This is a genomic window from Escherichia sp. 93.0816, assembly GCF_013368855.2.
Classification (GTDB): domain Bacteria; phylum Pseudomonadota; class Gammaproteobacteria; order Enterobacterales; family Enterobacteriaceae; genus Escherichia; species Escherichia ruysiae.
Genome location: NZ_JABWNC020000006.1, coordinates 57,672 through 115,342 on the forward strand (window position 1 = coordinate 57,672; position 57,671 = coordinate 115,342).

Consider the following 57,671-nt stretch of genomic DNA (forward strand, 5'->3'; position numbering starts at 1 on the left):
AAGCTTGGTGGGGCAAAAAGTAACCGCAATTCGAGAAAATATACAGCCAAATCAACGACGAAAACAGCGTCAGTCACTCCACCACCAGTGGTTCCGAAATCTTCATGGCCGCCCGTCGGACAACGTTGCTGGTTATGGCCAACGAGTGGAAAAGTTATCATGCCTTACTCAATGGCAGATGGCGGCAATAAAGGGATTGATATTGCTGCAGCGCGCGGGACGCCAATATATGCAGCCGGCGCCGGTAAGGTGGTGTATGTCGGTAACCAATTACGTGGCTACGGTAATCTCATCATGATTAAACACAGTGAAGATTACATCACTGCCTACGCTCATAACGACACGATGCTGGTAAACAATGGGCAAAATGTTAAGGCTGGGCAAAAGATAGCGACGATGGGCAGTACGGATGCTGAATCTGTGCGGTTACATTTCCAGATTCGTTACCGCGCTACGGCGATTGATCCTTTGCGCTACTTGCCGCCACAGGGCAGTAAACCAAAGTGCTGATGGTGAATTAATCAGCAGTCAGTAGCAAGGCACTTGCTAAGAAGAGCGTAAGGTTTATAATGCCTTACGCATCTCAAAGCGGGCGTAGTTCAATGGTAGAACGAGAGCTTCCCAAGCTCTATACGAGGGTTCGATTCCCTTCGCCCGCTCCAGTTTTTATATCCTCATTTATTTTTCTTTTTTTATCGAAAACTTCCATTCTTTTAATGTGCTTACATCAAGTATGGCTGAATCAAATAACAACAATCAAAAATAAGTAGGGCTTGTGTGCTCCTCGACATTAGCAGCCATAAACGAGTTTGCATTCGTTATACCAGTCGAGGATTATCACGACTCACGCTACTGCATATTGACTATTAAAATCGATATTATTGTTAGTTTTTGTTAATTGCTTTAACTTTTGGATGTTATTAATAATAACTAAATAGCATTCTTTCTCTGTTCCTTGATAAACGAGTGTGCATTTTTTATTCTGTGTTGCAGAAATATATGCATTAATGCATTTTTTTATTACCACAGCTTTATGCATATTAGGTTCAAGTAACAGAGCTTGATCTATACAAGCAATTGCATCCTCAATTCTATCGTTATATATATTTACCAGTGAACGATAATAGTATAAGGCGGCGATATCTAATATTTGTGTCTGCGCATGTTCAAAAAAAATACGTGATGTCGTTGCTTGTCCAGAAAGACCAGTTATCAATCCCATGATTCCTAAAATCTTTCCATCACAAATAGTTTTATCTGACACCTTATCTATAAATGCTAATGCTTTTTGAGTTGCATCTTTATGCTCATTCATACCATGAAGAGCCAGGGATATATAGCATTCAGCCAACAGGCAATGACACTCATTTATTAGAGACGGAATATTGTGTTTTTTTTTCAGGTGTTCAAATATCGTTATTGCTTTGACAATGCTTTCAGGTGTGAACTCATTTAGCGCGTTTTTTCCGTTAGACATTTCTTTTGATAAAATATGGTCATTAAAAGAATCGCGTTGATTAATCAAGCCCTGTGCAGCTTTAGGCTTCTTCATAGCCAGATACAAGTTACTTATTATAAATTGTGATACTTTTTGTATATCATCCGCTTGCAGATGTGTGCTGGCAACAAGATAAAAGCTTTTTGCATCGATCACCTCAACATATAAACTATTTGATGTTCCATGTTGGCTGATTCTTCCGGTTATAAAATAATCCGGTTTGAATCTGGCCAGAAAAGCTGTTTGAGATTTATTATCTATACAATATTGGGTTGCTGCCAGTGGGTATATATAAAGGTCATCATTTTTTTGGTTTGAGATAAGTTGTACAAGATCCTGATTTAGTGTTAATGGATCATGATGACTGTGAGATGTTGTAAATGGAAATAAAGCAACCGTACTTCCTTCTTCATTATTTTGGTTCCCTTTTATTTTGAAAACTTGCCCACTGAATCGATAGCCTTTCCTGTATATAGTTTCTATACAGCGGGTATAACCGATGCGTTCAAAAATACATCTTAATGAATATATACACCGTGTAAGGGACTCGTCACTTACAATCACATTTTTCCACACGGACTCGATGATCATATCTTTTGATACAACATTGCCAGATGATTCAAGCAATACAAATAATACGCCCAGCTCTTTCGGAGGTATGTAAGATTGCTCATTCCCTTTTGTAAGAATACCATCTTCTGTAAGAATGATTCCATCAGGAAAATGATATGAAAACTTAATTTCTAAATCCATTAGCTAACCCCTGTAAAGTTTATGGTTATTTACGTCCTGAATGAGTAATAGATATAACTGATATTCATATATGTTTTATTAAACTGTATATGATTTTGTATATATAAAATTCCATGACTGTTTGCATTAATTTATAGAGGATTTTTTCGAATGTAACCTGAAATGTCCTTAATTAATGCTTTTTAATCATGTTTCTACGTAACTAATTGAAAGACAATGATAAACTGACGAAGCTATCATTCCTTAACTGAGTGCTGATTTTGATTTAAGATAAGAAAACATACTCAGACAACAGCTATATATCGAGTTCTAACCTTGTTTGTGAACGTTATAGTAACGATAGCTTTCTCTGGCAATTTATTATTGTTTTTGATATGCCAGATATGAAAAATATTTGTTTGTTTTTTACATCATCATATATATCACCATTTTACAATGGAGTATTCTCACTGGGAATATTTCCTTCGAATTAATACCTAATTTGAAGAGTGAGTGTCATACTGAGAGAAGGGGAATATATTGTTGATGTTTTTAGGGAGTGGAAGGTTGCTATATAGATGTGTATGGTTATAAAAAATTATAGAAATATTACATGTGTTATTATTAATATTTTTATCTCGGTCGTGTCAGGGGTTACCTTGCACAGTACATAATTGCCCTGTTACTAATGTTAAAAAGAAAACCGCGATTACCTTGTGTTTGTATATTATAGCTTATCATTTTTCCTGAAAAGACATAGAAGTCAGGAAGAAGTAGTGCCAGTTTATCATCCTCAACTTGATCAATAATATCGAATTTATTTATTTTATTGGAGGTGAGATGCAAGGTGTTATAATTTTCAGTCCATGTGTATTCAATATCACGTCGAATTGCTTTATAAGCCTTTGTATTTTGTTTCCATGTGCCGCTCAGTGCAACTATGCCTGTCTTTTTGTTTTTATTATACATAAAGTCAAGGGTAAGATTGGCTTGTCCCTGGTCATTAAAAATAACCCAGTTAGCCGTACATTTTTCATTGTATGCGATTTGCTGTTTAGAATAATGATAGGTAATAAAAAGAACAAATCCGCTAATAAAACATAAAATAAGTATTAGGGCTTTTTTATAACGAGTCACGATTAATCCCACGATAAGACAAAGTTAAACAACCTGCAACTTCGTTATTTCTATAGCTTTTTTTGCAGGCCATAACAATCAAGCCCGGAAACGATCTGGCGAGAGGGAAATATAGCCATGGATATTTTTTGCAGTCAATTCCTGACGCTAATATATGCTTTTTATATTTATCAAAATCTTTCAGGCCATTAATGCTATCTTCTGTTACATTAAAATGACAACCATTTAATTCTGCAACAGTCCTGTAATCTCTAAAGAATGGTTTGGGTTGATTATTATTCCATAGTAAAAATGCGGTAAGCAAACCCACACCAAATGCACTTAACATGAGTAAATAAAATTTAGAGTGCCGGAGTATGTTCCTGACATGATTATCTGGAGCAGAATTTATCTCTTTAACCCCATCTGTAACGTTCAAACTGAGGGGAGAGTTGTGCTTTTGAACATCTATTGCAGAGAGGGGGGTATGATTTTCTATGTTGATATCGTTATTGAGCTTGAACCCTTTTCTCGGCACGGTTGCAATAAGCGAATGGGTCGTATCACCAACCGCGCGAAACCCACGCCTGATAATCGATATGTTTTGGTATAACGTGTTGACCGGTACACGCATACCTTCTTCTTCCCAGACTCTGGAGAAAAAGTCCTGCTGGGCGACCACATCTGGAAAAGCTTCGAGTAGCAACGATAAACACCTGCTTGCGGGCGTTGTCAGAACAACGTTCAACTCGGCGTCATGTACCGAAATTAATTTCTTGTGTTCCGGCCAGAACTCAATATTATTGTTAATAATCCAGTACATAGGTCAATAAAACACAGCATCAAGAAAATTCAAATGAGATAGTTTGGTAAGTATATTAGTATTCATCTAATAAATATATATTAATTTTATATTCATTATGACAATTATAATTGCAATATATTAATGCAACTTAAATAACCATGTGTGTTAACAAATTTAACGGTTATAACGTCTGCTTTTATGGTTTTTTCTCTCATGAATTTTTGAATAGCACACAAAATTCACATGATTAAACTAAAAATTAACAAGCGGACTTGAAGCTCATCGTATAAAACACGGGCATCATTATAAATGCCCGTATATACAATAATTATTATTGCCGATAGTTACGCTTCAATGCTGAACTGAGTTTGAGCGTATAAATAATTCGTTTATTTTACCACCCATCCTTTTTTCAATTCTTTGCTTGTAGGCGTAGATGCTACGGATATCCATGTCGAGAGTGTCTGCAATCTGATATGGATTATAGCCAGAGACCATATGCCCCATTATGGTGAACTCCATTTGAGTCAACGTATTGCCTCTGGTAAATGACAGGTAACGACCAATAAACAACTGCCTGATCTTCTCGTTAGCAACATCCAGTCCATCATCATTATATATAATGGCTGATATTGCGGGGTTGTGTTTTCTCCAGTAATTAGCAAGAGATTGCATATTCCTGTCGCTTATCAACACAATTCCCATTTCCGTACTTGCAAGATACTCAATCCAGTCTTTATCCAGAAAAAGACGTAAAAAACTTACTGAAAAATCTACAAAAATGTATCCGCTTAATCGAGCATTGTGATTTTTACTTAATATGCCTTCAACCACACCACGATTAAAATACGAACTATCTTCGGGCCACATACAAAAACAGGCGTTTGCACAATACTGCAAGCGCGGTGACTTTTCTGGCATTATTTGGCAATGCATTGAGCAACTATTGCATGTAAGACTTTTATATCTACTACAAAGTCTCATGTTAATAACCTCCCTATTCATAGATAATCGCATAATTTCATTGGTTATTGATGATGTCAATACACTCTGATTTAATAAGCTTTTAATTGGAATTTGCGTTTAATCTGTATTTGATATTATTCTCAATAAGATATTTAAGAATGCATCATTAAGTTTTAAATATGGCTGGGTTTCACTCATTTAACCATGTTTAGCTTATCGCAAATCAGATAAATGCCTAATACATTAGGAATATCTATACTGCAAATTGTTTTCGAATAACCAGACGATATCGTGTAAATCTAAGTGACGCATCTTAAATAGTCTTATTTAAGATGTTCAGATTTTTACTGAGGATAACAGCTTGATATTGTTTGTTTATGCTATAGATAGTCAGGAGGGTGATTAATGGTGGAGAGGCATTGTAAGAACTGGAATGGTTCAAAATAATGACTATTTTGAACCATTCTCATCAGCGATTAACTAAAGAACATTACCGACACGCACAGGATACCCACGATCAACGTAATTAGATTTCCGATGGAGCGCCAGGGTTTAAGGGCTGGAATGAGATACGTAGACAGTGTTGGCATGATAAAAAGAATCATGGCAATGAGCGGACCACTGATCGCGTAAATCATCGAAATTGCGTTAGGGTTGATGCAGCAAACAATGAAAGTAATCAGTGACACCAACATAATTGACAGCGCGCGGTTAAATGCACGGCTTTTTTTAACTCCTGCCTGCTGTAACGTGGTTTTGACTAATTCCGTCGCACCTTCAATAACGCCAAAGTAGGTGCCTAAAAATGATTTAGACATTGCAACTACCGCGACAATAATCCCGGAAATTGACAACCATGCAGGGGAATTTGGCAGCATAGACAGTGCCGATAAAATGGTGACGCCTTCCTCTTTTGCTGCCTCAATATATGAAGGTGGAATTGATAACAGGCAGCTAAACACGAAGAACAGCACGCTCACACAGATGATGAGATAAGCGACCTTCATAATTTTTTTGCATTTATCCATAGCGTGTTCGCCGTATTTTTCTCGTCTGTCGATGGCAAACGTAGAAATAATCGGAGTATGGCTAAAGGCGAAAACCATCACGGGAATCGATATCCATATCTGGTGAAGGGTATTCTGATTGAACTCTACCTGGGTTGTTAATAAAGAAGGCTGCCAGCTACCGACCAGGTAGATGGAAAGAAATAAGAAGTAAGCAATCAGCGGGAAAACCAAAAATCCCATTACCCGAATTGTGGCATGACGGCCCATCAGAAAAATAAGATTCAGGATTAACACAACGCCAAGACTCACCAGCATACGGATGCGTAGATCAATGACCATATGCTTCGCCAGCTGTTCAGTGAGTGAGTTGGTGATTGCCACTGCGTATATCAGTACAACGACAAAAAAGGCAATGAAGTACAGAGTGGTAATCAGATTACCGATCTTCTTGCCATAGTAGTGAGTTACCGCGCCAGTGATCCCTTCGCCTGCCGATGTTTTTGAAGAAAGGATGAACTGGCACAAGGCCTTATGTGGCCAATATGTTAAAGGCCAGGCGACCAGTGCAGTAATAAACAGGACCACCGCTCCTGCTGAACCTAATTGAATAGGAAGGAAGAGCGTGCCTGCGCCAACGGCTGTGCCGTAGAGTGCGAAGCTCCAGAGAGTTTCTTCTTTTGACCAAATTTTAGACATTATTTGAACGTATCATCTACAAATTAAACAAAATGGAGGGCAATTTACCATAAACCAGGCCGGACATGGGAGATTAACGCTATATCAACCTCTGGATTGGTGTGTTAGTAGATGCAAACCTTGCGTGCCAGTCAGATATCATCCTCTCTTCTTACGGTAAATTTCCTTTGTGATAAAAATCACTTTTTTTAAACATTTTGGATAATTGAAATTAACAATCATTTACTATTGCGCTGTTAATTGGTGCGAGGTTGTGATGAAAGATGTTGTGATTGTCGGTGCGTTACGAACACCTATCGGCTGCTTTCGTGGAGCGTTGGCTGGTCATTCTGCAGTAGAATTAGGCAGTCTGGTCGTGAAAGCATTATTAGAGCGCACCGGCGTTGCTGCACATGCGGTGGATGAAGTGATTCTTGGACAGGTTCTGACTGCCGGGGCAGGGCAGAATCCAGCACGGCAATCGGCCATTAAAGGTGGTCTTCCCAACAGCGTTTCGGCAATTACCATTAATGATGTTTGTGGTTCTGGGCTAAAAGCTTTGCATCTTGCTACTCAGGCGATCCAGTGTGGCGAGGCTGATATTGTTATTGCCGGTGGTCAGGAAAATATGAGTCGTGCGCCACATGTTTTGACTGATAGCCGCACCGGAGCACAGCTTGGCGATAGCCAATTGGTTGATAGCCTGGTGCATGATGGCTTGTGGGATGCATTCAATGATTACCATATTGGTGTCACTGCCGAAAATCTGGCGCGCGAATATGGTATCAGTCGTCAGTTACAAGATGCCTACGCACTTAGCTCACAACAGAAAGCGCGGGCGGCCATTGATGCCGGACGATTCAAAGATGAGATCGTCCCGGTCAGAACGCAAAGCAATGGGCAGTTACTGATTGTTGATACCGATGAGCAGCCGCGTACCGATGCCAGTGCCGAAGGGCTGGCTAGTTTAAATCCGTCCTTTGATAGTCACGGTTCTGTTACCGCAGGAAATGCCTCATCCATCAATGATGGCGCGGCTGCGGTAATGATGATGAGCGAAGCTAAAGCACATGCGTTGAATTTACCCGTACTGGCACGTATTCGCGCCTTTGCCAGCGTTGGTGTTGATCCTGCGCTGATGGGCATTGCTCCTGTGTATGCGACTCGCCGTTGCCTGGAGCGTGTAGGCTGGCAGTTGGCTGATGTCGATCTTATTGAGGCTAATGAAGCATTTGCCGCGCAGGCGCTTTCTGTTGGCAAGATGCTTGAATGGGATGAACGCCGGGTCAATGTCAATGGCGGCGCGATTGCATTGGGCCATCCGATTGGCGCCTCTGGTTGCCGCATTTTGGTTTCTTTGGTTCATGAAATGGTGAAACGCAACGCTCGTAAAGGATTGGCTACACTCTGTATTGGTGGTGGTCAGGGCGTGGCGTTAACTATTGAGCGTGACGATTAGAGCTGTATTTCTTCCTTATCCGTTAAACCTCTACCGCCATCAAGCTGCTTTATAATGATGGCTGGCACGTCTATGCATATCCCATATAGAACCTGACTTTTTCCTTTCCCCTGCTTATTCGTGATCGATACTACACTTTTCACAATCGCCATCATTAAAAATGAAACAATGTTTTATTTTTAATTGAAAAGAGCACATCACGGGCTTATCATCCTTCAATAGAAAAACGAAACGATGTTTCACAATCGTTCTGATTTCACACTTCAATGATTATCGGAGGTTGATGTGGACGTAAGACAAAGCATCCATAGCGCGCACGCGAAAACACTGGATACCCAAGGGCTGCGCAATGAATTTTTGGTTGAAAAGGTATTCGTCGCGGATGAGTACACCATGGTTTACAGCCACATTGACCGTATTATTGTTGGCGGCATTATGCCGGTAGCAAAAACGGTTTCCGTTGGTGGGGAAGTAGGAAAACAACTGGGCGTGAGCTACTTTCTTGAGCGCCGTGAGCTGGGCGTTATCAATATTGGCGGAACCGGTACGATTACCGTCGATGGCCAGTGTTATGAAATCGGTCACCGCGACGCCCTCTATGTTGGTAAAGGTGCAAAAGAAGTTGTTTTTGCCAGCATTGATAGCGCCACTCCGGCGAAGTTTTATTACAACTGCGCGCCTGCTCACACGACGTATCCCACCAAAAAAGTCACGCCGTCTGAAGTGTCTCCGGTTACGCTGGGCGATAATCTCACCAGTAACCGCCGCACGATTAACAAATACTTTGTGCCGGATGTGCTGGAAACCTGCCAGTTGAGTATGGGGCTAACAGAACTGGCACCGGGAAACCTGTGGAATACCATGCCGTGCCACACCCACGAGCGCCGGATGGAAGTTTACTTCTATTTCAACATGGACGATGACGCCTGCGTTTTCCACATGATGGGGCAACCGCAAGAAACGCGTCACATTGTGATGCATAACGAACAGGCGGTGATTTCCCCAAGCTGGTCTATCCATTCAGGTGTAGGAACCAGGGCTTATACCTTTATCTGGGGCATGGTCGGTGAAAACCAGGTCTTTGATGATATGGACCACGTTGCCATTAAAGATCTGCGCTAGTCGCGGATATACATGAATAAGGTATTATCATGATTTTAAATGCATTTTCTCTTGAAGGTAAAGTTGCAGTTGTCACCGGTTGTGACACTGGGCTGGGGCAGGGAATGGCGTTGGGTCTGGCGCAAGCGGGCTGTGACATTGTTGGCATCAACATTGTTGAGCCAACAGAGACTATTGAACAGGTCACTGCGCTGGGGCGCCGTTTTTTAAGCCTGACCGCCGATCTGCGTAAGATTGATGGTATTCCAGCACTGCTGGATCGTGCAGTGGCAGAATTTGGTCATATTGATATCCTGGTGAATAACGCCGGATTAATTCGTCGCGAAGATGCTCTCGATTTCAGCGAAAAAGACTGGGACGATGTGATGAATCTGAACATCAAGAGCGTGTTTTTCATGTCCCAGGCGGCGGCGAAGCACTTTATCGCGCAGGGCAATGGCGGCAAGATTATTAATATCGCGTCAATGCTTTCATTCCAGGGCGGGATCCGCGTGCCCTCATACACCGCATCAAAAAGCGGCGTAATGGGTGTGACGCGCCTGATGGCGAACGAATGGGCAAAACACAACATCAACGTTAACGCGATTGCTCCGGGTTACATGGCGACCAACAATACTCAGCAACTGCGGGCTGATGAACAGCGTAGTGCGGAAATTCTGGATCGTATTCCTGCGGGGCGTTGGGGGTTGCCGAGCGATCTGATGGGGCCGGTGGTGTTTCTGGCATCCAGTGCTTCTGACTATGTTAATGGCTACACCATTGCCGTGGATGGTGGCTGGTTAGCACGTTAATTCATTTTGCTTACATTTATGACCCTGTCACATTGGCAGGGTTTTTTATTTCTGATAATCAACATAATCCATATCACGGCTATTAAATAATCCATATCAATTATCAATTGATGAGTTTTATTGGTTTTATATGCTTTAAAATTAGTTGGTTAATTATAATGTCATTAATTTCACTTAATTTTAAAAGTGTAATGTCCATCACATAACTGCATGTGGCAGCAATTTAATCCATATTTATGCTATTTCCGACCTGACACCTGAGTTAATTGTTCACGTATTTTTTCACTATGTCTTACTCTGTGCTGGCAGGAAAAAATGGTTACTATCAATACGGAATCTGCTTTAACGCCGCGCCCTCTGCGCGATACGCGGCGTATGAATATGTTTGTTTCGGTAGCTGCTGCGGTCGCGGGATTGTTATTTGGTCTTGATATCGGGGTTATCGCAGGTGCATTACCGTTTATCACCGATCACTTTGTGCTGACCAGTCGTTTGCAGGAATGGGTGGTCAGTAGCATGATGCTTGGCGCAGCAATCGGTGCGCTGTTTAACGGCTGGCTGTCATTCCGTCTGGGACGTAAATACAGCCTGATGGCTGGTGCTGTGCTGTTCGTATTGGGCTCAATAGGATCAGCGTTTGCCACCAGTGTCGAAATGTTAATCGCTGCCCGTGTGGTTCTGGGGATTGCGGTGGGGATTGCCTCTTACACTGCGCCACTGTATCTCTCTGAAATGGCGAGTGAAAAAGTGCGTGGCAAGATGATCAGTATGTACCAGTTAATGGTCACGCTTGGCATCGTTCTGGCGTTTTTATCCGACACAGCATTCAGCTATAGCGGTAACTGGCGCGCAATGTTAGGTGTTCTTGCCTTACCGGCAGTTGTGTTGATTATTCTGGTGGTCTTCCTGCCGAATAGCCCGCGCTGGCTGGCGGAGAAAGGGCGTCATATTGAGGCGGAAGAAGTGCTGCGTATGCTGCGCGATACGTCGGAAAAAGCGCGAGAAGAACTCAACGAAATTCGTGAAAGCCTGAAATTAAAACAGGGCGGTTGGGCGCTGTTTAAGATCAACCGTAATGTCCGTCGAGCAGTGTTTCTCGGTATGTTGTTGCAGGCGATGCAGCAATTTACCGGTATGAACATCATCATGTACTACGCGCCTCGCATCTTCAAAATGGCGGGCTTTACGACCACAGAACAACAGATGATTGCGACTCTGGTCGTGGGGCTGACATTTATGTTCGCCACCTTTATTGCTGTCTTTACAGTAGATAAAGCGGGGCGTAAACCAGCACTGAAAATTGGTTTTAGCGTGATGGCATTGGGAACTCTGGTGCTGGGCTATTGCCTGATGCAGTTTGATAACGGAACTGCTTCCAGTGGTTTGTCCTGGCTCTCTGTTGGCATGACAATGATGTGCATTGCCGGTTATGCGATGAGCGCCGCGCCAGTGGTGTGGATCCTGTGCTCCGAAATTCAGCCGCTGAAATGCCGCGATTTTGGTATTACCTGCTCGACCACCACAAACTGGGTGTCGAACATGATTATCGGCGCGACCTTCCTGACTCTGCTCGATAGCATTGGTGCGGCAGGTACGTTCTGGCTCTACACTGCGCTGAACATTGCGTTTGTTGGCATCACCTTCTGGCTTATTCCGGAAACCAAGAATGTCACGCTGGAACATATCGAACGTAGACTGATGGCTGGTGAGAAATTGAGAAATATCGGTGTCTGATTTCACAGGCCGGATGTGCTGTACATCCGGCCTTTTTTTCGCTAATAGAGATCTGGCACCAGGCCGTTGAGGCGTTTGTTTCGTTCCTTAATCAGCTCTGTTGCGGTAACTCACATCAGGAGAGAGGAATGAAAACAATTGGTTTGCTGGGAGGAATGAGCTGGGAATCCACCATTCCTTACTATCGCCTGATAAATGAAGGCATTAAACAGCGACTTGGCGGGCTTCACTCTGCGCAAGTGCTGCTACATAGCGTCGATTTTCATGAAATAGAAGAGTGCCAACGTCGCGGTGAGTGGGACAAAACAGGAGAGATTCTTGCCAGTGCGGCGCTTGGATTACAGCGGGCTGGAGCAGAAGGTATTGTGTTATGTACCAATACGATGCACAAAGTTGCAGATGTCATCGAGTCTCGTTGCTCACTGCCTTTCTTACATATTGCGGATGCCACCGGGCGTGCCATCACCCGTGCTGGAATGACGCGCGTGGCGCTGCTGGGAACGCGCTACACCATGGAACAGGATTTTTATCGTGGACGGCTGGCAGAGCAATTTTCTATCGATTGTCTGGTGCCTGAAGCGGATGAGCGGGCGAAAATTAATCAGATTATTTTTGAAGAACTGTGTCTGGGGCAATTTACCGAAACGTCACGCGCTTATTATGCGCAAGTCATTACTCGTCTCGCAGAACAGGGGCGCAGGGCGTGATTTTCGGTTGTACTGAAATTGGTTTACTGGTGCCAGAGGAGCGCAGTGTCCTTCCCGTGTTCGATACCACCGCTCTCCATGCCGAGGATGCCGTCGCCTTTATGCTGTCGTAATTCGCTACAAAATAGCGTTAAGTGAGGCAACCAGATTCGGTAAACCTGCCTGTAAGTGCTCACTAAATGCTTGCACCAGTGCTGATGACGGGCGGTGAAGGGGGCGAATCAGGCTAACGGTAAACGGAACTGCAATGCTAAATCGCCGCACCACTAAACCGCTTGCCGCATAATCCAGTGCGGTGAGCGGGTTAACCACGGAAACTCCCGCCCCCGCCCGTACCATCGCGCAGACTGACGCGGCGCTGTGGGTCTCCACAATCATGCGGCGTTTAACCTGATGTTCATTAAATAGTTGATCCAACAACTGGCGATAGCTATCAGTACGGGAAAGGCTGATGTAATTCTCACCCTGAAAATCTTCCGGCGTTAATACCTCTTTTGCCGCCAGCGAATGCCCCTGTGGTAAAACACAGACTTCATCTAAAGACAGTAATTCAGTACGTTCCGTACCCGCAGGCGTATGCAGCGTCTCTGTGAGGCCTAAATCATGGCGCTGGGCTGAGAGCCACTCTTCAAGTAGCGGCGATTCCTGCGGCACAATGTTTAAGCTGACTTCAGGATAGCGGGCCAGAAACGGTTGCATCAGTGGCGGCAAAAAAGACTGCGAAAAGACCGGCAGGCAGGCAATAGACAGTTCGCCCTGGCGAAACTCGCGCAAACTTTCTGCGGCACTGACAATGCGATCCAGGCCGTACCAGGATCGCTGCACCTCTTCGAACAGCCGCAGCCCTTGCACGGTAGGATGTAATCGTCCACGTACGCGCTCAAACAATTTCAGCCCAATCACTTTTTCAAAGCGCGCCAGTTCGCGGCTGACAGTGGGTTGTGAAGTATGTAGCAGTTGTGCCGCATCAGTCAGGCTTCCGGCGGTCATCACCGCATGAAAAATTTCAATATGACGTAAGTTAACGGCGGCCATCTGCTTAATCTCATTCTTCGGTAATCCATATCATTTTTGCATAGACCTGGCATAAATCGATATTTTTTATTCTTTTTATGATGTGGCGTAATCATAAAAAAGCACTTATTCAGATTGTTGACAATGTGCGCTTTGTTGATGCGCCTACAAGATCTTGCAAATTCAATATATTGCAGGAGCTATGTAGGCCTGATAAACGAAGTGCATCAGGCAATGTTTTATTCGCCGTCAGCCTCACTTATTCGGAGTTTGTTATGCCACATTCACTGTTCAGCACCGATACCGATCTCACCGCCGAAAATCTGCTGCGCTTGCCTGCAGAATTCGGTTGCCCGGTTTGGGTCTACGATGCACAAATCATTCGTCGGCAGATTGCGGCTCTGAAGCAGTTTGATGTGGTGCGCTTTGCGCAGAAAGCCTGCTCCAATATCCATATTTTGCGCTTAATGCGAGAGCAGGGCGTGAAAGTAGATTCCGTCTCGTTGGGCGAAATCGAGCGCGCGCTGGCGGCGGGATACAATCCACAAACGCATCCCGATGATATTGTTTTTACCGCTGATGTTATCGACCAGGCTACGCTCGAGCGTGTCAGTGAATTACAAATTCCGGTGAATGCGGGTTCTGTCGATATGCTCGACCAACTAGGCCAGGTTTCGCCAGGGCATCGGGTATGGCTGCGCGTTAACCCGGGGTTTGGTCACGGACATAGCCAAAAAACCAATACCGGCGGCGAAAACAGTAAGCACGGTATCTGGTATACCGATCTTCCCGCCGCACTGGAAGTAATACAGCGGCATCAATTGCAGCTGGTCGGCATTCACATGCATATTGGTTCCGGTGTTGACTATGCGCATCTGGAACAGGTGTGTGGTGCGATGGTGCGGCAGGTTATCGACTTTGGTCAGGATTTACAGGCGATTTCTGCTGGCGGTGGGCTTTCTGTTCCTTATCAGCAGGGAGAAGAAGCGGTTGATACCGAACATTATTATGGCCTGTGGAATGCGGCACGTGAGCAGATCGCTCATCATTTGGGTCACCCTGTGAAACTGGAAATTGAACCGGGTCGCTTCCTGGTGGCGCAGTCTGGTGTATTGATTACCCAGGTGCGAAGCGTCAAACAGATGGGGAGCCGCCACTTTGTGCTGGTTGACGCCGGGTTTAACGATCTGATGCGTCCGGCAATGTACGGCAGTTACCATCACATTAGCGCACTGGCGGCTGATGGTCATTCCCTTGAGCACGCACCAACGGTGGAAACCGTTGTCGCCGGGCCGCTATGTGAATCGGGGGATGTTTTTACCCAGCAGGAGGGGGGGAATGTCGAAACTCGTGCTTTGCCGGAAGTGAAAGCGGGGGATTATCTGGTACTGCATGATACTGGCGCATATGGCGCGTCAATGTCATCAAACTACAATAGCCGCCCACTGCTGCCAGAAGTTCTGTTTGATAATGGTCAGGCGCGGTTGATTCGCCGTCGCCAGACCATTGAAGAATTACTGGCGCTTGAGCTGCTTTAATCGCGGCTAGTTGCTGGAGGCGTTATGACTTGCCTCCAGAGACGGTGTTGAAACTGAATGGCGACGTACCAGCGTTGGACTAAAGACGTTGGTAATTTCAGGAAGCGGGTGATTGTTCGCCAGTGCCAAAGCCAGTTCGGCAGCCTGAGTCGCCATCGTTACAATTGGATAGCGTACTGTCGTCAAACGCGGACGCACATAGCGTGATACCAGCACATCATCAAAGCCAATCAATGAAATCTCACCCGGTACATCAATACCATTATCATTGAGTACACCCATCGCGCCCGCCGCCATTGAATCGTTATAACAGGCCACGGCAGTGAAATTTCGCCCCCTTCCCAGCAGTTCAGTCATTGCCTGTTCGCCGCCGCTTTCATCCGGTTCGCCAAAAGTTACCAGCCGATCATTGGCCGGAATACCGCTTTCGGCAAGGGCATCGTAATAACCCTGCAGACGATCTTCGGCGTCAGAAATAGAGTGGTTAGAGCAGAGATAACCAATGCGAGTATGGCCTTGTTGAATCAAATGACGCGTCGCCAGCCAGGCACCATAACGATCGTCCAGTGCGATGCAACGATTCTCAAACCCCGGAAGGATTCGGTTGATCAGCACCATACCGGGCATTTGTTTCATCAATGCTGTCAAATCGGCATCGGGAATCATTTTGGCATGAACGACCAGTGCGGCGCAGCGATGGCGGATCAACTGCTCAATGGCCTGACGTTCTTTTTGTTCGTTGTGGTAACCATTACCAATCAATAAAAAATTACCCGTGTGATAAGCCACCTGTTCAACCGCTTTCACCATTGCGCCGAAAAAAGGATCGGAGACATCGCCAACAATCAAACCAACAGTTTCGGTGGCTTGTTGTGCCAGCGCCCGGGCGTTGGCGTTCGGGTGATAGCTAAGAGACTCCATTGCACTATGTACAGCCAGCCGGGAAGCTTCGCTGGCTTTGGGAGAATTATTAATGACGCGGGAAACTGTGGCGACTGAAACGCCTGCCAGTCGGGCTACATCCTTTATGGTCGCCATGAAAATACCTTTGTGGGTAAACGCTTACATTGTGTCAGTGTTACGGAAAACGTCCGTTGGTTCAAGGGGCGTGGTACTTTCAGCGCGGGGAATGTGAGCGAAACGCAAATAATTAAGACAAAAAAAGAGATTGCAAACCTTTGGTTACACTTTGCGAAACGCTGTTGCGATTGACCGCTGGTGGCGTTTGGCTTCAGATTGATAAAGTGGTGATCCCAGAGGTATTGATAGGTGAAGTCAACTTCGGGTTGATCACATGAATTACACCAACCTGCGCAGATGCGCAGGTTTTTTTTGTCTGTCATCAATCTGTAACAGTAACCGATAATTTACACACCTGGTTGCATTTCCCTTCACTCCTTTGCGTTTTCTCGCTGGCGAACAGTCTGTGTGCAGACCACAATCAAGATCCCAGAGGTATTGATTGGTGAGATTATTCGGTACGCTCTTCGTACCCTGTCTCTTGCACCAGCCTGCGCGGATGCGCAGGTTTTTTTTCGCACCCATTTTACTGTCGCTCGCGTTCTCCTTCTGGTGTAATCTCGCACCATTCGCTTTTACTGAAGAATGAGCAAAGGGAGTTGGAATGCTTTTTAGCTTTTTTCGTAATTTGTGCCGTGTCCTGTACCGTGTTCGCGTGACAGGCGACACCCAGGCACTGAAGGGCGAGCGCGTTCTTATCACGCCCAATCACGTCTCATTTATTGATGGCATATTACTGGCGCTGTTTTTACCCGTTCGCCCTGTCTTTGCCGTTTACACCTCCATCAGCCAGCAGTGGTATATGCGTTGGCTGAAATCATTTATCGACTTCGTTCCCCTCGACCCGACGCAACCTATGGCAATTAAACATCTGGTACGTCTGGTGGAACAGGGCCGACCGGTGGTGATTTTCCCTGAAGGACGAATCACGACAACCGGCTCGCTGATGAAAATCTACGATGGCGCGGGTTTTGTCGCTGCGAAGTCAGGTGCGACAGTCATTCCAGTGCGTATTGAAGGGGCGGAACTTACGCACTTCAGCCGCCTGAAAGGTCTGGTTAAACGTCGCTTGTTCCCGCAAATTCATCTGCATATTTTACCACCAACGCAGGTACAGATGCCGGATGCGCCGCGTGCCCGTGACCGTCGCAAAATCGCTGGCGAAATGCTGCATCAAATTATGATGGAAGCGCGTATGGCAGTGCGCCCGCGTGAAACGTTGTACGAATCCTTTTTGAGTGCGATGTACCGCTTCGGTGCGGGTAAAAAGTGTGTCGAAGATGTCAATTTTACCCCTGACACCTATCGTAAATTACTTACTAAAACGCTGTTTGTCGGGCGCATTCTTGAAAAATACAGTGTTGAAGGGGAACGCATCGGCTTAATGCTGCCCAATGCGGGCATCAGTGCGGCAGTGATTTTCGGAGCCATCGCACGTCGTCGCATTCCCGCAATGATGAACTACACCGCCGGGGTAAAAGGGCTGACCAGCGCCATTACGGCGGCTGAAATCAAAACCATCTTCACTTCCCGCCAGTTTCTCGATAAAGGCAAACTCTGGCATCTGCCGGAACAGTTAACTCAGGTACGTTGGGTCTATCTGGAAGATTTAAAAGCGGACGTCACCACTGCCGACAAAGTGTGGATCTTCGCGCATCTGCTGGTGCCGCGCCTGGCACAGGTAAAACAGCAGCCAGAAGAAGAGGCGCTGATCCTCTTTACCTCCGGTTCTGAAGGTCATCCGAAAGGTGTTGTCCATAGCCATAAAAGCATTCTGGCGAACGTCGAGCAGATTAAAACCATTGCCGACTTCACCACCAACGATCGCTTTATGTCGGCATTGCCACTGTTCCACTCTTTTGGTCTGACTGTTGGCCTGTTTACGCCCCTGCTGACGGGCGCAGAAGTCTTCCTTTATCCAAGCCCGCTGCATTACCGCATTGTGCCGGAACTGGTGTACGACCGCAGTTGTACTGTGCTCTTTGGCACCTCGACCTTCCTCGGTCACTACGCGCGCTTTGCCAACCCGTATGATTTCTATCGTCTACGCTATGTGGTGGCAGGCGCAGAGAAACTGCAAGAAAGCACCAAACAGCTTTGGCAGGATAAATTTGGCCTGCGCATTCTTGAAGGTTACGGTGTGACGGAATGCGCGCCGGTGGTGTCCATCAACGTACCGATGGCGGCGAAACCAGGTACGGTAGGGCGTATTTTGCCTGGTATGGATGCTCGGCTGCTGGCGGTTCCGGGTATCGAAGACGGTGGTCGCCTGCAACTGAAAGGGCCGAACATTATGAACGGCTACCTGCGGGTAGAGAAGCCGGGTGTGCTGGAAGTGCCCACCGCCGAGAATGTTCGCGGCGAGATGGATCGCGGCTGGTATGACACGGGCGATATCGTGCGTTTCGACGAGCAGGGCTTTGTGCAGATTCAGGGGCGCGCGAAACGCTTTGCCAAAATTGCAGGCGAAATGGTGTCGCTGGAAATGGTGGAACAACTGGCTATTGGCGTTTCACCAGACAAAATGCATGCCACTGCGATTAAGAGCGATGCCAGCAAAGGTGAGGCGCTGGTGCTTTTCACCACGGACAGTGAACTGGCGCGCGATAAACTGCAACAGTATGCCCGCGAGCACGGCGTGCCGGAACTTGCCGTACCGCGCGACATTCGCTATCTGAAACAGATGCCATTACTGGGCAGTGGTAAACCTGACTTTGTCACGTTGAAAAGCTGGGTAGACGAAGCGGAACAACACGATGAGTGAGTCAGTGCACACTAACACTTCGCTGTGGTCGAAGGGGATGAAAGCGGTTATCGTCGCGCAGTTTCTCTCTGCGTTTGGCGATAACGCGCTGCTGTTTGCCACTCTGGCGTTACTGAAAGCACAGTTTTATCCGGAGTGGAGTCAGCCCGTCCTGCAAATGGTGTTTGTAGGTGCTTACATTCTTTTTGCGCCGTTTGTCGGGCAGGTGGCCGATAGCTTTGCCAAAGGTCGGGTGATGATGTTTGCCAACGGTCTTAAGCTGCTGGGTGCTGCCAGTATCTGCTTTGGCATCAATCCCTTTCTCGGCTATACGCTGGTCGGCGTGGGAGCAGCGGCGTATTCACCGGCGAAATACGGCATTCTTGGTGAATTGACCACTGGCAGCAAGTTAGTGAAAGCTAACGGTTTAATGGAAGCCTCCACCATTGCAGCGATTTTGCTCGGTTCCGTAGCCGGTGGTGTACTGGCTGACTGGCATGTCCTGGTCGCTCTGGCAGCATGTGCGCTGGCCTACGGTGGTGCGGTCGTCGCCAATATCTACATTCCAAAACTGGCGGCGGCGCGTCCGGGGCAGTCGTGGAATCTCATCAACATGACCCGCAGTTTCCTGAATGCCTGCACCTCGTTATGGCGCAATGGCGAAACGCGATTTTCGCTGGTAGGCACCAGTTTGTTCTGGGGAGCAGGCGTCACGCTGCGTTTCCTGTTAGTGCTTTGGGTGCCGGTGGCGCTGGGCATTACCGATAACGCTACGCCGACCTATCTCAACGCCATGGTGGCGATTGGCATCGTGGTTGGTGCCGGCGCGGCAGCGAAGCTGGTCACGCTGGAAACCGTTTCACGCTGTATGCCCGCCGGGATTTTAATTGGCGTGGTGGTGCTGATTTTCTCCCTGCAACATGAGCTGCTGCCAGCCTATGCCTTGCTGATGTTGATTGGCGTGCTGGGCGGCTTTTTTGTCGTTCCATTGAATGCGTTACTCCAGGAACGAGGTAAAAAAAGCGTCGGGGCGGGGAATGCGATTGCAGTACAGAACCTGGGCGAAAACAGTGCCATGTTGCTGATGTTGGGGATTTATTCACTGGCGGTAATGGTGGGGATTCCGGTCGTGCCCATTGGCATTGGCTTCGGTGCGCTGTTTGCGCTGGCAATAACGGCGCTGTGGGTCTGGCAACGCCGTCATTAATATTTAACGCCGGGTAACCCGGCGCTAATGCTTAAGGTGCCGGATAAGTATAAACCTGATGCACCGCTTCAATTTCTGCTAACACATCTTCGCTCAATTGCAGATGCAGACTGTCGACGTTGGTTTTCAACTGTTCCATCGTCGTTGCGCCCAGCAGCGTGCTGGCAACAAACAGTTGGCGGCGTACAAAAGCGAGCGCCATCTGAGCAGGATCGAGACCATGACGTCTGGCAATATCAACATACGCCGCGACAGCTTTTTGCGTTTGCTCACCACTATAACGGGTGAAGCGACTAAAGAGCGTATTACGCGCACCAGCCGGTTTTGCACCATTGAGATATTTACCGGTCAGCGTGCCGAAACCCAGGCACGAATAGGCCAGTAACTCGACGCCTTCATACTGGCTGACTTCCGCCAGACCCACTTCAAAGCTGCGGTTTAACAGACTATAGGGGTTCTGAATAGTGACGATGCGCGGCAGATCGTGTTTGTCCGCCAGATGTAGATAACGCATTACGCCAAATGCGGTTTCATTCGACACGCCGATATAACGAATTTTCCCTGCGCGTTGGTATTCTGCCAGTGCATCCAGCGTATCCAGCAGCGAAACCGCAGGCGCGGAATCCGTCCAGCTATAACCGAGTTTGCCGAAGCAGTTGGTCGGGCGCTGCGGCCAGTGCACCTGATAAAGATCGAGGTAATCAGTCTGTAGGCGCTTGAGGCTGTCATGCAGAGCTTCGCGGATATTCTTCCTGTCCAGCGCCTGATCAGGGCGAATACCCTTGTCATTGTTGCGCGACGGTCCGCTCACTTTGGAGGCGATAATTAATTTTTCGCGGTTGCCATGTTTTGCCAGCCAGTTACCGACATAGGTTTCGGTCAGACCCTGAGTTTCGGGGCGCGGCGGTACAGGGTACATCTCGGCAACGTCGATAAGATTAATGCCCTGAGCGACGGCATAGTCGAGTTGTGCGTGGGCGTCGGCTTCGCTGTTCTGTTCACCAAACGTCATCGTGCCAAGCCCCAGCGTGCTGACTTCCAGCGAGCTGTGGGGTATACGGTGATATTGCATAGCCGTTTCCTTTTTATAATCACGACATAAGGAATATAAAAATGGCAGAGGGAAGGGAAAAGGGAAAGCGAAAAATCTTAAGGCCAGCCGGATGCTGACCTTATTTTTTAACGTTCAATAATTTGCGAGACATCATCGCGGTTAATTTGCATCGCGTTACCTTGTTGATCGTGATAACTCACAAGCCCGGTATCATCGTCAATTTCCGGTTTTCCATCAGTCAGGATCATTCGACCATCTTTAGTTGCCATCACATAATCGCTGCTACAACCGGAAACAGCAAATGCCAGTCCGACTGCGGAAATTAATACTGCCCATTTTTTCATCCGGTTATCCTCATTAAGCCCATCAATGATAATAGTCTGTTTATAATCTGACGTTATACATCTTGAAAGCAGGAAAGTCTTAAACTGTGAGAATAAAGGGAAGACGTTCGCTCTCCCACAGGAGAGCGAACGGAATATCAGAGCGGGTTCTTTTTATTGCGAATCAGGTTGAGGCTTTCTACTGCAATGGAGAAGAACATTGCGAAGTAGATGTAACCTTTCGGTACGTGGATATCGAAACTTTCCAGGATCAGGGTAAAGCCCACCAGAATCAAGAAAGAGAGCGCCAGCATTTTTACCGAAGGGTGGCGTTCAACAAAATCACCAATCGAACGTGCGGCGAACATCATCACTCCTACGGCAATGACGACGGCCGCCATCATAATAAACAGGTGATCCGACAGACCCACGGCGGTAATCACCGAATCGAGGCTGAAAATAATATCCAGCAGCATAATCTGCACGATAGCGCCGAGGAATGATGAAACACGTGTTTTCAGCCCTTCTTCTTCGCCTTCGATAGACTCGTGGATCTCCTTACTGGCTTTCCAGATAAGGAACAGACCACCCAGCAGCAGAATCAAATCACGAGCGGAAATTTCCTGACTGAAAATTGTAAAAAGCGGATTCGTCAGACGCGTAACCCAGGCAATCGACGCCAGCAGCGCCAGACGCATAATCATGGCTCCCGCCAGTCCCAGACGCCGCGCGTGACCACGCTGTGCGGTGGGCAACTTTGCGACCACCAGAGAAAGGAAAATAATATTATCGATCCCAAGAACGATCTCCAGCAGCGTCAGCGTACCGAGCGCAAGCCAGGCGTTAGGATCGGTTATCCATGCAAATAACATCTAAAAAGCCCTGCCAAAAAAATGAAGCGGTAATTATATGCCCGGAATGCAGCAGGTCAAAGCGATGGCTACTGGATCAAAAAATGACGCGCCAGCAGTGCGCTGGTGAAATTCTTTTTCAGATAAAATCCGCGCGGCAGTGTCAGAATTCGTTCACCCTCGGCGCCAATGGCTTCGGTGAGTGCTTTCGCATTCGCCGCTTTCGGTCGTATTTGCAAATATTCCCCGTGACGAGCGGTGATTCGCTCAACCTGACCGAGAACAATCATATCCATTAATTCTTCCCAGTCTTCGCGTAGCTGGCGGTCTTCCTCTTCGTTCGGACTCCACAGCAACGGTGCTCCTACGCGACGCTGCGCCAGTGGGATGCTGCGCTCGCCTTCAACCGGTATCCATAACACTCGTTTGAGTTTGTGGCGCACGTGGCTGGTTTCCCAGGTCACACCGCTATTGCCAGTTAACGGTGCAACACAAACGAATGTCGTTTCCAGCGGGCGACCAAGACTATCTACAGGTATAGTTTTAAGTTCCACGCCTAAAGCGGCAAAATCTTGTTCTGGTTTACTCCCTGCGCTGGCGCCAAGCCAGATCTCCAGTAACACACCGATCCAACCTTTATCGCGTTTTAAATTCTCCGGCGTAACCAATCCGGCAAGTGCTGCCAGTTCTCCAAGGGTGTAACCAGAAAGTTGCTGTGCTTGCGCTAATAACTGCGCTTCAGTTTCGGGGGGAGAGGGCAATGGGCGAGGTTGAGACATGGCATTACACCTTGATTAAAAAATGAGCATCTATTTTGTACCGAATATTCAGAGTGTAACTTTTTCCACAAGCGTTATTCAATTCTATGATTTATCTTGTTTTTTAATTCACAGGTGACGGTGTTGCGCAACGTCCTGGTAGGTTTTCCAATTCTGGTCACTGAAAATAAACAGGATCTTACACCATGTTATCCACAGAAAGCTGGGATAACTGTGAAAAACCTTCACTACTGTTTCCATTTACAGCCTTGACGTGCGACGAAACTCTAATTTTTAGTGGTTCGGTGCTTAACTTAGTGGCACATTCTGTGGATAAATACAACGTTGGTTGATCTTTCGCCAACGCGTGAATGAGTGGTGTGATATGGGTCACGAATTTCTCTGTTTTATCAATATTTATGTGTTTAATATATTGATTAATAACGAATATTTTAAAGTGTATTTTAGCGGCTGTTTCAGAATGCTCTGGGTTTTCCCGTGGTAATTCCGTAGTTCTTCACAACTCTATCCACAGAAAAGGTGAATAAAAACGGCTATCCACCCCGTCCTCTGTTTATAACTCTGCACTTAACTGTGAGTTATTCAATTGTTATTAGTGTGTAATGCCCTGCAGAGAGTGGTTTACCGTCTTCCTGGAGTATGAAACAATCATTCGTATATAAAGCTTTATTTTGAGGTAGTCCGGTGATTGATGACGATGGCTACCGCCCAAACGTAGGTATCGTGATTTGTAATCGTCAGGGGCAAGTGATGTGGGCCCGGCGATTTGGTCAGCACTCCTGGCAATTTCCGCAAGGCGGAATTAATCCCGGAGAATCCGCAGAACAGGCGATGTACCGTGAATTGTTTGAAGAAGTAGGATTAAGCCGTAAAGACGTTCGAATCCTTGCTTCAACGCGTAACTGGTTGCGCTACAAATTACCGAAACGTTTGGTGCGTTGGGACACGAAGCCGGTGTGTATCGGCCAAAAACAAAAATGGTTTCTCTTGCAGCTGGTGAGCGGCGATGCGGAAATCAATATGCAAACCAGCAGTACACCAGAGTTTGACGGCTGGCGATGGGTAAGTTACTGGTATCCGGTCAGACAGGTGGTGTCATTTAAACGTGATGTCTACCGTAGGGTAATGAAAGAGTTCGCAAGTGTTGTGATGGCGCTGCAAGAAAATACGCCTAAACCACAAAACGTATCTGCTTATCGACGTAAAAGAGGTTAAGTCACGCCCATTATGCTCACTCGCCTGCGCGAAATAGTCGAAAAGGTAGCCAGTGCACCACGCCTGAATGAGGCGTTAAATATTCTGGTTACCGACATCTGTCTTGCGATGGATACCGAGGTCTGTTCGGTCTACCTGGCCGATCACGACCGACGTTGTTACTACCTGATGGCGACCCGGGGATTAAAAAAGCCACGTGGTCGCACCGTAACGCTCGCGTTTGATGAAGGGATCGTCGGCCTGGTTGGCAGGCTGGCGGAACCGATAAACCTTGCGGATGCGCAAAAACACCCCAGCTTCAAATATATCCCCTCCGTAAAAGAAGAACGTTTCCGCGCGTTTTTAGGCGTGCCAATTATTCAACGTCGCCAGTTACTTGGTGTACTGGTGGTACAGCAACGAGAGTTGCGGCAGTACAACGAAAGTGAAGAATCTTTCCTGGTGACGCTTGCCACCCAGATGGCAGCTATTCTTTCTCAGTCGCAGTTGACTGCCTTGTTTGGGCAATATCGCCAGACGCGAATCCGCGCATTACCGGCAGCGCCCGGCGTGGCGATTGCTGAAGGCTGGCAGGATGCCACGTTACCCTTAATGGAACAGGTGTATCAGGCATCAACGCTGGATCCGGCTCTGGAACGCGAGCGACTGACCGGGGCGCTGGAAGAAGCGGCTAACGAGTTTCGTCGCTACAGCAAACGCTTTGCCGCCGGTGCACAAAAAGAAACGGCGGCTATTTTCGATCTTTACTCACACCTGCTTTCCGACACGCGTCTGCGTCGCGAATTATTTGACGAGGTGGATAAAGGCTCAGTTGCAGAGTGGGCGGTGAAAACGGTCATTGAAAAATTCGCCGAACAGTTTGCTGCGCTAAGTGATAGCTATCTCAAAGAGCGAGCCGGTGATTTACGTGCGCTGGGCCAGCGATTGTTGTTTCACCTTGATGATGCCAACCAGGGGGCGAACGCCTGGCCGGAACGTTTCATTCTGGTGGCTGATGAACTGTCAGCGACAACCCTTGCAGAGCTGCCTCAGGATCGCTTAGTCGGCGTTGTCGTGCGCGATGGCGCAGCCAACTCCCATGCTGCGATTATGGTACGTGCGCTGGGGATCCCTACCGTGATGGGCGCGGACATTCAGCCTTCGGTGCTGCATCGTCGCACACTGATCGTTGACGGTTATCGTGGTGAATTGCTGGTCGACCCGGAGCCGGTGCTGCTGCAAGAATATCAGCGGCTGATTAGCGAAGAGATTGAGCTTAGTCGTCTGGCGGAAGATGACGTCAATTTACCCGCGCAGTTAAAAAGCGGCGAGCGCATAAAAGTCATGCTCAATGCGGGATTAAGCCCGGAACATGAAGAAAAACTGGGCAGTCGCATTGATGGTATCGGTCTTTATCGCACTGAAATCCCTTTCATGCTGCAAAGTGGTTTCCCGTCGGAAGAAGAACAGGTGGCGCAGTATCAGGGGATGCTGCAAATGTTCAATGATAAACCCGTCACCTTGCGTACGCTGGATGTCGGTGCTGACAAACAACTGCCTTACATGCCGATCAGCGAAGAGAATCCATGCCTGGGATGGCGTGGGATTCGCATTACGCTCGATCAGCCGGAGATCTTCTTGATCCAGGTGCGGGCGATGTTGCGCGCCAATGCTGCAACGGGCAACCTGCACATTCTGTTGCCAATGGTCACAAGCCTGGATGAAGTTGACGAAGCGCGTCGCCTGATTGAACGTGCCGGACGTGAAGTTGAGGAGATGATCGGTTACGCAATTCCCAAACCACGCATCGGTATCATGCTGGAAGTACCTTCAATGGTATTTATGCTGCCGCATCTGGCAAATCGGGTTGATTTTATCTCTGTTGGCACCAACGATCTGACTCAATACATCCTGGCCGTTGATCGCAATAACACCCGGGTCGCGAACATTTATGACAGTCTTCATCCTGCAATGTTACGTGCTCTGGCGATGATCGCCCGTGAGGCGGAAACGCAGGGAATCGATCTGCGTTTATGCGGTGAAATGGCGGGCGATCCCATGTGCGTGGCAATCCTCATTGGGCTGGGGTATCGCCATCTGTCGATGAACGGACGTTCTGTCGCGCGCGTCAAATACCTGCTGCGGCGCATTGATTTTGCCGAAGCAGAAAATCTTGCGCAGCGCAGCCTGAAAGCGCAACTGGCGACCGAAGTTCGTCATCAGGTCGCGGCATTTATGGAGCGTCGCGGTATGGGCGGGCTGATTCGCGGGGGGTTATAGCGCGGATCATATACATATCTTTTAACGGTATCCGGCAACCAGCCAGGTTCCCTTGTGCTATTATTCGCACCTTTGGAGCGCCTGAAACCTGCGGCGCGCATTTCAATCGCTGTTCTCTTTCAGCGAAATAACAAGAACTTGTGGTGACAGATGACCAGTAGCTATCTGCATTTTCCGGAATTTGATCCGGTCATTTTCTCAATAGGACCCGTTGCGCTTCACTGGTACGGCCTGATGTATCTGGTGGGTTTCATTTTTGCGATGTGGCTGGCTGGGCGTCGGGCTAGCCGTCCGGGCAGTGGCTGGACCAAAAATGAAGTTGAAAACTTACTCTATGCGGGCTTCCTCGGCGTCTTCCTTGGCGGACGTATTGGTTATGTTCTGTTCTACAACTTCCCGCAGTTTATGGCCGATCCGCTGTATCTGTTCCGTGTCTGGGACGGCGGCATGTCTTTCCACGGCGGTCTGATTGGCGTGATTGTGGTGATGATTATCTTCGCCCGCCGCACCAAACGTTCCTTCTTCCAGGTGTCTGATTTTATAGCACCGCTCATTCCATTTGGCCTTGGAGCCGGGCGTCTGGGCAACTTTATTAACGGTGAATTGTGGGGGCGCGTTGATCCGAACTTCCCGTTTGCCATGCTGTTCCCAGGCTCCCGTACTGAAGACATTCTGCTGCTGCAAAACAACCCTCAGTGGCAATCTATTTTCGACACCTACGGCGTACTACCGCGTCATCCGTCGCAACTTTACGAGATGCTGCTGGAAGGTGTGGTGCTGTTTATTATCCTCAACTTGTATATCCGTAAACCGCGCCCGATGGGGGCTGTCTCGGGCTTGTTCCTGATTGGCTATGGCGCGTTTCGCATCATTGTTGAGTTTTTCCGCCAGCCCGATGCGCAGTTCACCGGCGCATGGGTGCAGTACATCAGCATGGGGCAAATTCTTTCCATCCCGATGATTGTCGCGGGTGTTTTCATGATGGTCTGGGCATATCGTCGCAGCCCACAGCAACACGTTTCCTGAGGAACCATGAAACAGTATTTAGAACTGATGCAAAAAGTGCTCGACGAAGGCACACAGAAAAACGACCGTACCGGAACCGGAACGCTTTCCATTTTTGGTCATCAGATGCGTTTTAACCTGCAGGATGGATTCCCGTTAGTGACAACCAAACGTTGCCACCTGCGTTCCATTATCCACGAGCTGCTGTGGTTCCTGAAGGGCGACACTAACATTGCTTATCTGCACGAAAACAATGTCACCATCTGGGACGAATGGGCCGATGAAAACGGCGATCTTGGTCCGGTTTATGGTAAACAGTGGCGCGCCTGGCCAACGCCGGATGGTCGTCATATTGACCAGATCACTACGGTACTGAACCAGCTGAAAAACGACCCGGATTCCCGCCGCATTATTGTTTCGGCATGGAACGTAGGCGAACTGGATAAAATGGCGTTGGCTCCGTGCCATGCGTTCTTCCAGTTCTATGTGGCAGATGGCAAACTCTCTTGCCAGCTTTATCAGCGTTCCTGCGACGTCTTCCTCGGCCTGCCGTTTAACATTGCCAGCTACGCGTTACTGGTGCATATGATGGCGCAGCAGTGCGATCTGGAAGTGGGTGATTTTGTCTGGACCGGTGGCGATACGCACCTGTACAGCAATCATATGGATCAAACCCATCTGCAATTAAGTCGTGAACCGCGTCCGCTGCCGAAGCTGATTATCAAACGTAAACCTGAATCCATCTTCGACTACCGTTTCGAAGACTTTGAGATTGAAGGCTACGATCCGCATCCGGGAATTAAAGCGCCGGTTGCTATCTAAATTACGCAACATCCTGCCAGAGCCGACGCCAGTGTGCGTCGGTTTTTTTTATCCTTCGCTAAATTCTTCGAGACGCCTTCCCGAAATTTTGCAACGCCCTGCAACAGCGTAAATAGTCCGGAAGACGCGCCGAAGAATGAGAAACTGGCCCTCGTCTTTTTTTCTCCTCGTCGCATACTGCCGGCATGAAAACACAACGTGGTTATACGCTGATTGAAACGCTGGTTGCGATGCTGATTTTGGTCATGCTAAGCGCAAGTGGACTTTATGGCTGGCAATACTGGCAGCAGTCGCAACGGCTATGGCAAACCGCCAGCCAGGCGCGGGACTATTTGCTCTATTTACGTGAGGATGCCAACTGGCATAACCGCGACCACAGTATCAGCGTTATCAGAGAGGGGAAGTTATGGTGTCTTGTGAGTTCTGCCGCAGGGGCGAATGCCTGCCATGGCAGTTCACCGTTGGTCTTTGTGCCACGCTGGCCCGACGTAGAAATGAGCGACCTGACGCCTTCGCTCACTTTCTTTGGCCTGCGCAATACCGCATGGGCCGGGCATATTCGCTTCAAAAATTCAGCGGGAGAGTGGTGGCTGGTGGTTTCGCCGTGGGGAAGGCTCCGGCTTTGCCAGAAAGGAGAAACAGAAGGATGCCTGTAAAAGAGCAAGGATTTTCTCTGCTGGAAGTTTTGATTGCTATGGCGATCAGTAGCGTACTGTTGCTGGGGGCTGCACGATTTCTGCCTGTATTACAGCGTGAAAGTTTGACGAGCACCCGTAAGCTGGCGCTGGAAGATGAAATCTGGCTGCGGATATTTACAGTCGCGAAGCATCTCCAGAGAGCAGGTTATTGTCATGGGAGCTGTACTGGCGAGGGGCTGGTCATTGTCGGGCAGGGGGACTGTATCATTGTGCAGTGGGATGCGAACAGTAACGGTATCTGGGAGAGCGAACCGGTAAAAGAGTCCGACCAGATTGGATTTCGTCTGAAGGAGCATGTGCTGGAAACGCTACGCGGTGCGACATCTTGTGAAGGTAAGGGCTGGGATAAAGTCACTAATCCGGATGCCATCATTATCGATACTTTTCAGGTCGTGCGTCAGGATGTCAGTGGTTTCTCGCCGGTGTTGACGGTGAATATGCGGGGCGCCAGTAAGGCTGAACCACAAACCGTGGTGGATGCCAGCTATAGCGTAACAGGATTCAACCTGTGAATCGTGAACGGGGAGTTTCATCGCTGGCACTGGTTCTAATGTTGCTGGTTTTGGGCAGCTTGCTGCTACAGGGAATGAGCCAACAGGATCGCAGTTTTGCCTCTCGGGTGACTATGGAAAGCCAGTCATTGCGCCGCCAGGCTATCGTACAGTCGGCGCTGGAATGGGGCAAAATGCACTCCTGGCAGACACAACCCGCAGTTCAGTGCTCACAGTACGCTGCAACCGGTGCCCGAGTTTGTCTGCGTCTACTGGCAGATAATCAAACCTTGCTGATTGCCGGTTATGAAGGCGTTTCATTATGGCGAACAGGCGAAGTGAACGATGGAAACATTGTTTTTTCGTCACGCGGCTGGAGTGATTTTTGTCCGCAGAAAGAGGGGGCGTTATGTCAGCTTCCCTGAAGAATCAACAAGGCTTTAGCCTGCCGGAAGTGATGTTGGCGATGGTGCTGATGGTGATGATTGTCACTGCGTTATCGGGGTATCAGAGAACATTAATGAACAGTCTTGCCAGCAGAAACCAGTATCTGCAACTCTGGCGGCATGGCTGGCAGCAAACGCAACTGCGCGCGATTTCGCCACCTGCCAACTGGCAGGTTAACCGAATGCAGACATCGCAGGCGGGATGTGTCAGCATCAGCGTTACGTTAGTTTCACCCGGGGGCAGAGAAGGCGAGATGACCCGCCTGCATTGCCCGAATCGTCAGTAGTCAGGAGCCGCTATGCTAAGGGTCTACCATTCCAATCGTCTGGACGTGCTGGAAGCGTTGATGGAGTTTATCGTCGAACGCGAACGGCTGGACGATCCTTTCGAACCAGAAATGATTCTGGTGCAAAGTACCGGTATGGCGCAGTGGCTGCAAATGACGCTGTCGCAGAAGTTCGGCATTGCGGCAAACATTGATTTCCCGCTGCCGGCGAGCTTTATCTGGGATATGTTCGTCCGCGTATTGCCGGAGATCCCCAAAGAGAGCGCCTTCAACAAACAGAGCATGAGCTGGAAACTGATGACTCTGCTGCCGCAACTGCTGGATCGCGAAGATTTTACCCTGTTGCGTCATTACCTGACTGACGATAGCGACAAGCGCAAGCTGTTTCAGCTTTCCTCAAAAGCGGCGGATCTGTTTGACCAGTATCTGGTCTATCGCCCGGACTGGCTGGCACAGTGGGAAGCGGGGCGCCTGGTTGAAGGGCTGGGAGAAGCGCAGGTCTGGCAAGCACCGTTGTGGAAGGCGCTGGTGGAATATACCCATGAACTGGGGCAACCGCGCTGGCACCGTGCCAATCTCTATCAACGCTTTATCGAAACGCTGGAGTCCGCGACGACCTGCCCGCCGGGGTTACCTTCGCGCGTCTTTATATGCGGTATTTCCGCGTTACCGCCTGTTTATCTACAGGCGCTACAGGCGCTGGGTAAACATATTGAAATCCATCTTCTGTTTACCAATCCCTGCCGTTATTACTGGGGCGATATTAAAGATCCGGCTTATCTGGCGAAACTGCTGACTCGCCAGCGCCGACACAGTTTTGAAGATCGCGAATTGCCGCTTTTCCGCGATAGCGAAAACGCCGGACAGTTGTTTAACAGCGACGGCGAACAGGATGTTGGCAACCCGCTACTGGCCTCATGGGGCAAGCTGGGGCGCGACTACATCTATCTGCTTGCCGATCTCCAGAGCAGTCAGGAGCTGGACGCATTCGTTGATGTTACGCCAGACAGCCTGTTGCATAACATCCAGTCCGACATTCTCGAACTGGAAAATCGTGCCGTTGCGGGCGTGAATCTGGCAGAGTTTTCCCGCAGCGATAACAAACGTCTGCTTGATCCACAAGATAACAGCGTCACCTTCCACGTATGCCACAGCCCGCAGCGCGAAGTGGAAGTTTTGCACGATCGCCTGCTGGCGATGCTGGAAGAAGATCCGACACTTACTCCACGCGACATCATCGTGATGGTGGCCGACATCGATAGCTACAGTCCGTTTATTCAGGCTGTATTTGGTAGCGCACCTGCGGATCGTTACCTGCCTTATGCCATTTCCGACCGTCGGGCACGGCAGTCACATCCGGTACTGGAAGCGTTTATCAGCCTGTTATCACTACCTGACAGTCGCTTTGTGTCAGAGGATGTGCTGGCGCTGCTGGATGTGCCGGTGCTGGCGGCGCGGTTTGACATCACCGAAGAAGGGCTGCGTTATTTACGTCTGTGGGTTAATGAATCCGGCATTCGCTGGGGGATTGATGACGACAACGTTCGAGAGCTGGAACTCCCCGCCACCGGGCAACACACCTGGCGATTTGGCCTGACGCGCATGTTGCTGGGCTATGCAATGGAGAGCGCCCAGGGCGAGTGGCAATCGGTTCTGCCTTATGATGAATCGAGCGGCTTAATTGCGGAACTGGTAGGGCATCTGGCGTCACTGCTAATGCAACTGAATATCTGGCGTCGCGGGTTAGCGCAGGAGCGCCCGCTTGAGGAATGGCTGCCGGTTTGTCGCGATATGCTTAACGCCTTCTTCCTGCCGGATGCGGAAACCGAAGCGGCGATGACACTTATCGAACAACAATGGCAAGCGATTATCGCCGAAGGTTTAGGTGCGCAGTATGGCGACGCTGTGCCGCTGTCGCTGTTACGTGATGAACTGGCACAACGCCTCGATCAAGAACGTATCAGCCAGCGTTTTCTTGCAGGTCCGGTTAACATTTGTACGCTGATGCCAATGCGTTCAATCCCATTCAAAGTGGTTTGCCTGCTGGGAATGAACGATGGCGTTTATCCGCGCCAGCTTGCACCATTGGGCTTTGATTTAATGAGCCAGAAACCGAAGCGTGGCGATCGTAGCCGTCGCGATGACGACCGCTATCTGTTCCTGGAAGCGTTAATTTCCGCGCAGCAAAAACTCTATATCAGCTATATCGGGCGTTCCATTCAGGATAACAGTGAACGTTTCCCGTCGGTGCTGGTGCAAGAACTGATCGACTACATTGGACAAAGTCATTATCTGCCGGGTGATGAAGAGCTTAACTGTGATGAAAGCGAGGTACGGGTAAAAGAGCATCTTACTTGCCTCCATACCCGGATGCCGTTTGATCCGCAAAACTACCAGCCTGGCGAGTTACAAAGCTATGCACGTGAATGGCTACCGGCAGCCAGCCAGGCAGGCAAGGCGCATTCTGAATTTGTCCAGCCTTTACCGTTTACCTTGCCGGAAACCGTGCCGCTGGAAACACTACAACGATTCTGGGCGCATCCGGTGAGAGCGTTTTTCCAGATGCGTTTACAGGTGCACTTCCGTACTGAAGACAGCGAAATTCCCGATACCGAGCCATTTATTCTGGAAGGGCTTAGCCGTTATCAAATCAATCAGCAGTTATTGAATGCACTGGTTGAGCAGGATGATGCCGAACGTTTGTTCCGCCGCTTCCGGGCGGCAGGGGATTTACCGTATGGCGCTTTTGGTGAAATTTTCTGGGAAACACAGTGCCAGGAGATGCAGCAGCTTGCCGACAGAGTCATTGCCTGTCGCCAGCCGGGGCAGAGTATGGAAATTGATCTCGCCTGCAACGGTGTGCAGATAACTGGCTGGTTGCCGCAGGTTCAGCCGGATGGCCTGTTGCGCTGGCGTCCCTCTTTATTAAGTGTGGCGCAGGGAATGCAACTTTGGTTAGAACACCTTGTCTACTGTGCCAGTGGTGGTAACGGTGAAAGCCGCCTTTTTCTACGCAAAGACGGCGAGTGGCGTTTCCCGCCGCTTGCAGCCGAACAGGCTTTGCATTACCTCTCCCAACTGATTGAAGGGTATCGTGAAGGGATGTCCACGCCGTTGCTGGTGTTACCTGAAAGTGGCGGCGCATGGCTAAAAACCTGTTATGACGCGGAAAACGATGCCATGCTGGATGACGATTCCACGTTGCAAAAAGCTCGTACGAAATTCCTTCAGGCTTACGAAGGCAACATGATGGTGCGTGGTGAAGGTGATGATATCTGGTATCAACGGCTCTGGCGGCAATTAACGCCAGAGACAATGGAAGCCATCGTTGATCAGTCACAGCGTTTCCTGTTACCGCTGTTTCGTTTTAATCAGTCATGAGTTCTGTATAAAAATTGCGCAATCCATCTGCTTACTTTATGATGCGCACCAGTCACGGACTGATGGTTATATAGACACAGGCTGACTCGTTCAGCACAAGATTATATTCTGCCGGATGATTTTCTTTAATCTATTGAATCTGGTCGAAAAATAAAGTTGATAATGAGGTTCGTGAATGCCCCGCAGCACCTGGTTCAAAGCATTACTGTTGTTTGTTGCCCTTTGGGCACCCTTAAGTCAGGCAGAAACGGGATGGCAGCCGATTCAGGAAACCATCCGTAAAAGTGATAAAGATAACCGCCAGTATCAGGCTATACGTCTGGATAACGGTATGGTGGTATTGCTGGTTTCTGACCCGCAGGCGGTTAAATCGCTTTCTGCGCTGGTAGTGCCCGTTGGGTCGCTGGAAGATCCTGAGGCGTATCAGGGGCTGGCACATTACCTTGAACATATGAGTCTGATGGGTTCGAAAAAGTACCCTCAAGCAGATAGCCTCGCTGAATATCTCAAAATGCACGGCGGCAGTCACAATGCCAGCACGGCACCATATCGCACGGCTTTCTATCTGGAAGTTGAGAACGACGCCTTGCCCGGTGCGGTAGATCGCCTGGCCGATGCTATTGCAGAACCCTTGCTCGACAAGAAATATGCCGAACGTGAACGTAATGCAGTGAACGCTGAATTAACCATGGCGCGCACGCGTGACGGGATGCGCATGGCGCAGGTCAGCGCAGAAACCATTAACCCGGCACACCCCGGTTCAAAGTTTTCTGGTGGCAACCTCGAAACTTTAAGCGACAAACCTGGTAATCCGGTGCAGCAGGCACTTAAAGATTTCCACGAGAAGTACTATTCCGCCAATCTGATGAAGGCGGTTATTTACAGCAATAAACCGCTGCCGGAGTTGGCAAAAATGGCGGCGGACACCTTCGGTTGTGTGCCTAACAAAGAGAGCCAGAAACCGGAAATTACCGTACCGGTAGTCACCGACGCGCAAAAGGGAATTATCATTCATTACGTCCCGGCACTGCCGCGTAAAGTTCTGCGCGTCGAGTTTCGCATCGATAACAACTCGGAGAAGTTCCGTAGTAAAACGGATGAGTTGATTACCTATCTGATTGGTAATCGCAGCCCTGGTACACTTTCTGACTGGCTGCAAAAGCAGGGATTAGTTGAGGGCATTAGCGCCAACTCCGATCCTATCGTCAACGGTAACAGCGGCGTATTAGCGATTTCTGCGTCCTTAACCGATAAAGGTCTGGCGAATCGCGATCAGGTTGTGGCGGCCATTTTCAGCTACCTCAATCTGTTACGCGAAAAAGGGATTGATAAACAGTATTTCGATGAGCTGGCGAATGTGCTGGATATCGACTTCCGTTATCCGTCAATCACCCGTGATATGGATTACGTCGAATGGCTGGCGGATACCATGATTCGCGTTCCTGTTGAGCATACGCTGGACGCGGTAAATATTGCCGATCGGTATGATGCTAAAGCAGTAAAAGAACGTCTGGCGATGATGACGCCGCAGAACGCGCGTATCTGGTATATCAGCCCGAAAGAGCCGCACAATAAAACGGCTTACTTTGTCGATGCGCCGTATCAGGTCGATAAAATCAGCGAACAAACCTTCGCTGACTGGCAGAAAAAAGCCGCCGACATTGCGCTCTCCTTGCCGGAGCTTAACCCCTATATTCCTGACGATTTCTCGCTGATTAAGTCAGAGAAGAAATACGACCATCCAGAGCTGATTGTTGATGAGTCGAATCTGCGTGTGGTGTATGCGCCAAGCCGTTATTTTGCCAGCGAACCCAAAGCGGATGTCAGCCTGATTTTGCGTAACCCGAAAGCCATGGACAGCGCCCGTAATCAGGTAATGTTTGCGCTCAATGATTATCTCGCAGGGCTGGCGCTTGATCAGTTAAGCAACCAGGCGTCAGTGGGTGGCATTAGTTTTTCCACCAACGCTAACAACGGCCTTATGGTCAATGCTAATGGTTACACTCAGCGGCTGCCGCAGCTTTTCCAGGCTCTGCTGGAAGGCTACTTTAGCTATACCGCTACGGAAGATCAGCTTGAGCAGGCGAAATCCTGGTATAACCAGATGATGGATTCGGCAGAAAAGGGCAAAGCGTTCGAGCAGGCGATTATGCCCGCGCAAATGCTCTCGCAGGTGCCGTACTTCTCGCGAGATGAGCGACGTAAAATTTTGCCCTCCATCACGCTGAAAGAGGTGCTGGCCTACCGCGACGCCTTAAAAACGGGGGCACGACCAGAGTTTATGGTTATCGGCAACATGACCGAAGCACAGGCAACAACGCTGGCGCGCGATGTGCAAAAACAGTTGGGCGCTGATGGCACAGAGTGGTGTCGTAACAAAGATGTGCTGGTTGAGAAAAAACAGTCCGTCATCTTTGAAAAAGCCGGTAACAGTACCGACTCTGCCCTGGCAGCGGTTTTCGTACCGACTGGCTACGATGAATACACCAGTTCAGCCTACAGTTCTCTGCTGGCGCAGATTGTACAGCCGTGGTTCTACAATCAGTTGCGTACCGAAGAACAGTTAGGTTATGCCGTGTTCGCGTTTCCAATGAGCGTGGGGCGCCAGTGGGGCATGGGCTTCTTGCTGCAAAGCAATGATAAACAGCCTTCATACCTGTGGGAGCGATACAAAGCCTTTTTCCCAACCGCAGAGGCAAAATTGCGGGCGATGAAGCCAGAAGAGTTCGCACAAATTCAGCAGGCGGTCATTACCCAGATGCTGCAGGCTCCGCAAACGCTCGGCGAAGAAGCATCGAAGTTAAGTAAAGATTTCGATCGTGGCAATATGCGCTTCGATTCGCGTGATAAAATTGTGGCACAGATAAAACTGCTGACGCCGCAAAAACTGGCCGATTTCTTCCATCAGGCGGTGGTCGAGCCGCAAGGCATGGCTATCCTGTCGCAGATTTCCGGCAGCCAGAACGGGAAAGCCGAATATGTACATCCTGAAGGCTGGAAAGTGTGGGAGAACGTCAGCGCGTTGCAGCAAACAATGCCCCTGATGAGTGAAAAGAATGAGTGATGTCGCCGAGACACTAGATCCTTTGCGCTTGCCCTTACAGGGCGAGCGCCTGATTGAAGCCTCTGCCGGCACAGGCAAAACCTTTACAATTGCGGCGCTCTATTTGCGCCTGTTACTTGGACTAGGCGGTTCCTCCGCCTTTCCCCGGCCATTGACCGTTGAAGAACTGCTGGTGGTCACCTTTACCGAGGCTGCCACTGCAGAATTGCGCGGTCGTATCCGTAGCAATATTCATGAATTACGCATCGCCTGTCTGCGTGAAACCACCGACAATCCGCTGTATGCACGCCTGCTGGAAGAGATCGACGATAAAGCGCAAGCCGCGCAGTGGTTGCTGTTAGCTGAGCGACAGATGGATGAAGCAGCAGTCTTTACCATCCACGGTTTTTGCCAGCGAATGCTCAACCTGAATGCCTTTGAATCCGGCATGTTGTTTGAGCAGCAGCTGATTGAAGATGAGTCTCTACTGCGCTACCAGGCCTGCGCCGATTTTTGGCGTCGCCACTGCTATCCGTTACCGCGTGAAATTGCCCAGGTAGTCTTTGAAACCTGGAAAGGGCCGCAGGCGTTGCTGCGCGATATTAATCGTTATCTGCAAGGCGAAGCGCCGGTTATCAAAGCACCGCCGCCCGATGATGAAACGCTGGCTTCCCGCCACGCGCAAATTGTGGCGCGTATTGATGCGGTAAAACAGCAGTGGCGTGACGCAGTAGGTGAACTGGATGCGCTGATTGAATCTTCCGGTATTGATCGCCGCAAGTTTAACCGTAGCAATCAGGCTAAATGGATAGACAAGATCAGTGCCTGGGCAGAAGAAGAGACCAACAGCTACCAGTTGCCTGAGTCGCTGGAAAAATTTTCTCAGCGTTTCTTAGAAGATCGCACAAAAGCAGGGGGTGAGACGCCGCGCCACCCGTTATTTGAAGCGATCGATCAATTGCTTGCCGAACCATTATCGATCCGCGATCTGGTGATCACCCGCGCATTGGCTGAGATCCGTGAAACAGTCGCACGTGAAAAACGTCGCCGTGGCGAACTGGGCTTTGACGACATGCTAAGTCGGCTGGATTCCGCGCTGCGTAGCGAAAGCGGAGAGGCGCTGGCAACGGCTATCCGTACGCGCTTTCCGGTGGCAATGATCGACGAATTTCAGGATACCGACCCCCAGCAGTACCGGATTTTCCGTCGTATCTGGCACCATCAGCCGGAAACGGCGTTATTGCTGATTGGTGACCCGAAACAGGCCATTTACGCATTCCGTGGTGCAGATATCTTCACCTACATGAAGGCGCGTAGCGAAGTTCATGCTCACTACACCTTAGATACCAACTGGCGTTCTGCGCCGGGAATGGTGAACAGTGTGAACAAACTTTTCAGCCAGGCTGATGACGCTTTCATGTTCCGCGAAATTCCGTTTATTCCAGTGAAATCAGCCGGAAAAAATCAGGCACTGCGTTTTGTATTTAAAGGTGAAACGCAGCCGGCGATGAAAATGTGGTTGATGGAAGGTGAAAGCTGCGGTGTTGGCGATTATCAAAGTACCATGGCGCAGGTATGTGCCGCGCAAATCCGCGACTGGCTACAAGCCGGACAGCGGGGCGAAGCGTTGCTGATGAACGGCGACGACGCGCGTCCGGTGCGTGCTTCGGACATCAGTGTGCTGGTGCGCAGCCGCCAGGAGGCCGCCCAGGTGCGCGATGCCTTAACGTTGCTGGAAATCCCTTCCGTTTACCTTTCGAACCGCGACAGTGTTTTTGAAACTCTGGAAGCGCAGGAAATGCTTTGGTTGTTGCAGGCGGTGATGACGCCCGAACGTGAGAACACCCTGCGCAGTGCGCTGGCAACGTCAATGATGGGGCTGAATGCGCTGGATATTGAAACGCTGAACAATGACGAACATGCGTGGGATGCGGTAGTTGAAGAGTTCGATGGTTATCGGCAAATCTGGCGTAAACGTGGCGTTATGCCGATGCTGCGGGCACTGATGTTGGCGCGTAACATTGCAGAAAACTTGCTGGCAACGGCAGGCGGTGAGCGGCGTCTTACCGATATCTTGCATATCAGCGAACTGCTACAAGAAGCCGGAACGCAGCTGGAAAGTGAACATGCGCTGGTACGCTGGTTATCGCAACATATCCTCGAGCCAGATAGTAATGCCTCCAGCCAACAAATGCGCCTCGAAAGTGATAAACATCTGGTGCAGATTGTCACGATCCATAAATCAAAAGGGCTGGAATATCCGCTGGTCTGGTTGCCATTTATTACCAATTTCCGCGTCCAGGATCAGGCGTTTTATCACGATCGCCACTCGTTTGAGGCTGTTCTGGATCTTAACGCTGCGCCAGAAAGTGTCGATCTCGCGGAGGCCGAACGTCTGGCGGAAGATCTGCGTTTGCTTTACGTGGCGCTGACGCGTTCGGTTTGGCATTGCAGCCTCGGCGTTGCACCGCTGGTGCGCCGTCGTGGCGATAAAAAAGGTGACACCGACGTCCACCAAAGTGCGCTCGGGCGTTTACTGCAAAAAGGGGAACCGCAAGATGCGGCAGGGCTTCGCACCTGTATTGAAGCGTTATGCGATGATGATATTGCCTGGCAAACGGCACAAACTGGTGATAACCAGCCCTGGCAGGTTAATGATGTTTTAACTGCAGAACTGAATGCGAGGACGCTACAACGATTGCCCGGCGATAACTGGCGTGTCACCAGCTACTCCGGTTTGCAGCAGCGTGGTCACGGTATCGCTCAGGATCTGATGCCACGGCTGGATGTTGATGCCGCAGGCGTGGTCAGCGTCGTTGAAGAACCGACGTTAACACCGCATCAGTTCCCGCGCGGTGCGTCACCGGGGACATTCTTGCACAGTTTGTTTGAAGACCTCGATTTTACCCAGCCGGTTGACCCGAACTGGGTACAGGAAAAACTGGAACTCGGCGGCTTTGAATCGCAGTGGGAACCGGTGTTGACCGAGTGGATCACGGCTGTCCTCCAGGCACCTCTCAATGAAACGGGTGTTAGCCTGAGTCAGCTTTCCGACCGCGATAAACAGGTGGAGATGGAGTTTTACCTGCCGATTAGCGAACCGCTCATCGCCAGCCAGCTTGATGCACTAATTCGCCAGTTTGACCCGCTATCGGCTGGCTGCCCGCCGCTGGAGTTCATGCAGGTACGCGGCATGTTAAAAGGCTTTATCGACCTGGTGTTCCGCCACGAAGGGCGTTATTACCTGCTCGACTATAAATCCAACTGGTTGGGTGAAGACAGTTCGGCTTACACCCAACAGGCTATGGCAGCGGCAATGCAGGCACACCGCTATGATCTGCAATATCAGCTTTATACCCTGGCGCTGCACCGTTATCTGCGTCATCGCATTGCTGATTACGACTATGAGCGCCACTTTGGCGGCGTTATTTATCTGTTCCTGCGTGGTGTTGATAAAGAACATCCGCAACAGGGGATTTACACAACCCGACCCAATGCAGGGTTGATTGCCCTGATGGATGAGATGTTTGCCGGTATGACCCTGGAGGAGGCGTAATGAAATTGCAAAAGCAATTACTGGAAGCTGTGGAGCACAAACAGCTACGCCCGCTGGACGTGCAGTTTGCCCTGACTGTGGCGGGAGATGAACATCCCGCCGTCACCCTCGCGGCGGCACTGTTAAGTCATGATGCCGGAGAGGGACACGTCTGTTTGCCGCTTTCACGACTGGAAAATAATGAGGCGTCGCATCCGCTATTGGCGACCTGTGTCAGTGAAATCGGTGAGCTACAAAATTGGGAAGAGTGCTTGCTGGCTTCACAAGCGGTCAGCCGGGGAGATGAACCAACGCCGATAATCCTCTGTGGCGATCGTCTTTATTTGAATCGCATGTGGTGTAACGAGCGCACAGTGGCACGCTTTTTCAACGAAGTGAATCATGCCATTGAGGTTGATGAAGCTCTACTGGCGCAAACCCTGGACAAACTTTTTCCAGTAAGCGATGAAATTAACTGGCAAAAAGTTGCAGCGGCAGTGGCGCTGACGCGGCGGATCTCGGTGATTTCCGGCGGCCCTGGCACCGGTAAAACGACCACCGTGGCGAAGTTGCTGGCAGCGTTAATTCAAATGACCGACGGCGAACGCTGCCGTATCCGTCTGGCTGCACCAACGGGTAAAGCTGCCGCGCGCTTAACCGAATCTCTCGGCAAGGCTTTGCGACAGTTACCGCTGAGCGATGAACAAAAGAAACGCATTCCGGAAGATGCCAGCACTTTGCACCGATTGCTGGGTGCGCAGCCGGGTAGCCAGCGTTTACGTCATCATGCCGGTAACCCGCTGCATCTTGATGTGCTGGTGGTAGATGAAGCGTCAATGATCGATCTGCCTATGATGTCGAGACTGATCGACGCCTTGCCCGATCATGCGCGAGTGATCTTTCTCGGCGATCGTGATCAACTGGCCTCGGTTGAGGCTGGGGCTGTGCTGGGCGATATCTGCGCCTATGCCAACGCGGGCTTTACCGCCGAGCGTGCCGGGCAGCTAAGCCGCCTGACGGGAACTCACGTTCCGGCAGGAACTGGCACAGAAGCGGCATCTTTGCGCGACAGTCTCTGCCTGCTGCAAAAAAGCTACCGTTTTGGCAGCGATTCTGGCATTGGTCAGTTAGCTGTGGCGATCAACCGTGGTGATAAAACGGCAGTGAAAACGGTTTTTCAGCAGGATTTTACTGACATCGAAAAACGGCTTTTGCAGAACGGCGAAGACTATATTGCGATGCTTGAAGAAGCTCTTGCGGGTTACGGACATTATCTGGATCTGCTACAAGCTCGTGCCGAGCCGGATTTAATCATTCAAGCGTTCAATGAATACCAGCTATTGTGCGCCCTGCGGGAAGGGCCATTTGGCGTCGCTGGACTGAATGAGCGAATTGAGCAGTTTATGCAACAGAAGCGCAAAATTCATCGTCATCTGCATTCGCGCTGGTACGAAGGCAGACCGGTGATGATTGCCCGCAATGACAGCGCGCTTGGGTTGTTCAATGGTGATATCGGGATTGCGCTGGATCGCGGGCAGGGGACGCGCGTCTGGTTTGCGATGCCAGATGGCAATATCAAGTCAGTGCAACCGAGCCGCCTGCCGGAGCACGAAACTACGTGGGCGATGACGGTACATAAATCGCAGGGATCGGAGTTCGACCATGCGGCGTTGATTTTACCGAGCCAGCGTACACCGGTGGTAACACGAGAGCTGGTTTACACTGCGGTAACCCGTGCGCGTCGCCGTTTGTCGCTATATGCCGATGAGCGCATATTGAGTGCGGCAATCGCCACGCGCACCGAGCGGCGTAGCGGGCTGGCAGCGTTGTTTAGTTCGCGGGAATAAACGTGATTGCCTGATGCGACGCATCCGCGTCTTATCAGGCTTACAGGGCATTGCGTAGGCGGATAAGACGTTTACGCCGCATCCGACGATATCCATCGCTTACCCTAAATCCGCCATCAACACCTTTGATTTACGCTGGTAGTTGTACATCTGCTTTTTGCTCTCCGGCAGTGAGTCAATATCCACCGGGGTAAATCCGCGCTCCTGGAACCAGTGAATACTGCGCGTGGTCAGCACAAACAATTTGCTTAACCCGCTCTGCTTCGCCTGAGCGGCAATGCGTTCCAGTAAAACCTCGCCCCGTGATGAACTACGGTAATCCGGGTGTACCGCCACACAGGCCATTTCCCCAATCTTCTCTTCCGGGAACGGATAGAGCGCGGCGCAGGCAATAGTCGTGTTATCGCGCTGAATAATGGTGAATTTGTCGATTTCCATCTCCAGTTGCTCGCGAGAACGACGCACCAGAATACCTTGCTGCTCCAGTGGGCGAATCAACTCCAGAATACCGCCAATATCGTTGATTGTTGCGCGACGGATCTGCTCCGCGCTTTCCATCACAATTTGCGTACCGATACCGTCACGTGAGAACAGCTCTTGCAACAGCGCGCCATCTTCCTGATAACTGATTAAATGACAGCGACGAACACCGCTGCGACAGGCTTTCACCGCGCCACGCAAAAAGCGCACCGTACCAGAGTTGTAATCGCCTTTCTCTTCCTGGGCTTCTACCCGCGCTTGCGCCTCGTTAGGGAAAAGTTCGGAGACAATATCGCCATCATCATTGGTGACGCCCTGTGAAGAGCAAAAACCAATCATCTTCTCGGCTTTCAGTTTGATGGCCAGTTGTGTGGCAATCTCTTCCGAGGTCAGGTTAAAGCTCTCGCCAGTGACCGAAACCGCCACCGGCCCCATTAGCACAATCGCACCGCTGTCCAGTTGGCGATGAATCGCTTCTTCGTCAATCCGCCGGATACGCCCGCTATGGCAGTAATCCACGCCGTCATCGACGCCCAGCGGCTGGGCAATAATAAAATTGCCACTGACGACGTTGATATGAGCGCCCTGCAACGGTGTGTTGTTGAGGCTCATCGACAGGCGTGCTGTGATGTCTAGTTGCAATGTCCCCGCAGCCTGCTTCACCAGCTCCAGCGTTTTGCCGTCAGTCACGCGTATATTCTTGTGGTACAGCGGTTCGTGATGATGCGCCGCCAGATTCGCGTCGATCTGTGGACGTGCGCCATAGACGACGACCAGACGTATGCCGAGGCTGTGCAATAGCCCAATATCATTAACGATACTGGAGAAATTCTCATGCTCAATGGCTTCGCCGCCGAGCATGATGACAAACGTTTTTCCCCGATGAGTGTTGATATAGGGAACCGAATGGCGGAATCCCTCGACCAGCTCGGTTTTACGTTCCTTCACCACGGCACACCTCTTTGCATGATTATTCGAAATTAATGTATTTTTATTCTGTTTTTTCGCCGTGTGCAAGTGCAAATTTTACGCATGAGCAACTTTTTTATCAGTAATGCCGTGAATATAAAAAGAATGTTTACCGTTTTATAGATGACAGATTATGCGTCTTTCGCTAAAGTTTCCGGTCAAATTGGTCGTTTACTTGTTACACAGCTTAGATTTTTTTGCTCGGGAGAGGCATGTCAGGATCCAATACTGCAATCAGCCGTCGTCGTTTACTGCAAGGCGCGGGTGCCATGTGGCTATTGAGCGTAAGTCAGGTCAGCCTGGCTGCGGTCAGCCAGGTCGTGGCGGTGCGCGTCTGGCCTGCGTCCAGCTATACCCGTGTGACGGTTGAATCAAATCGTCAGCTAAAATATAAGCAGTTCGCGTTGAGTAATCCTGAGCGCGTGGTGGTGGATATTGAAGATGTAAACCTGAACTCGGTGCTCAAGGGGATGGCTGCACAAATTCGTGCTGACGACCCGTTCATCAAGTCAGCACGCGTCGGGCAATTTGATCCGCAAACCGTGCGGATGGTTTTTGAATTAAAGCAAAACGTAAAACCACAGATGTTTGCTCTCGCGCCGGTTGCCGGATTTAAAGAGCGTCTGGTGATGGATCTCTATCCGGTCAATGCGCAGGATATGCAAGACCCGCTGCTGGCTCTGCTGGAGGATTACAACAAAGGCGATCTTGAAAAACAGGTGCCGCCTGCGCAAAGTGGTCCGCAGCCAGGTAAGGCAGGGCGCGATCGCCCGATTGTCATCATGCTTGACCCTGGCCACGGTGGCGAAGACTCCGGCGCAGTGGGGAAATACAAAACGCGTGAAAAAGACGTGGTATTACAAATTGCCCGCCGTCTGCGCTCTCTGATCGAGAAAGAGGGCAATATGAAGGTGTACATGACGCGTAATGAAGACATCTTCATTCCATTGCAGGTGCGCGTAGCAAAAGCACAGAAACAACGTGCTGACCTGTTTGTCTCTATCCATGCAGATGCCTTTACCAGCCGCCAGCCGAGCGGCTCCTCGGTGTTTGCGCTTTCGACCAAAGGCGCAACCAGTACTGCGGCAAAATATCTGGCGCAAACCCAGAACGCCTCGGACTTAATTGGTGGTGTGAGCAAAAGCGGCGACCGCTATGTCGACCACACCATGTTTGATATGGTGCAGTCGCTGACCATTGCCGACAGCCTGAAGTTTGGTAGGGCAGTACTAAATAAACTTGGTAAAATCAACAAGCTGCATAAAAATCAGGTCGAGCAGGCCGGGTTTGCCGTGCTGAAAGCGCCTGATATTCCCTCCATTCTGGTCGAAACGGCGTTTATCAGTAACGTTGAGGAAGAGCGCAAACTGAAAACGGCGACTTTCCAGCAGGAAGTTGCGGAGTCCATTCTTGCGGGAATTAAAGCGTATTTTGCCGATGGGGCGACACTGGCGAGAAGGGGATGATAAAAAGGCGCTGAATGGCGCCTTTTTTATAGGAGAGCAGAAACAAAAAAACACCCGTCAGGGTGTTTAATGATTGGTTGCGGGGGCCGGATTTGAACCGACGACCTTCGGGTTATGAGCCCGACGAGCTACCAGGCTGCTCCACCCCGCGTCCGTGGATGCGCACTATACTCCGCTCGCGTTTTCATGCAACCTTTTTTTTACCCGGATCACGGATTTGGCATGATTTTGAACAAAAACAAAACGCTGTAGCCTATTTTTTGTGCAAAATTTGCGTCAGGGAGAGTCTGCTCATTTCATTAAACGCGACGGTTTGTTATCTTCTTTGTGCCTTATTTTTTTAACCTGAAGAAGAGAACAATGAAAGGACGTTGGGTAAAGTACCTTCTTATGGGCGCTGTTGTGGCGATGCTTGCCGCCTGCTCCTCCAAACCAACCGATCGCGGACAGCAATATAAAGACGGGAAATTTACCCAGCCTTTCTCTCTGGTGAACCAGCCAGATGCCGTTGGCGCGCCAATTAACGCCGGCGATTTTGCCGAGCAAATTAACCATATTCGTAATTCGTCACCGCGTCTTTATGGTAACCAGAGTAATGTCTATAACGCGGTGCAAGAGTGGCTGCGTGCAGGCGGTGATACCCGCAATATGCGCCAGTTCGGTATCGATGCCTGGCAGATGGAAGGCGCGGACAACTATGGCAACGTGCAGTTTACGGGCTATTACACGCCGGTAATTCAGGCGCGCCATACCCGCCAGGGCGAGTTCCAGTATCCTATTTACCGTATGCCACCAAAACGCGGTCGTCTGCCGTCTCGTGCGGAGATCTATGCGGGGGCACTGAGCGATAAATATATCCTCGCTTACAGCAACTCCCTGATGGATAACTTCATTATGGATGTACAGGGTAGCGGGTATATCGATTTTGGCGACGGCAGTCCGCTTAACTTCTTCAGCTATGCCGGAAAGAACGGTCATGCCTATCGCAGTATTGGTAAGGTGCTGATCGATCGTGGCGAAGTGAAAAAAGAAGATATGTCGATGCAGGCGATTCGTCACTGGGGGGAAACGCACAGTGAAGCCGAAGTTCGCGAACTGCTGGAACAGAACCCGTCTTTCGTCTTCTTTAAGCCGCAATCTTTTGCGCCGGTGAAAGGTGCAAGTGCTGTGCCGCTGGTTGGTCGTGCTTCTGTTGCCTCCGATCGCTCGCTCATCCCGCCAGGTACTACCTTGCTGGCAGAAGTACCGTTGTTGGATAATAACGGTAAATTTAACGGTCAGTATGAACTGCGTCTGATGGTGGCGCTGGATGTCGGCGGCGCAATCAAAGGCCAACATTTCGATATCTATCAAGGGATCGGACCGGAAGCCGGACACCGCGCAGGTTGGTACAACCACTATGGGCGTGTCTGGGTGCTGAAAACGGCACCGGGCGCAGGTAACGTCTTTAGCGGCTGATGTGTTATTCTGTACACCGTTTTTACGGATAAGACAGGGTGAGGGATAACCTCACCCTTTTTAATTCTGAGGTGCTATGTCTGTGGTAATTAGTGATGCCTGGCGTCAGCGTTTTGGCGGCACTGCGCGTCTGTATGGTGAGAAAGCCTTGCAACTATTTGCCGATGCACATATCTGTGTGGTCGGCATCGGTGGTGTCGGTTCCTGGGCGGCGGAAGCTCTGGCGCGCACAGGGATTGGCGCAATAACGCTTATTGATATGGATGACGTGTGTGTCACCAATACCAATCGGCAAATTCACGCGCTGCGCGATAACGTCGGACTGGCAAAAGCGGAAGTGATGGCGGAGCGCATTCGCCAGATTAACCCGGAGTGTCGGGTGACAGCGGTGGACGATTTCGTGACGCCGGATAACGTAGCGCAATATATGAATGCCGGTTATTCATACGTTATTGATGCCATTGACAGTGTGCGACCCAAAGCGGCACTAATCGCATATTGCCGTCGCAATAAAATCCCACTGGTAACGACGGGTGGTGCAGGCGGGCAGATTGATCCGACGCAGATTCAGGTTACCGATCTGGCGAAGACCATTCAGGATCCGCTGGCGGCGAAGCTGCGTGAGCGCCTGAAAAGCGATTTCGGCGTGGTGAAAAACAGCAAAGGTAAGCTCGGCGTGGATTGCGTGTTCTCTACCGAAGCACTGGTATACCCGCAGTCAGACGGTACGGTCTGTGCGATGAAAGCCACGGCGGAAGGGCCAAAGCGAATGGATTGCGCATCTGGATTTGGTGCCGCGACGATGGTGACCGCCACCTTTGGTTTTGTTGCGGTTTCTCATGCGCTGAAGAAGATGATGGCGAAAGCCGCGCGCCAGGGATAAACAATTATGTCGGATGCGACGTGAGCGTCTTATCCGACCTGGATCTGTGCTTAAACCTGTTTCGCCGCCGCGATAATCGCCTCGCTTAATGCATTCAGCCCCTGACTGCGGGAGGCGCTAAGCTGCGCACGTAATCCCAGCTCATCAAACAACGCCAGCGGCCACTGCGTTTGTAACTCGCCGGCGGTTTTGCCCTCCACGGCGGTCAACAACACTGCCAGCAGACCGCGCACAATGCGTCCTTCGCTGTCGCCAAAGAAATGCATCTTGCCGTTTTCAGCCACGGTATATCCCAGCCAGACGCGGTTTTCGCATCCGGCAATCTCTTTGGCCTGTGCTTTTAATTCGTCTGGCAAAGCAGGAAGCTGTTTCCCCAGCATGATCAACTGGCGATATTTATCTTCCCACTGCGTTAACGGCGCGAAAGTATCGCGTAACGTCTCTGCGGTAACGGTTGTGCCGAACGGATGTCCGGCGAATTGCGGGTTTGTCATTAATCCACCAATAATTCCAGCGCGCGGTCAACGGCGTTCACCAGCGCATCTACATCACTTTTTGTATTATATGGCGCAAAAGAGGCGCGCAGTGTGCCGGTTACGCCTAATTCTGCCAGTAGCGGCTGAGCGCAATGCTGCCCGGCGCGCAGGGCAATTCCGTACTCTGCCAGCAGCGTTACCATATCGCTGTGATGAACACCCGCGAAATCAAAGGCCAGCAGGCTGGAATCCTGGCAGCGGAATGAACGAAAGCCTGGACGTTTTGCCAGCGCATCTTCTGCAAGCGTCGCCAGGCTACGACTCCAGCTTTCTGCCTGGTTGATATCATAATCTGCCAGCCATTCCAGCGCCGCGCTTAACCCAATGACGCCCGCGACGTTGGGCGTTCCGGCTTCCAGTTTCCACGGGGCTGATTGTGTGGTGAAGCCGTCAAAACTGACTTCGTGAATCATTTTGCCGCCGCCGAGCCAGGGCGACATTGCTTCCAGCAGCTCTGGTTTGCCATACAGCACGCCGATACCCGTCGGGCCGTAAAGTTTATGACCTGAAAAAGCGTAGAAATCGATATCCAGTTGCTGAACATCAGCAGGGAAATGCACTGCGCCCTGAGCACCATCAACCATCACCACCATCCCGGCTGAATGGGCAAAGGTAATCGCTCGCGCCAGATCCGGGCAGCCGCCAGTGACGTTCGACATCTGGCCCAACGCCAGAATCCGGCTACGGGGAGTAATCAGCTCTGGTAACAAATCGATATCTGGCAGCCGCTGCGCATTAAGCGGCAACTTCACCACTTTGGCTCCGGTTTGTTGGGCGACCATCAGCCAGGGGACGAGGTTGGCGTGGTGCTCTGCCACGCTGACAATAATTTCATCGCCCGGTTGCAGACGCGGACGCGCATAGCATTGCGCCACCATGTTGATGGATTCGGTGGTGCCGCGCGTCCAGACAATGGTTTTGTCATCTGGAGCATTGAGTAATTGCGCTACTTTCTCCCGCGCAGCCTCATAACGCGCGGTCAGACGTTGGGCTTCGGCAAACTGGCTGCGATGGACGTTTCCGGCGCTAAGGCTATAGAACTGTCGGGTAGCCTCAACCACGGCTTCGGGCTTGAGCGCGGTTGCGGCACTGTCGAGATAGACGCCCGCATCCTGTAATGCGGGAAACTGCGCACGGAACTGCGCGGGATTAAAAACGTTCATGGTACTCCTCGGCTTGATTCACCGATCGTGACGCAAAATTCACTTTGATACAAGGAGAGTGCTAACCATCGGAATTATCTGGATATCCTGGCGAAGCCGCGTCAGTAACATATGCTGAATAGTGTTAGGCGTTAATTTTAGCCTGTTAATCAATACTATTAAGATTTATTAATCGCTTTAAGGAGAAGATGATGAAAAAGACTGCCGCAATTATTTCTGCCTGTATGCTGACTTTTGCCCTGAGCGCCTGTTCCGGTTCGAACTATGTGATGCACACCAATGACGGACGTACTATCGTCTCTGACGGTAAACCACAGACTGATAATGAAACCGGTATGATTTCGTATAAAGACGCTAATGGCAACAAACAGCAGATCAACCGTACCGACGTGAAAGAGATGGTCGAACTGGATCAGTAATTTGCGATCGCAAGGTAAAAAAAAGCACCGCAATTAGGCGGTGCTACATTAATCACTATGGACAGACAGGGTAAATGTACAGGAAGTGAAAAAAGGTAGCTTAGCTACCATGGTCTGAATCGCAGACCAATTGCAAACACAACAACACAACATCACAACCGTAAGCCAAAAGTTCACCAGAACACGCATTCCGATAAAACTTTTCGTTCCGGCTCAGGAAGTGCCGCCACTATAGGTATTTGCTGGTAGAAGCTCAACGGACAATTTATAATGGCTCAGATAAAAAAAACTAATAGGTTACATAGTGTGATCTAATTGTTAAATTCATTTAACATCAAAGTTTAAAAGCCATGTCAAAACGATTACCACCGCTAAATGCCTTACGAGTTTTTGATGCCGCCGCACGCCATTTAAGCTTCACGCGCGCAGCAGAAGAGCTTTTTGTGACCCAGGCCGCAGTAAGTCATCAAATCAAGTCACTTGAGGATTTTTTGGGACTGAAACTGTTCCGTCGCCGTAATCGTTCACTCCTGCTGACCGAGGAAGGGCAAAGCTATTTCCTCGATATCAAAGAGATATTTTCGCAATTAACCGAAGCGACGCGTAAACTCCAGGCTCGTAGCGCCAAGGGGGCGTTGACGGTCAGTTTACTCCCCAGTTTTGCCATCCACTGGCTGGTGCCGCGACTTTCCAGCTTTAATTCAGCTTATCCGGGAATCGACGTTCGAATCCAGGCGGTCGATCGCCAGGAAGATAAACTGGCGGATGATGTTGATGTGGCGATATTTTATGGTCGGGGCAACTGGCCGGGGCTGCGGGTGGAAAAACTGTATGCCGAATATTTGTTGCCGGTGTGTTCTCCACTGCTGCTAACCGGCGAAAAACCCTTGAAGACGCCAGAAGATCTGGCTAAACATACGTTATTACACGATGCGTCCCGGCGTGACTGGCAGACATATACCCGCCAGTTGGGGTTAAACCATATCAACGTTCAACAAGGGCCAATCTTCAGTCACAGTGCCATGGTGCTGCAAGCGGCTATCCACGGGCAGGGAGTCGCATTGGCAAATAATGTGATGGCGCAATCTGAAATCGAGGCCGGACGCCTTGTCTGCCCGTTTAATGATGTTCTGGTCAGTAAAAATGCTTTTTATCTGGTATGTCATGACAGCCAGGCAGAACTGGGTAAAATAGCCGCCTTTCGCCAATGGATCCTGGCGAAAGCCGCTGCTGAACAAGAAAAATTCCGCTTTCGTTATGAACAATAATTTACGTAGGGTACGACCATGACCAGCCGTTTTATGCTGATTTTCGCCGCCATTAGCGGCTTCATTTTTGTGGCTCTGGGCGCTTTTGGCGCGCATGTATTAAGTAAAACCATGGGAGCCGTTGAGATGGGCTGGATCCAGACCGGCCTCGAATACCAGGCGTTCCATACGCTGGCAATTTTAGGTCTGGCAGTGGCAATGCAGCGTCGCATCAGTATCTGGTTTTACTGGAGTAGCGTTTTCCTCGCGTTAGGTACGGTGCTGTTCAGCGGTAGCCTTTATTGCCTGGCGCTGTCTCATCTGCGTTTATGGGCGTTTGTCACTCCGGTCGGCGGTGTGAGCTTCCTTGCAGGCTGGGCGTTAATGTTAGTCGGTGCTATCCGTTTGAAGCGCAAGGGCGTAAATCATGAATAAGGTTGTATTGTTGTGCCGTCCTGGCTTTGAAAAAGAGTGTGCTGCAGAAATTACCGATAAAGCCGGTCAGCGGGAAATCTTCGGTTTTGCTCGCGTTAAAGACAATGCGGGTTATGTCATTTATGAATGTTATCAACCGGATGATGGCGATAAGTTGATCCGCGAACTGCCGTTCAGTTCATTAATTTTTGCCCGCCAGTGGTTTGTGGTGGGGGAGCTCCTCCAGCATTTGCCGCCAGAAGATCGTATTACACCCATTGTTGGTATGTTGCAGGGCGTGGTAGAGAAAGGCGGAGAGTTGCGCGTTGAAGTCGCCGATACCAACGAAAGCAAAGAGCTGCTGAAATTCTGCCGTAAATTCACCGTGCCGCTACGGGCTGCCTTACGCGAGGCGGGCGTGCTGGCGAACTATGAAACGCCGAAGCGTCCGGTTGTGCATGTATTCTTTATTGCACCAGGCTGCTGCTATACCGGCTACTCCTACAGCAATAATAATTCGCCGTTCTATATGGGGATTCCACGCCTGAAGTTTCCGGCGGATGCGCCAAGCCGTTCCACGCTCAAACTGGAAGAGGCATTTCATGTGTTTATTCCTGCGGATGAGTGGGATGAACGCCTGGCAAATGGAATGTGGGCGGTAGATTTGGGCGCTTGTCCAGGCGGCTGGACCTACCAACTGGTGAAGCGCAACATGTGGGTATACTCCGTCGATAACGGCCCGATGGCGCAAAGTCTGATGGATACCGGGCAGGTGACGTGGCTGCGGGAAGATGGTTTCAAATTCCGTCCAACACGCAGCAATATCTCATGGATGGTGTGTGACATGGTGGAGAAACCGGCGAAAGTCGCAGCACTGATGGCACAGTGGCTGGTTAATGGCTGGTGTCGTGAAACTATCTTCAACCTTAAGCTGCCGATGAAAAAACGCTACGAAGAAGTGTCACACAATCTGGCGTACATTCAGGCACAGCTTGATGAACATGGCATAAATGCTCAGATTCAGGCGCGTCAGTTGTATCACGATCGTGAAGAAGTGACGGTGCATGTCCGTCGTATCTGGGCTGCGGTGGGTGGTCGTCGCGACGAACGGTAAGTGAGTTGGCAGGGGCATTGACTCCGGTCTGGCATCCGATGTTTGTACCAGTGGCAACCCGCGTGAAGCAACGCTTGAGGATATTGTAAAGCTTTACCATACAGCGTGGTAATTACGCAGATGTGTTGATGCCGGATGCGACGCTAGCCGCGTCTTATCCGGCCTACAAGTGCATTTAATTCAATGAGTTGTTAATCGGTAGTATTCGGCACGCTGTTACCGTACCAACCGCAATTGCTGTAAATTGCCGTCGATATGCAAATCGGTTTGTAAGCGGGCAATATCGCGGCACAGAAACGCCATCTCTTTATGGGTTTCCAGTTTCTTGCGCCACTTTTCGGCAACCGCGTCGATATTTTCATATATCCCTTCCAGACTCTGAAACTCGACGAGTAACTGAGTGGCGCTTTTTGGCCCAATCCCCGCAACACCCGGCACCTTTGAACTGCTGATCCCCGCCAGCCCCCAATAATCGGGTAACTGCTGCGGTTGAACGCCAAATTCTTTATCGATAAACGGCGCATCCAGCCAACGTTTCTGGAAGTAATCACGAATACGTAATGTAGGTGAAAGTAACTGACAGTAGCCTTTATCTGTCGAAACAATAGTTGCCTGATGCCCGGCTTGAGTCACTTTGACCGCCAGCGTGGCGGCCAAGTCATCGGCTTCGTTGCCGCTGGCTGACCAGCACGGGACGCCGCGTTGTTCAAAGGCGGCGCGTAACGCAGGCATTTCGTTGTGCAACTCTTCGGGCATTGGCGGACGACCGGCTTTGTAATCCGGTAAACGTTGATGACGCCAGCCGCTACTGCGGTTTTCATCATCAAAAACGGCGACGGCATGGGTTGGCTGGCTGTGCATAATGAGCTGATCGAGCGCGTGCTGACAGGTTTCGACACAGGGCGAGCCCTGAACAGCATGGATGCGACGAATAAGATTCAGTGCATCGACAATAAGCAAATGAACAGCCACGATAACCCCCTTAAAGATCAGGCGATAAGGGTAACATTCGATACCGGAAGAGGCTACGGCTGGATGAGAAAACAGGAAGAGGCCTCGCAAAACGAGGCCTCTGGAGAGAGATTAATCGCAGGCAACAATCTTCATCGCCAGGCCACCACGAGACGTTTCGCGGTACTTGGCGTTCATATCTTTACCTGTTTCGTACATGGTTTCGATAACTTTGTCGAGGCAGACGCGCGGCTCGCTGGTACGGCGCAGCGCCATACGCGCGGCGTTCACCGCTTTCACTGCCGCAATGGCGTTACGCTCGATGCACGGCACCTGTACTTGTCCGGCAACCGGGTCACACGTCAGGCCGAGGTTATGTTCCATTGCGATTTCTGCCGCGATACATACCTGTGCCGGGCTTGCGCCTAACAGTTCTGCCAGACCCGCCGCTGCCATAGAGCACGCAACGCCAACTTCGCCCTGGCAGCCGACTTCGGCACCAGAAATCGAGGCGTTCATCTTATAAAGAGAACCAATGGCGCTTGCCACCAGCAGGTAACGAGCCAGTGAGTTAGCGTTCACTTCACGGATAAACTTGTCGTAGTACGCCAGCACTGCCGGGATAATCCCGCACGCGCCGTTAGTCGGTGCAGTCACCACGCGACCACCCGCAGCGTTCTCTTCGTTCACCGCCAGCGCGAACATGTTGATCCAGTCAACAACCGCCATCGGGTCAGTGGTGTTTTTGTCCTGGCTGACCAGCATCCGGCGCAGCGCCGCCGCACGGCGTGGAACGCGCAGTTTGCCTGGCAGCACGCCTTCGGTGGAAATGCCGCGCTCAATACCGCCGCGCATCACGTCCCAGACGTTCGCCAGGTGCTGTTCCAGCTCTTCTTTGCTGTGCAGCGCCAGTTCGTTTTTCATCATCAGGCCAGAGAGTGACAGCCCGGTTTCCTGACAATGCTTTTGCAGATCGGCTGCTGAGCTGTACGGATAAGGAACTTCAACCGGTGCGCTATCCTGCTGACCAAAATGTTCTTCATCAACGATAAAGCCACCGCCGATGGAGTAGTAAGTCTGGCTGTAAACGACTTTATCGCCCGCCAGCGCGGTGATGCGCATACCGTTTTCATGCAGAGAAAGGTTGTCGGCATGGAAGTTCATGCATTCATCAACCGGGAACTCGACTTCGTGCTGACCGTTTGCCAGCATCAGGCGACCGTGAGTATTCACATCCTGAATAAAACCAGGGATGGAATCGATATCCACGGTATCGGGCAGGTTACCCGCCAGGCCCATAATAATGGCGATATCCGTGTGGTGGCCTTTACCGGTCAGAGAGAGCGAGCCGTAGACATCAACCACCACACGGGTCACGTCTTTTAGCAAGTTACGGGCAATCAGATCGTCGGTAAATTGTTTACCCGCTTTCATTGGTCCAACGGTATGGGAACTGGAAGGGCCAATGCCGATTTTGAAAATATCGAATACGCTAATCATAGGAAATTCATCGGGTTAAAACGGAGGAAGCGCCGCCCGAAAGCGGCGCGAAAGGATTTAGCTGAACAGAGAGTAGAAAATTGCGGAGATAGCAATCAGACCCATCACGACAACGAATACGTTGCTGATGTGACCGCTGTACTTACGCATTGCCGGTACTTTCTGGATTGCGTACATCGGCATCAGGAACAGGATCATCGCGATGATTGGGCCGCCCAGGGTTTCAATCATCCCCAGGATGCTCGGGTTCAGCGTAGCAACAATCCAGGTCGTTACCAGCATGAACAGCGCAGTGATACGGTTCAGCTTGTTGATTTCGATAGACTTACCTTTACCACGCAGAGATTTAATCACCATACCGTTGAAGCCTTCACGCGCACCCAGGTAGTGACCGAGGAAGGATTTGGTGATAGCGATAATCGCGATAATCGGAGCCATCCACGCGATGATCGGCGCGTTAAAGTGGTTAGCCAGGTAAGACAGAATCGAGATGTTCTGCTCTTTTGCTGCAGCCAGGTCTGCCGGAGTCAGGCTCAGTACGCAGCTGAATACGAAGAACATTACGGTCAGCACCATCATGATGTGTGCGAATGCCAGGATCTTCGAGCATTTCTGTTCTGCCATATCACCGTACTCTTCACGCTTCGCAACGGCGAAAGAAGAGATGATCGGAGAGTGGTTGAACGAGAACACCATTACCGGGATTGCCAGCCACAGGGTCATCCACAGACCGTTTCCGGTTGCTGATGCAGTATCCAGAGACAGCGTTTCCAGAGCTGCGCCATTCCACTGCGGGATCAGGTACAGAGCCAGCAGCATCAGTACGCCAACAAACGGGAATACCAGAATACTCATCGCTTTAACGATCATCTGCTCACCGAAGCGAACGATGGTCATCATACCCACGATCAGGATCAGCGACAGAATCGCACGCGGCGGCGGCGTCATACCCAGCTGGTGAGACATGAAGCTTTCAACCGTGTTGGTGATTGCCACGCTATAAACCAGCAGGATCGGGTAGATAGCGAAGAAGTACAGCAGAGTAATCAGCTTACCTGCGCCAACACCAAAGTGTTCTTCTACTACCTCGGTGATGTCTTCGCCCGGGTTTTTACCAGACAGTACGAAGCGAGTCAGGCCACGGTGAGCAAAAAACGTCATCGGGAACGCAAGGATGGCCATGATGATCAGCGGGATCATACCGCCAACACCGGCGTTGATTGGCAGGAACAGTACACCCGCGCCGATTGCCGTGCCGTACAGGCCCAGCATCCACATGGTGTCTGTCTTGCGCCAGGCACTGCGAGAGTCTTTCGACGCAATCGTGCTGGTTTGAGTCGTTTCCATCTATTTCTCCTGGAGGAATGCAAATAATTCAGCTTTTAGCCAGTTCAGCCCGGGAAGGTGCCTGGCCGTAAAAATGAAATCTGTCTATCGGCGATGGCTTAATCATTTTCCGCCGTAATAATTTGAGGGCGGAAAGATACACGCAAGTTATGCATCTATCAGTGATCTTGATCTCAAATACAATAATCTACTTAGAAGATAGATAATCCCAACTCTTTACTCTGTAAATCAAAAGTAAAAGAGAATTTAAGGGCAATATTTTCCCACTAAACGATATCTGGTTTCTTCCGGGGCGCGCAATATATGTAGGTTGAACTGAAAAAATCAATACTTTTAGTTAATCATGATAAGAATTTCTTTTTCACAGTAATAAAATGCGGTTTATGAAAGCAGGTAAACGTTTGCGTTGCAATATAAATTGTATGACATATTAATATTGGTGATATTAAGTGTCTTATGATGCGTTGAAACATTCAGATAACAAATGAAATGGATTGGTGAGTGAGTGACCAAAAAAAGAGAAAACCCGGCAACAAACGTTACCGGGGGAGGGGAGATTACGTGCAGATTTCGTAGCAAGGGATGTAAGCTGAGCCAGGCAACTTCATACGGTGCTGGGCGACAAAACCCTGAAGCAGGTCGTCCATACGACGCATTATCTCTTTATCGCCGTTGATTTTGTAAGGACCAAACTCTTCAATAGCGCGGATACCGACCTCTTTCACGTTACCCGCCACAATACCGGAGAACGCACGACGCAGGTCAGCAGCCAGCACTTCAACGGGTTGATCCGGGTACAGTTTCAGATTAGCCATGTTCTCGTGAGACGGCTCAAACGGCATTTGCAGATCTGGCGCAATGCGCATTGACCAGTTAAAGCTGTAAGCGTCACCGGTGTCGCGGCGATTTTCTTTCACCAGCGGCATCGATTTTTTCATCTGACGAGCGACTTCAGCAGCGTCATCAATAATGATGCGGTAATGGCGGCGGGCGTTTTCTCCCAGCGTATGCACGACAAACTCGTCCAGTACGCGGAAGTAATCGGCGCTCTCTTTCGGACCGGTGAGGATCAGCGGTAAGACCTGATCTTTATTTGCCGGATTCATCAAAATTCCCAGCAAATAGAGCAACTCTTCTGCCGTACCCACACCGCCTGGGAAGATAATGATGCCGTGAGCGATACGCACAAATGCTTCCAGACGTTTTTCGATATCCGGCATGATTATCAATTCGTTGACCAGCGGGTTAGGCGGTTCAGCGGCGATAATTGACGGCTCTGTCATACCAATAAAACGGCTGTCTTTGTAACGCTGCTGAGCGTGACCCACTGCCGCGCCTTTCATCGGTGCTTCCATCGCACCCGGGCCGCAACCGGTGCAGATATTTAACTCACGCAGACCCAGCTGATTTCCGACGCGACGGGCATACAAATACTCGTTTTCGTTGATTGAGTGGCCGCCCCAGCACACAACCATATTTGGCGCTTCGCCGACATGCAGTGCGCGAGCATTACGCAATATAGAAAAGACCAGATTAGTAATGTGGACAGAG

46 protein-coding genes, 2 tRNA genes and 2 pseudogenes (2 of these 50 cut by a window edge) are annotated in these 57,671 nt (G+C 50.0%); 31 read left to right on the forward strand and 19 right to left on the reverse strand.

The window, feature by feature from the left end; genetic code table 11:
* Both actS and HEM79_RS09175 read left to right on the forward strand, forming a co-directional pair.
* Positions 1-510 carry the 3' portion of an amidase activator ActS gene (gene actS / locus HEM79_RS09170; protein WP_176242576.1) on the forward strand. The gene continues 246 nt to the left of window position 1, outside the view, so the window shows 510 of its 756 coding nt (coding positions 247-756); its start codon lies beyond the left edge, outside the window; it ends in the stop codon at positions 508-510.
* Between the two features lie 78 nt (positions 511-588).
* Positions 589-662, forward strand: a tRNA-Gly gene (locus tag HEM79_RS09175).
* Between the two features lie 182 nt (positions 663-844).
* Here the strand turns inward: HEM79_RS09175 and HEM79_RS09180 are convergent.
* From HEM79_RS09180 to HEM79_RS09200, 5 genes are all read right to left on the reverse strand, one after another.
* Positions 845-2,251, reverse strand: a complete 1,407-nt coding sequence (locus tag HEM79_RS09180) for a winged helix-turn-helix domain-containing protein (RefSeq protein ID WP_176242574.1) — start codon at positions 2,249-2,251, stop codon at positions 845-847.
* A gap of 633 nt (positions 2,252-2,884) precedes the next feature.
* Entirely contained in the window at positions 2,885-3,367 is a 483-nt protein-coding gene (locus tag HEM79_RS09185) for a hypothetical protein (RefSeq protein WP_176242572.1), read from the reverse strand.
* Positions 3,354-4,169 carry a winged helix-turn-helix domain-containing protein gene (locus tag HEM79_RS09190; RefSeq protein WP_176242571.1) on the reverse strand — a complete coding sequence of 272 codons (816 nt, stop codon included), beginning with the start codon at positions 4,167-4,169 and terminating at the stop codon, positions 3,354-3,356. The genes HEM79_RS09185 and HEM79_RS09190 overlap by 14 nt, the downstream gene beginning before the upstream one ends.
* A 333-nt stretch (positions 4,170-4,502) precedes the next feature.
* Complete coding sequence (locus HEM79_RS09195; RefSeq protein WP_010354900.1) at positions 4,503-5,135, reverse strand: helix-turn-helix transcriptional regulator; 633 nt, start codon at positions 5,133-5,135, stop codon at positions 4,503-4,505.
* Between the two features lie 458 nt (positions 5,136-5,593).
* A complete protein-coding gene (locus HEM79_RS09200; RefSeq protein WP_000036850.1) occupies positions 5,594-6,823 on the reverse strand; it encodes an amino acid permease in 1,230 nt (409 codons plus the stop codon).
* Between the two features lie 256 nt (positions 6,824-7,079).
* Here HEM79_RS09200 and HEM79_RS09205 point away from each other — a divergent pair, with 256 nt between their 5' ends.
* The 5 genes and pseudogenes from HEM79_RS09205 (at position 7,080) to HEM79_RS09225 (ending at position 12,728) form a co-directional block, all read left to right on the forward strand.
* Positions 7,080-8,261 (forward strand): acetyl-CoA C-acetyltransferase, encoded by a 1,182-nt coding sequence (locus HEM79_RS09205; protein ID WP_000656049.1) that lies wholly within the window; start codon positions 7,080-7,082, stop codon positions 8,259-8,261.
* Positions 8,262-8,546: 285 nt separating this feature from the next.
* Positions 8,547-9,383, forward strand: coding sequence for a 5-dehydro-4-deoxy-D-glucuronate isomerase (gene kduI / locus HEM79_RS09210; RefSeq protein WP_000383242.1), 837 nt, complete (start codon positions 8,547-8,549; stop codon positions 9,381-9,383).
* Positions 9,384-9,412: 29 nt separating this feature from the next.
* Entirely contained in the window at positions 9,413-10,174 is a 762-nt protein-coding gene (kduD, locus tag HEM79_RS09215) for a 2-dehydro-3-deoxy-D-gluconate 5-dehydrogenase KduD (RefSeq protein ID WP_000602499.1), read from the forward strand.
* Between the two features lie 315 nt (positions 10,175-10,489).
* On the forward strand, positions 10,490-11,908 hold the full coding sequence (araE, locus tag HEM79_RS09220; RefSeq protein WP_021551316.1) for an arabinose-proton symporter AraE: 1,419 nt from the start codon (positions 10,490-10,492) through the stop codon (positions 11,906-11,908).
* A gap of 128 nt (positions 11,909-12,036) precedes the next feature.
* Positions 12,037-12,728 (forward strand): annotated as a pseudogene (locus tag HEM79_RS09225) (aspartate/glutamate racemase).
* Between the two features lie 4 nt (positions 12,729-12,732).
* Here the strand turns inward: HEM79_RS09225 and lysR are convergent.
* Entirely contained in the window at positions 12,733-13,650 is a 918-nt protein-coding gene (lysR, locus tag HEM79_RS09230; RefSeq protein WP_176242569.1) for a DNA-binding transcriptional regulator LysR, read from the reverse strand.
* 254 nt (positions 13,651-13,904) lie between these two features.
* Here lysR and lysA point away from each other — a divergent pair, with 254 nt between their 5' ends.
* Positions 13,905-15,167, forward strand: a complete 1,263-nt coding sequence (gene lysA, locus HEM79_RS09235) for a diaminopimelate decarboxylase (RefSeq protein WP_001120728.1) — start codon at positions 13,905-13,907, stop codon at positions 15,165-15,167.
* A gap of 6 nt (positions 15,168-15,173) precedes the next feature.
* On the opposite strand, the gene galR is transcribed toward lysA, so the two are convergent.
* Entirely contained in the window at positions 15,174-16,205 is a 1,032-nt protein-coding gene (gene galR / locus HEM79_RS09240; RefSeq protein ID WP_000201036.1) for an HTH-type transcriptional regulator GalR, read from the reverse strand.
* A gap of 586 nt (positions 16,206-16,791) precedes the next feature.
* Between galR and aas the strand changes: the two genes are divergently transcribed.
* On the forward strand, positions 16,792-18,951 hold the full coding sequence (aas, locus tag HEM79_RS09245) for a bifunctional acyl-ACP--phospholipid O-acyltransferase/long-chain-fatty-acid--ACP ligase (RefSeq protein WP_176242567.1): 2,160 nt from the start codon (positions 16,792-16,794) through the stop codon (positions 18,949-18,951).
* Complete coding sequence (lplT, locus tag HEM79_RS09250) at positions 18,944-20,137, forward strand: lysophospholipid transporter LplT (protein WP_000004643.1); 1,194 nt, start codon at positions 18,944-18,946, stop codon at positions 20,135-20,137. Before aas ends, lplT begins: the two co-directional genes overlap by 8 nt.
* Before the next feature lie 31 nt (positions 20,138-20,168).
* On the opposite strand, the gene HEM79_RS09255 is transcribed toward lplT, so the two are convergent.
* The 4 genes from HEM79_RS09255 to mutH form a co-directional block, all read right to left on the reverse strand.
* Entirely contained in the window at positions 20,169-21,209 is a 1,041-nt protein-coding gene (locus HEM79_RS09255; RefSeq protein ID WP_176242565.1) for an NADP(H)-dependent aldo-keto reductase, read from the reverse strand.
* A gap of 107 nt (positions 21,210-21,316) precedes the next feature.
* Positions 21,317-21,535, reverse strand: a complete 219-nt coding sequence (gene ygdR, locus HEM79_RS09260) for a lipoprotein YgdR (RefSeq protein WP_000758660.1) — start codon at positions 21,533-21,535, stop codon at positions 21,317-21,319.
* Between the two features lie 137 nt (positions 21,536-21,672).
* Positions 21,673-22,386 carry a TerC family protein gene (locus tag HEM79_RS09265; protein ID WP_176242564.1) on the reverse strand — a complete coding sequence of 238 codons (714 nt, stop codon included), beginning with the start codon at positions 22,384-22,386 and terminating at the stop codon, positions 21,673-21,675.
* A 68-nt stretch (positions 22,387-22,454) separates the two neighbouring features.
* Positions 22,455-23,144, reverse strand: coding sequence for a DNA mismatch repair endonuclease MutH (mutH, locus tag HEM79_RS09270; protein WP_176242562.1), 690 nt, complete (start codon positions 23,142-23,144; stop codon positions 22,455-22,457).
* A gap of 185 nt (positions 23,145-23,329) precedes the next feature.
* Here mutH and HEM79_RS22605 point away from each other — a divergent pair, with 185 nt between their 5' ends.
* From HEM79_RS22605 to recD, 13 genes are all read left to right on the forward strand, one after another.
* Complete coding sequence (locus tag HEM79_RS22605; RefSeq protein ID WP_286178559.1) at positions 23,330-23,476, forward strand: hypothetical protein; 147 nt, start codon at positions 23,330-23,332, stop codon at positions 23,474-23,476.
* Positions 23,477-23,828: 352 nt separating this feature from the next.
* Positions 23,829-24,359 (forward strand): RNA pyrophosphohydrolase, encoded by a 531-nt coding sequence (gene rppH, locus HEM79_RS09275; RefSeq protein ID WP_000564488.1) that lies wholly within the window; start codon positions 23,829-23,831, stop codon positions 24,357-24,359.
* A gap of 12 nt (positions 24,360-24,371) precedes the next feature.
* Positions 24,372-26,618 (forward strand): phosphoenolpyruvate--protein phosphotransferase, encoded by a 2,247-nt coding sequence (gene ptsP, locus HEM79_RS09280; RefSeq protein ID WP_176242560.1) that lies wholly within the window; start codon positions 24,372-24,374, stop codon positions 26,616-26,618.
* Positions 26,619-26,768: 150 nt separating this feature from the next.
* The gene (lgt, locus tag HEM79_RS09285) at positions 26,769-27,644 is read left to right on the forward strand and encodes a prolipoprotein diacylglyceryl transferase (protein ID WP_000204651.1); all 876 of its coding nucleotides are present in this window, start codon (positions 26,769-26,771) and stop codon (positions 27,642-27,644) included.
* Between the two features lie 6 nt (positions 27,645-27,650).
* A complete protein-coding gene (thyA, locus tag HEM79_RS09290; RefSeq protein WP_000816226.1) occupies positions 27,651-28,445 on the forward strand; it encodes a thymidylate synthase in 795 nt (264 codons plus the stop codon).
* A gap of 185 nt (positions 28,446-28,630) precedes the next feature.
* Positions 28,631-29,101: a prepilin peptidase-dependent protein gene (locus tag HEM79_RS09295; protein ID WP_176242558.1), complete on the forward strand. Its 471-nt coding sequence runs from the start codon at positions 28,631-28,633 to the stop codon at positions 29,099-29,101.
* Positions 29,092-29,655 carry a prepilin peptidase-dependent protein gene (locus HEM79_RS09300; protein ID WP_176242556.1) on the forward strand — a complete coding sequence of 188 codons (564 nt, stop codon included), beginning with the start codon at positions 29,092-29,094 and terminating at the stop codon, positions 29,653-29,655. The genes HEM79_RS09295 and HEM79_RS09300 overlap by 10 nt, the downstream gene beginning before the upstream one ends.
* A complete protein-coding gene (locus HEM79_RS09305) occupies positions 29,652-30,059 on the forward strand; it encodes a DUF2509 family protein (RefSeq protein WP_176242554.1) in 408 nt (135 codons plus the stop codon). The genes HEM79_RS09300 and HEM79_RS09305 overlap by 4 nt, the downstream gene beginning before the upstream one ends.
* Entirely contained in the window at positions 30,044-30,367 is a 324-nt protein-coding gene (locus HEM79_RS09310; protein WP_001276468.1) for a prepilin-type N-terminal cleavage/methylation domain-containing protein, read from the forward strand. Before HEM79_RS09305 ends, HEM79_RS09310 begins: the two co-directional genes overlap by 16 nt.
* A gap of 12 nt (positions 30,368-30,379) precedes the next feature.
* Positions 30,380-33,748 (forward strand): exodeoxyribonuclease V subunit gamma, encoded by a 3,369-nt coding sequence (gene recC, locus HEM79_RS09315; RefSeq protein ID WP_176242552.1) that lies wholly within the window; start codon positions 30,380-30,382, stop codon positions 33,746-33,748.
* A gap of 175 nt (positions 33,749-33,923) precedes the next feature.
* On the forward strand, positions 33,924-36,812 hold the full coding sequence (ptrA, locus tag HEM79_RS09320) for a pitrilysin (RefSeq protein ID WP_176242551.1): 2,889 nt from the start codon (positions 33,924-33,926) through the stop codon (positions 36,810-36,812).
* Positions 36,805-40,347: an exodeoxyribonuclease V subunit beta gene (recB, locus tag HEM79_RS09325; RefSeq protein WP_176242549.1), complete on the forward strand. Its 3,543-nt coding sequence runs from the start codon at positions 36,805-36,807 to the stop codon at positions 40,345-40,347. The genes ptrA and recB overlap by 8 nt, the downstream gene beginning before the upstream one ends.
* Positions 40,347-42,173: an exodeoxyribonuclease V subunit alpha gene (gene recD / locus HEM79_RS09330; RefSeq protein WP_176242547.1), complete on the forward strand. Its 1,827-nt coding sequence runs from the start codon at positions 40,347-40,349 to the stop codon at positions 42,171-42,173. Before recB ends, recD begins: the two co-directional genes overlap by 1 nt.
* A gap of 99 nt (positions 42,174-42,272) precedes the next feature.
* On the opposite strand, the gene argA is transcribed toward recD, so the two are convergent.
* A complete protein-coding gene (gene argA / locus HEM79_RS09335; RefSeq protein WP_000237966.1) occupies positions 42,273-43,604 on the reverse strand; it encodes an amino-acid N-acetyltransferase in 1,332 nt (443 codons plus the stop codon).
* 230 nt (positions 43,605-43,834) lie between these two features.
* Between argA and amiC the strand changes: the two genes are divergently transcribed.
* Entirely contained in the window at positions 43,835-45,088 is a 1,254-nt protein-coding gene (amiC, locus tag HEM79_RS09340; RefSeq protein ID WP_000016908.1) for an N-acetylmuramoyl-L-alanine amidase AmiC, read from the forward strand.
* Between the two features lie 74 nt (positions 45,089-45,162).
* Here the strand turns inward: amiC and HEM79_RS09345 are convergent.
* Positions 45,163-45,239: transfer RNA gene (locus tag HEM79_RS09345), tRNA-Met, on the reverse strand.
* Positions 45,240-45,448: 209 nt separating this feature from the next.
* On the opposite strand from HEM79_RS09345, the gene mltA reads away from it, so the two are divergent.
* Together mltA and tcdA are read left to right on the forward strand one after the other, a co-directional pair.
* On the forward strand, positions 45,449-46,546 hold the full coding sequence (gene mltA, locus HEM79_RS09350) for a murein transglycosylase A (RefSeq protein ID WP_000678631.1): 1,098 nt from the start codon (positions 45,449-45,451) through the stop codon (positions 46,544-46,546).
* A 76-nt stretch (positions 46,547-46,622) separates the two neighbouring features.
* Positions 46,623-47,429 carry a tRNA cyclic N6-threonylcarbamoyladenosine(37) synthase TcdA gene (tcdA, locus tag HEM79_RS09355; protein WP_176241704.1) on the forward strand — a complete coding sequence of 269 codons (807 nt, stop codon included), beginning with the start codon at positions 46,623-46,625 and terminating at the stop codon, positions 47,427-47,429.
* Positions 47,430-47,479: 50 nt separating this feature from the next.
* Here tcdA and csdE read toward each other — a convergent pair whose 3' ends face one another.
* Both csdE and csdA read right to left on the reverse strand, forming a co-directional pair.
* Positions 47,480-47,923, reverse strand: coding sequence for a cysteine desulfurase sulfur acceptor subunit CsdE (csdE, locus tag HEM79_RS09360; protein WP_176241703.1), 444 nt, complete (start codon positions 47,921-47,923; stop codon positions 47,480-47,482).
* Positions 47,923-49,128, reverse strand: coding sequence for a cysteine desulfurase CsdA (csdA, locus tag HEM79_RS09365; RefSeq protein WP_016159632.1), 1,206 nt, complete (start codon positions 49,126-49,128; stop codon positions 47,923-47,925). Before csdA ends, csdE begins: the two co-directional genes overlap by 1 nt.
* 191 nt (positions 49,129-49,319) lie before the next feature.
* Here csdA and HEM79_RS09370 point away from each other — a divergent pair, with 191 nt between their 5' ends.
* From HEM79_RS09370 to HEM79_RS22610, 5 genes and pseudogenes are all read left to right on the forward strand, one after another.
* Positions 49,320-49,547, forward strand: coding sequence for a YgdI/YgdR family lipoprotein (locus HEM79_RS09370; RefSeq protein WP_000750399.1), 228 nt, complete (start codon positions 49,320-49,322; stop codon positions 49,545-49,547).
* A gap of 350 nt (positions 49,548-49,897) precedes the next feature.
* Positions 49,898-50,815: a glycine cleavage system transcriptional regulator GcvA gene (gene gcvA / locus HEM79_RS09375; protein ID WP_000044401.1), complete on the forward strand. Its 918-nt coding sequence runs from the start codon at positions 49,898-49,900 to the stop codon at positions 50,813-50,815.
* A gap of 18 nt (positions 50,816-50,833) precedes the next feature.
* A complete protein-coding gene (locus HEM79_RS09380) occupies positions 50,834-51,229 on the forward strand; it encodes a DUF423 domain-containing protein (RefSeq protein WP_000203904.1) in 396 nt (131 codons plus the stop codon).
* Complete coding sequence (gene rlmM / locus HEM79_RS09385; RefSeq protein ID WP_001045503.1) at positions 51,222-52,322, forward strand: 23S rRNA (cytidine(2498)-2'-O)-methyltransferase RlmM; 1,101 nt, start codon at positions 51,222-51,224, stop codon at positions 52,320-52,322. The genes HEM79_RS09380 and rlmM overlap by 8 nt, the downstream gene beginning before the upstream one ends.
* A 37-nt stretch (positions 52,323-52,359) precedes the next feature.
* Positions 52,360-52,434 (forward strand): annotated as a pseudogene (locus tag HEM79_RS22610) (hypothetical protein); the annotation flags it as partial.
* A gap of 104 nt (positions 52,435-52,538) precedes the next feature.
* Here the strand turns inward: HEM79_RS22610 and xni are convergent.
* The 4 genes from xni to ppnN all read right to left on the reverse strand — a co-directional run.
* Entirely contained in the window at positions 52,539-53,294 is a 756-nt protein-coding gene (gene xni / locus HEM79_RS09390) for a flap endonuclease Xni (protein ID WP_024191161.1), read from the reverse strand.
* A 111-nt stretch (positions 53,295-53,405) separates the two neighbouring features.
* Positions 53,406-54,773, reverse strand: a complete 1,368-nt coding sequence (gene sdaB / locus HEM79_RS09395) for an L-serine ammonia-lyase II (RefSeq protein ID WP_000626394.1) — start codon at positions 54,771-54,773, stop codon at positions 53,406-53,408.
* A 57-nt stretch (positions 54,774-54,830) separates the two neighbouring features.
* Positions 54,831-56,120: an HAAAP family serine/threonine permease SdaC gene (sdaC, locus tag HEM79_RS09400; RefSeq protein ID WP_176241702.1), complete on the reverse strand. Its 1,290-nt coding sequence runs from the start codon at positions 56,118-56,120 to the stop codon at positions 54,831-54,833.
* Between the two features lie 557 nt (positions 56,121-56,677).
* A protein-coding gene (ppnN, locus tag HEM79_RS09405) for a nucleotide 5'-monophosphate nucleosidase PpnN (protein WP_000627995.1) crosses the window boundary here: on the reverse strand, positions 56,678-57,671 show its 3' portion. The gene runs 371 nt beyond the window's last position; 994 of the gene's 1,365 nt are visible here — the last part of the coding sequence; its start codon lies off the right edge, out of view — the gene reads right to left on this strand; the stop codon is at positions 56,678-56,680.

What these genes read in the sequence shown, in the direction of transcription:
- HEM79_RS09180 (WP_176242574.1), bottom strand. Translation starts at nt 2,251, where the DNA reads ATGGATTTAGAAATTAAGTTTTCATATCATTTTCCTGATGGAATCATT.
- HEM79_RS09190 (WP_176242571.1), bottom strand. Translation starts at nt 4,169, where the DNA reads ATGTACTGGATTATTAACAATAATATTGAGTTCTGGCCGGAACACAAG.
- HEM79_RS09195 (WP_010354900.1), bottom strand. Translation starts at nt 5,135, where the DNA reads ATGAGACTTTGTAGTAGATATAAAAGTCTTACATGCAATAGTTGCTCA.
- HEM79_RS09200 (WP_000036850.1), bottom strand. Translation starts at nt 6,823, where the DNA reads ATGTCTAAAATTTGGTCAAAAGAAGAAACTCTCTGGAGCTTCGCACTC.
- HEM79_RS09205 (WP_000656049.1), top strand. Translation starts at nt 7,080, where the DNA reads ATGAAAGATGTTGTGATTGTCGGTGCGTTACGAACACCTATCGGCTGC.
- kduD (WP_000602499.1), top strand. Translation starts at nt 9,413, where the DNA reads ATGATTTTAAATGCATTTTCTCTTGAAGGTAAAGTTGCAGTTGTCACC.
- araE (WP_021551316.1), top strand. Translation starts at nt 10,490, where the DNA reads ATGGTTACTATCAATACGGAATCTGCTTTAACGCCGCGCCCTCTGCGC.
- lysR (WP_176242569.1), bottom strand. Translation starts at nt 13,650, where the DNA reads ATGGCCGCCGTTAACTTACGTCATATTGAAATTTTTCATGCGGTGATG.
- lysA (WP_001120728.1), top strand. Translation starts at nt 13,905, where the DNA reads ATGCCACATTCACTGTTCAGCACCGATACCGATCTCACCGCCGAAAAT.
- galR (WP_000201036.1), bottom strand. Translation starts at nt 16,205, where the DNA reads ATGGCGACCATAAAGGATGTAGCCCGACTGGCAGGCGTTTCAGTCGCC.
- aas (WP_176242567.1), top strand. Translation starts at nt 16,792, where the DNA reads ATGCTTTTTAGCTTTTTTCGTAATTTGTGCCGTGTCCTGTACCGTGTT.
- lplT (WP_000004643.1), top strand. Translation starts at nt 18,944, where the DNA reads ATGAGTGAGTCAGTGCACACTAACACTTCGCTGTGGTCGAAGGGGATG.
- HEM79_RS09255 (WP_176242565.1), bottom strand. Translation starts at nt 21,209, where the DNA reads ATGCAATATCACCGTATACCCCACAGCTCGCTGGAAGTCAGCACGCTG.
- ygdR (WP_000758660.1), bottom strand. Translation starts at nt 21,535, where the DNA reads ATGAAAAAATGGGCAGTATTAATTTCCGCAGTCGGACTGGCATTTGCT.
- HEM79_RS09265 (WP_176242564.1), bottom strand. Translation starts at nt 22,386, where the DNA reads ATGTTATTTGCATGGATAACCGATCCTAACGCCTGGCTTGCGCTCGGT.
- mutH (WP_176242562.1), bottom strand. Translation starts at nt 23,144, where the DNA reads ATGTCTCAACCTCGCCCATTGCCCTCTCCCCCCGAAACTGAAGCGCAG.
- HEM79_RS22605 (WP_286178559.1), top strand. Translation starts at nt 23,330, where the DNA reads ATGTTATCCACAGAAAGCTGGGATAACTGTGAAAAACCTTCACTACTG.
- ptsP (WP_176242560.1), top strand. Translation starts at nt 24,372, where the DNA reads ATGCTCACTCGCCTGCGCGAAATAGTCGAAAAGGTAGCCAGTGCACCA.
- lgt (WP_000204651.1), top strand. Translation starts at nt 26,769, where the DNA reads ATGACCAGTAGCTATCTGCATTTTCCGGAATTTGATCCGGTCATTTTC.
- thyA (WP_000816226.1), top strand. Translation starts at nt 27,651, where the DNA reads ATGAAACAGTATTTAGAACTGATGCAAAAAGTGCTCGACGAAGGCACA.
- HEM79_RS09295 (WP_176242558.1), top strand. Translation starts at nt 28,631, where the DNA reads ATGAAAACACAACGTGGTTATACGCTGATTGAAACGCTGGTTGCGATG.
- HEM79_RS09300 (WP_176242556.1), top strand. Translation starts at nt 29,092, where the DNA reads ATGCCTGTAAAAGAGCAAGGATTTTCTCTGCTGGAAGTTTTGATTGCT.
- HEM79_RS09310 (WP_001276468.1), top strand. Translation starts at nt 30,044, where the DNA reads ATGTCAGCTTCCCTGAAGAATCAACAAGGCTTTAGCCTGCCGGAAGTG.
- recC (WP_176242552.1), top strand. Translation starts at nt 30,380, where the DNA reads ATGCTAAGGGTCTACCATTCCAATCGTCTGGACGTGCTGGAAGCGTTG.
- ptrA (WP_176242551.1), top strand. Translation starts at nt 33,924, where the DNA reads ATGCCCCGCAGCACCTGGTTCAAAGCATTACTGTTGTTTGTTGCCCTT.
- recB (WP_176242549.1), top strand. Translation starts at nt 36,805, where the DNA reads ATGAGTGATGTCGCCGAGACACTAGATCCTTTGCGCTTGCCCTTACAG.
- recD (WP_176242547.1), top strand. Translation starts at nt 40,347, where the DNA reads ATGAAATTGCAAAAGCAATTACTGGAAGCTGTGGAGCACAAACAGCTA.
- amiC (WP_000016908.1), top strand. Translation starts at nt 43,835, where the DNA reads ATGTCAGGATCCAATACTGCAATCAGCCGTCGTCGTTTACTGCAAGGC.
- mltA (WP_000678631.1), top strand. Translation starts at nt 45,449, where the DNA reads ATGAAAGGACGTTGGGTAAAGTACCTTCTTATGGGCGCTGTTGTGGCG.
- tcdA (WP_176241704.1), top strand. Translation starts at nt 46,623, where the DNA reads ATGTCTGTGGTAATTAGTGATGCCTGGCGTCAGCGTTTTGGCGGCACT.
- csdE (WP_176241703.1), bottom strand. Translation starts at nt 47,923, where the DNA reads ATGACAAACCCGCAATTCGCCGGACATCCGTTCGGCACAACCGTTACC.
- csdA (WP_016159632.1), bottom strand. Translation starts at nt 49,128, where the DNA reads ATGAACGTTTTTAATCCCGCGCAGTTCCGTGCGCAGTTTCCCGCATTA.
- HEM79_RS09370 (WP_000750399.1), top strand. Translation starts at nt 49,320, where the DNA reads ATGAAAAAGACTGCCGCAATTATTTCTGCCTGTATGCTGACTTTTGCC.
- gcvA (WP_000044401.1), top strand. Translation starts at nt 49,898, where the DNA reads ATGTCAAAACGATTACCACCGCTAAATGCCTTACGAGTTTTTGATGCC.
- HEM79_RS09380 (WP_000203904.1), top strand. Translation starts at nt 50,834, where the DNA reads ATGACCAGCCGTTTTATGCTGATTTTCGCCGCCATTAGCGGCTTCATT.
- rlmM (WP_001045503.1), top strand. Translation starts at nt 51,222, where the DNA reads ATGAATAAGGTTGTATTGTTGTGCCGTCCTGGCTTTGAAAAAGAGTGT.
- sdaB (WP_000626394.1), bottom strand. Translation starts at nt 54,773, where the DNA reads ATGATTAGCGTATTCGATATTTTCAAAATCGGCATTGGCCCTTCCAGT.
- sdaC (WP_176241702.1), bottom strand. Translation starts at nt 56,120, where the DNA reads ATGGAAACGACTCAAACCAGCACGATTGCGTCGAAAGACTCTCGCAGT.